Raw genomic sequence first — 57,671 nt, forward strand, 5'->3', positions numbered from 1 at the left:
TTTACGATTTCTGGCTGGATAATCCGGAGGATGGTTCGTTGAGGCATTTAGAGTTCAAGGATCCGCGATTACAGCATAAAAATTAGCCTGCTATTTATGCAGGAATGGATAACTTTGGGCAATAACATCCTAGCGTTAACCCAATGTTATCATTTCGACATCAGGTTTTTTTTGAAGTTGCAAATCTGCTCAGTTTTACGAAAGCGAGCCAGGTGCTTAATCTAAGTCAGCCTGCCATAAGCAAGCATATCAAAGCGCTGGAAGAACTGTATAAAACCAGTTTATTTGAAAGAATTGGCGGAGGAATCAAACTTACAACACAGGGACAAATTCTTCTGTCACATTTGCAGCAAGCCAGAGAAATTCAGATCCGGCTGGAGTACGAGCTAAGTACGCAGCAGGACGAATATAATGCAAAAGGAGCATTGCGACTTGGCGCCAGCACAACTGTAACGCTTTATATTATTCCAGAAATTCTTTCCGCTTTTCGTCGAAAATATCCAAATGTTCATATCACTTTGTTGAACCGGAATTCTGAAAATGTTTTGGCCGCACTCAGTAAAAATGAAATTGATCTTGGAATAATTGAAGGTGAAACCAAAACAACCTCAATTAGTTATAAATATTTTTTGTCTGATGAAGTGATCGTTGTTTGTTCGCCTAAAAGCGAACTTTGGCACCGGGAATCAATCGGTTTACATGAGCTCAGGAACTTTCCGGTGGCTTTGCGGGAACGCGGATCAGGTACTTTGGCTTCTGTCAAATCAGCACTGGAAGAGCGGGATTTCAAGCTTTCTGATTTAAAGAATAATATCTCGCTTAGTGGTACTGAAGCGTTAAAGAACTTTCTAATTGTTGATGATTGTATTGGTTTTTTGCCACTTCGTTCAGTACAAAAGGAGCTTGCTGCCGGAACGCTGAAACAGGTTTTTGTTGATGGACTACATATCAGCAGACAGTTCTTTTTTATACAAAGGCACGGTTCCGAAAATGATCCATTTAGCCAGGCTTTTGTTCGGTTTGCTTCTAATGTCATAACTTAAAGTTATAGCGTATGCTCAAATAGCATTTGCATTGGTATTTTCATGACTCTAATTTTGTTTATGCAAATACCAGACGTTATGATAAAAACTGATCTGCTAACCTCGCACATCACACACCTTGAATGTGCTGTCAGTAAGAAGAAATTTAGCCATCTTGAAATCCAGACTTTTTCCGCGAGCGATGAAGAAGGTTGGAAATCGCCACTTTATGCAAAATATGGTTCGTTGAAAAACATTGATATAACTGTTTTGAAAGACCGCGTATCTTCGCTTTGGCGATATTTTGAATTTCTTCCGGTTCTAAATCCTGAAAACGTAGTCAGTTTGGGAGAAGGGATGACTCCTGTTATCAAACTTGAAAATTTGGGGAAACAACTTGAAATTCCAAACCTGTTTTTAAAAGATGAATCACTCAATCCGACTGGTTCCTTCAAAGCGCGCGGACAAGCCGTAGCTGTTTCAAAAATGAAAGAACTTGGGATAAATCGCTGTATCGTGCCAACTGCGGGAAACGCTGGTGGCGCATTAGCCGCTTATTGTGCAAAAGCGAATATCGACGTAACGGTGGTGATGCCAAGGCATACTCCGGAAATCTTCAAACTGGAATGCCAATATTTTGGTGCAGAATTGATTCTGGTGGATGGACTGATCAGTGATTGCGGGAAAGTGGTAGCGGAAATGAGGTCAAAAGGTGATTATTTTGATGTTTCCACAATGAAGGAGCCATATAGATTAGAAGGCAAAAAAACGATGGGTTTTGAGATAGCCGAGCAAATGAATTGGGAATTGCCAGACGTTATTTTTTATCCAACGGGAGGAGGAACGGGTTTGATCGGCATCTGGAAGGCATTTCATGAAATGAAGGAAGCGGGCTGGATTACCGGAAAATTTCCAAAAATGATCGCAGTTCAGACCGCGAATTGTCAGCCAATTGTTTGGTCGTTTGAAGGAAAACACGAAAGTTCGGCAGGATATCGGGCAAAAGCTTCTGTGGCAAATGGTCTGGCTGTTCCATTTCCTTTTGCCGAAAAACAGATTTTTCAGGTCTTGAAGGAATCAGAAGGCTACGCAATTTCTGTGTCGGAAGAAGAGTTGATGGTTGGTACGAAATCTCTGGCAAAAAATGAAGGCTTGTTTGTTGCTCCGGAAGGAGGGGCCTTACTTCCGGCCATGATCAAAGCCATTGAAAATAAATGGATTAGTGCTGATGATAAGATTCTGTTACTCAATACCGGAAGTGCTTACAAGTACGCCGAAAATTTTAAATAATTGATAAAAATACGACTTCCTTTCAATTAACCTTTTCAATTAAAATAGCCGTTCGATACCGTACACATTTGTACGATTCCGAACGGTTTTATTTTTAACAATAACTGTAACTATTTGATTGTTAGTTGATTGTATTCCTGGCAAGGCTTTTTAAAATATTGGTGGCATAGAGTAGCGAAGCGCAGGTTTTTTGATTTTAATGCATTGACTACGTTCTTGTGCTTTTCAATCTCATTTATACCAAAATTTTATGATCAAGCTCGAAAAGATTTCAAAGTATTACCCGGCTGGTTTTGGGAAAACATACGTTTTACGCCACATTGATCTGAATATCAAAGAAGGGGAATTTGTTTCGATTATGGGGCCGTCGGGTTCCGGGAAATCGACGCTTCTACATATCCTCGGTTTGCTTGAAGAGCCTTCGGAAGGAGAGTATCTTTTTTTGGATGAACCCGTTCAAAAGCTGACCGAAAAGAAACGTACAGAGTTACACCGTCACCACATTGGATTCGTATTTCAGGCTTATCATTTGATCGATGAACTGACGGTTTATGAAAACATAGAAACGCCATTGCTTTACAAAGGAACGGGTTCGTCAGAACGTAAAAGTCGCGTAGCCGAGCTCCTGGATCGTTTTAATATGGTCGCCAAAAAAGACCTTTTCCCACACCAGTTATCCGGCGGACAGCAGCAGCTGGTGGGCGTTGCCAGGGCCATTGTACACAATCCCAAAGTGATTTTTGCTGATGAACCAACAGGGAATCTGCACTCCGAACAGGCTGTGGAAATTATGGAATTGTTTCAGAAACTGAATAAAGAAGACAAAGTGACCATCGTTCAGGTTACGCATTCAGAATCAAACGCGACTTACGGCAATCGTGTGGTGCGCTTGAAAGACGGATGGTTAGCATAAGAAGCCTGAGAATAAATATCTATTAGCCATGAAAAAAATATTCCTTTTAATCTGCTGTGTGCCAACATTATTGCAGGCACAAAGCAGACTAAGTATGCGCGATTGCGTAGAAATGCTTACCAAAAATAACCTTGTTTATAAAGAGGGCAACCTGCAGGCCGAGTCTGCCGAGGCGCAGCTCAGACAAACCAGGTCGCAGATACTGCCTCAGATTTCAATCGGATTCAACAACAGTATTAACATTGGACGAAGTATTGACCAGTATACCAACGAGTATATTGATCAGGTTTACAATTACAGTTCGGTTGGTGCAGGATTTCAGATGCCGGTTTTTCAAGGCGGAAAGTTGCAGAATCAGATCAGACAGAACACGTTATTGAAAGAATCGGCGGTCGAAAACAGAACCGCTGTTTTTAACAGACAGGTTGTGTTGCTGATGCAGGGTTATGTGAATGTATTGGCAACCAAAGCGATATATGAAGCCGCAGGGCAACAGGTTGAATCGTCACAGATTCAGGTAGATCGTGTTGAAAAGCAGGTTAGCGCCGGCGTGGTTGGAAACAATATTTTGTTTGAGATAAAGGCGCAGCTTGCCAATGATAAATATGCACAGGTAACGGCTTTAAATAATTATCGCACGGCACGTTTGGCACTGTTTCAACGGATCAATATACCAGCCAACGATACCCTGGATCTCGAACCACTTACACCTGTTGAGAATGTTCGCGGACAGGTTACGGCAGCAGGGCTTTATGAGTTTGCAAAAACAACTTTTCCGGAAGCAAAAAGTGCTGATCTGTATCGTAAAAGTTTTGGCTACCAGGTAAAAGCGATCAAAGCTGACAATTTTCCATCATTAACACTTGGAGGCGATTTTGGTGCATTTTTCGCTTCTACCAATAAAAAACTCGATTATTTTGGACAGATGAACGCGACCCGGAACGGTTCCATGTATGTCCGGCTCAACATCCCGATCATGGGGCGATGGGTAACCCGTCCGCGTGTCGAATTTGCCAAAGTGCAGGAACGTCTTGCTCAAAATCTGGAAGAAACCACGGGACAAATCCTGCGTCAGGCAATAGAACAGGCTGTGCTGGATATGAACACTACAACGGACAAGTTTTCTGCCGCTCAGGGGCAGACAGAATCACTGGCTGCAAATTTCTCCGTTGTCGAAAGCAAGCTGAATGCAGGCACCGCCAATGTATTTGAATATTCCCTTGCGAAAGCAAATCTTGCCAAAGCCGAGGCAAATGCAATCCAGGCGCGCTACGAATATCTGATGCAACAGCGCCTGCTTCAATATTATCAGCAGGGAAATTGGGACGGCGTATTTTGAGTGGCTGTTGGTTGTTAGTAACTAGCTGTAAGTCAGAGTCTTGTTGTTGAAATAGAAATGAAGTAAAAGCAGTTGCTAATAGCCATAAGCTCATAGCTGACAGCTTAAAAGATAGTTAGGTTAAATTTTGGTATCGGTAATACTTAGAGACATTCGCTTGGGATGTCTCTTTTTTTATATTTTATGTTAAAAAAAGCAAATGTTTTATCTGGTTACAAAAATGATGTTATCTTGCCTCAACTATCAAAATAATTTTACATATGCTAAAAAATCTTCTTTTGAGTGCACTTGGCTGTACACTTTTACATTTTCCTGTGAAAGCTCAGCTCGAAAAAGGTACAAAGTACTTTGGTGGCACAATTAGCTTCGATGGAACCAGGCAGAAATCTCCGGGTACGCTTGGGAGCAAGATTCATACTATTAATATAAATCCATCTCTGCAATTCGGTACGTTTATCAAGGACAATCGCCTTATAGGGATTGGAATTGGGACAAGCAACTCTATTACCAAAGGTTCAGTTGAGAATCCGAGTGGTACGGACAAGTTTACCAGAAGCGATAATTCTTATTATTTGGCTCCTTATATAAGGCATTATATGCCACTTGGAGCAAAATGGGCTATGTTTCTGACTTCCTCTGCACAGGTGGCCTGGTTGAATAACAAAACCAAGATAGGTACTGTTAATGATTCCGAAAATGGCTTTTCGGTTGGTTTGAATATCAAGCCAGGGATTGCTTACTGGATTACGTCTCGTTTCTCTCTGGAATCGGACATTAACTTGCTTTCGCTTAATGCTGGATACAAAGATCTAGCCGATAGACAAGATTTTAGTTTTAGCTCAGGTGTTACGAGCAATTTCAACAGCTATTTGTCGGTGAGAGCTTCATGGTATTTCAAAAAGCAATAATATTAGATCATATGAAAAAGATATTTATTCTAACCTGCATTTCGATTTTCGGCGTGAGTGGAATTTTAAAAGCACAGTTTACCGGTAAGCAATATATTGGTGGTGAAGCAGCAGTTAATTTTAATAATTCGGATCTTAATAATGACAGATCAGTGAATAACTACGGTTACAACTTTGATATTTCGCTTGGCAAATTCCAATCGGAAACCAGGGCTACGGGGTGGAACCTGAGCACTTCACTTTCAGGAGCTAAAAATTTCTATCAACTTGACGACACAGGAATACCTATTGAGCGTAAAGGAATTAACCGAGTTGGTGTTGGAGTAGGGCGCTTTTGGCAATTCTACAAGCATTTTAACAATAATGTAGGAATTTTTGCTGGACCGGGTGTAAATCTGGGTTTTAGTGCATCCAAAGAACTTGACAATCAGGGAGGAACCTTTTTTTATGATGTTAAAAGAAATCAGATTAATCTTTCTTTAGGCCTGGCTGCCGGCGTGTATTACAAATTTTCGGATAAATGGTGGGCTACTGCAAGTTTAGCTTTTGCCAACCCAATTTCCGTAGAATACGTTTTTGCTAAATATAAAGCGCTTAGTAATATTGACGCAGGTTTTAAGCGAAATGAACTGAAATATCAATTTAATCCCGGTATCAATCTTCCCAGCGTAGGCTTAGGTGTGCGCTACTTTTACAACCGGTAGATGTCACGCAATAGAAATATATTAGAAAAGTAAGTTATAAAGACTGTGAATGCGCCTTCTTGGTGTATTCACAGTCTTTTTTTGAAATGAAAAAATACCTTTTTGTAATACTTTTTGCCGGGTTAGGTGCTTGTCATAAACCCAACTTTGCTTCACTGGATGCTCCCTGGGAGCCGGATTATAAGGTAGATCGCTCCGAAAATTCTATTATTGCTTTTGAAAAAATGGATGCGGAGAAAATGCCTGCTGAGGGAGGTATTGTTTTTACAGGAAGTTCGTCATTTACGAACTGGAAACAGGCAGCGAATGATCTGGCTCCGTTGCCTATTATAAACCGTGGTTTTGGCGGCTCCACATTTCCGGAAGTGATCTTTTACGCCGATCGGGCGATCACCAAATACAAGCCTAAAACCATCGTGATTTATTGCGAGAACGATATGTTCGGAGAAAAGAAAAAATCGCCGGAGCAGGTGCGTGATGCTTATGTTGCACTGACGAAACTTGTGCGTGAAAAATTACCTGACGTAAGGCTTTATGGCGTTTCATTAAAACCTTCGCCTTCCAGATGGGCAAAACGTGAGGATGTTATCAAAGCCAATAAATTGATTCAGGAATTTATCAAAAGCGACAAAAAACACGATTACATCGATGTCTGGCCTGTGATGCTGAAAGATGGTCGCCCGGATCCAAGCATATTTCTGAAAGATAGTTTGCATATGAACGAAGAAGGATATCGCCGGTGGACAAAAATTTTCAAGCCCGTTCTTGAAAAAACGGTGTAGAGAAAAGAAACAATTGCGTTCCGGCGCCGGTAGATTTGAAAAAGTGGGATTAAGGGTATAGGTTTCAAAGTAAAGTCACTATATTGACCAAAAAATACATTTGGGAATTAATAAGTGATATAGCATTCAAATAATGAAAGTAACGGCGGTTTTTGACATTGGCAGGACCAATAAGAAATATGTACTTTTTGATGAGAATCATCAGATTATAGAGGAATTCTCAGAGTCTCTTCCGGAAACAACGGATGAAGATGGATTCCCGACGGAGGACATCGAGCTATTGACCAGGTGGGTGCAGGATCGGTGGAAAGATCTGCTAAACGATCCCAAGTACGACATCAAGGCTGTAAACGTGGCTGCATATGGCGCGAGCCTGGTGCATCTGGATGCTGCCAACAAACCACTTACGCCGCTTTATTCTTATTTGAAGCCTTTTCCGGATGATTTGCTCAAACAGTTTTACAGTACCTACGGTGATCCGACCCGCTTGTCCTTACAGACAGGCTCGCCATCCATGGGAATGCTGAATTCTGGTATGCAAATGTACTGGCTCAAATACACCAAGCCTGAGGTTTACAAGCAGATAGTTACAACATTACACCTTCCGCAATACATTCTGTATCTGCTTACCAACCGTAAAGTAAGTGATTACACCTCTCTGGGATGCCACACCGCGCTTTGGAGTTTCGAAATGTGGGATTATCACGAATGGGTAAAAGCAGAAGGTATTCACAAGAAATTCGCACCGGTACTGGCATCTTCGTCCTTTATTTATCGTCATGGTGAAAAAGGAATCCAGTCAGGATTCGGTTTGCACGATAGTTCTTCGGCACTGGTTCCTTACCGTATGGCGGTTAAAAAACCTTTTGTGCTTTTGTCAACAGGAACCTGGTGTATCAATTTTAATTCATTCTCGGCCAAGCCACTGACTTATTACCAGCTCGAACGTGATTGCATGAACTACCTGACACCGGAAGGTAGCGGAGTGACAGCATCGCGTTTGTTCCTTGGACGTGAGCATGATTTCCAGACTGCAAGAATTGCAGAATATTTCAGAGTTGAATCTGATTTTTACAAAAAAGTGAAATTCAATTCCGAGCTTTTGAAAGCAGATGCTCCACCGTTTTATTCGGCTTGCATGACAGGTAACGGCCCCTTTCCGGAAGCCAATACAAAAGAGTGGCAGGTGAGTGCTTTTGCTACCGCAGAATCAGCCTATCACCATCTTTTGAAAGGACTCACTGACATGCTGGCTGTATCACTTCAATTGGTTGGTATCAATGATGTGAAGTCCATTTACATAGATGGAGGTTTTGCTAAAAATGAAATTTTTGCAAAACTCATCGCCCGTAATTTCCCAAATCACTCTGTGTACGCCACAGATCTGCCATATGCAACTTCGCTGGGTGCCGCACTGCATGTAACACGCCCGCAGACTTTTGAATTCTCAGGAGATATACGAGAGATTAGTGTTGAGTAGGGGGAGGTATTTGAGGGTCGGCTCAATCGAAACCCTACGGGGGCATTGATTGGGCCGATTTTGTTAAAAGTTTAGCCAATACGGCTCCAATTTGTCTGCTCTTTTTTGATCTTGCTTAAGTGCACTTTTATAGGAAGATTTTCGGTTTGATCCAGATCCGGATCCGAATTTAATATTGCCTCCACCGACTGCCGGGCAACCTTCAAAATCTCTCCATCCTGTGCAAGGTTTGCGATAAGTAAATCCATTAGTCCGCTTTGCTGGGTTCCGGTGATGTCACCCGGTCCGCGCAGTTGCAGATCCACTTCTGCAATTTCAAATCCATCATTGGTACGGCACATCGTTTCGATACGAAGACGGGTGTCCTTACTGATCTTATAGTCCGTCATCAGGATGCAATACGATTGTTCTGCTCCACGACCAACCCGTCCCCGAAGCTGGTGCAGCTGCGACAATCCGAATCGTTCTGCATTTTCGATCACCATTACAGAAGCATTAGGCACATTTACCCCAACCTCGATCACAGTAGTAGCTACCATAATTTTGGTTTCCGCACGAACGAACCGCTGCATCTCAAAATCCTTGTCTTTGGATTTCATCTTGCCGTGCAGTATGCTGAGTGGTACGTCCGGGAAAGCGCGGGACACACTTTCAAATCCATCCATAAGGTCTTTGAGATCCATTTTTTCGGATTCTTCAATAAGCGGATACACCATGTATATCTGCCTTCCTTTCGCAATTTCTTCTTTCAAAAAGCCAAACACCGAAAGTCGGTGTGCATCATAGCGGTGAACCGTTTTAATCGGTTTTCTTCCGGCCGGGAGTTCGGTGATTGCCGAAATGTCAAGATCACCATAGAGTGTCATTGCCAACGTTCTGGGAATAGGTGTGGCTGTCATCACCAGAATGTGCGGGTTGATCCTCGCATTTTTTGCCCATAATTTTGAGCGCTGTGCAACGCCAAACCTGTGCTGTTCGTCAATGATACACAATCCCAGATTTTGAAATTGAACAATATCCTCAATGAGTGCGTGTGTACCTACAATGATCTGCATGGAACCGTCGAGCAGTTCTTTGTGAATGATGTCACGTTCTTTCTTTTTTGTGGAGCCGGTTAGTTTGCCAATGTTTATTCCCAACGAATCGGCAAACTTTTTAAGCCCCTGATAATGCTGATCGGCAAGGATTTCCGTCGGAGCCATGAGACACGCCTGCGCATTATTGTCCAAAGCAAACAGCATTGTGATGAAAGCTACAATGGTTTTCCCCGATCCCACATCTCCATGGAGCAGGCGGTTCATCTGTTTGCCTTTTTTAAGATCGTCATGAATTTCCTGTAACACTTTTACCTGCGAACCGGTGAGGTTGAATGGTAAATGATTGGCATAAAACTCCTTAACAAGTGCAGTATTATTGAAAACCAGACCAGGGAACTCTGTTTTATGTAAAAGCTTATTTTTTAACAATCGGAATTGGTTATAAAAAAGCTCCTCGAATTTTAACCGGCGCTGAGCCTGATGCAACCAGGCCTGGCTTTGCGGCAAATGAAAATTCCATACAGCATCGGCTTTGGATACCATCCGGTATTTCTGAACAAGGTTGGCAGGCAAGGTCTCATGAATGTGTGCTCTGGAAATTTCCAGCAGATTTTTAACCATTTTACTAATGGCTTTGCTGTCAACAAATTTCCTGCGGAGTTTTTCTGTAAGCGAATATACAGGTTGAAAATACCCACCCTGAGCGTTTTCAGCTGTGATCAGATCTATTTCCGGGTGAGTAATGCTCCACCGCGAGCCAAAGGCAACTGGTTTTCCGTAAACAATATATTCTGTATTGGGACGAAGATTTTTTTCAAACCACGCGATGCTCTGAAACCATACGAGTTCCAATATTCCCGTGCCGTCGGTGAAATAAGCGATTAATCTTTTTTTATGTCCTTCGCCGGTTATGCTCCATTCCCGTAATCTGCCTCTGATCTGTGCAGCGGGCATTTGTTCCGTAATATCACTGATCCGATGAAAAATCGTCCGGTCTTCGTGCCTGTAAGGATAGTGCTGGATGAGGTCACCAAATGTAAAAATTCCGAGTTCCTGATTTAGCAGTGCTGCTTTTTGCGCACCTACACCTTTGAGGAATTCGATGCGTGTATCGAAGAATTGGTTACGTACGGGTGGACTGTCATTACTCATTCTTCAAAAATACGTGGATTTTATTAAATGCATATTTTAAAGTTAACAGAGAATGTTAACAACTTTTGAATTGTGTATTTCGTTTACTCCTAAAATAATTAACTAAATTCTATCCATCTTTATGAAGACCACATTATTATCGCTGTTGTTCGCCGTTATCGCTGTTGCAGGAACATTTGCACAAAGTCCAAGAATTACTGCAGAGGGAACAAATGTAAGTGTTGCTTATGGGCAGCCATCTAAAAAAGGAAGATTGATTTTCGGTAAAGAAGATAGTCAAAGCCTTGAAAAGTATGACAAAATATGGAGAACAGGTGCTAACAAGTCGACTGAAATCACTTTTAAGAAAGATGCTACTTTCGGAGGAAAAAGCGTGAAAGCAGGTACATACAGTCTCTTCACCATTCCTGGTGAAAAACAGTGGACTGTCGTTTTGAACAGTGTTTTGGGTCAATCGGGTGCTTTTGAATATGATAAAAACAAAGGCAGCGATGTACTTAAAGTAACTGTTCCTGCTAAAAAGTATTCAACTTCTGAAGAAAAACTGACATTCAAAGTGAGTGATAAATCTGTTGATTTTCAGTGGGATAAAGAAGGGTTTTCTGTTCCTGTGAAATTCTAGCGTTTGGCTTTTAGCTAAAAGATTACAGGTCGGCCGATTTTAAAGATCGTTTCGATCAGAGTCCAGAAAAGGAAGACGGATACCGGTAAGTCCAATTGGGACGCCAGTATCCGTCTTCTTATTTTCTTAACCCCAATAGATTCCAGTAACTTCCTTAACTCCTAATAACTTCTCTTTCCCACCATTCAGTCCGGCTAGCATGGCCCGCTAAAAAGCGTACAGATTGGGACTAACTTCATAACTTCTTTAACTCCCCTAACTTCTCATTTCTACAAATTCTGCCTGATCATATTTTCCAAAACCTGAAGGTGGCTTGCGAATGCCTTTTGACCGGTGTTTGTGGATTTATAAGTCGTAAGTGGTTTTCTTCCTGAGAATTGTTTTTGTACTTCCACATAACCCGCCTCCTCCAATGCGCGGAGGTGCGAGGCCAGGTTTCCGTCCGTGAGTTGCAATAATTCCTTGAGTTCGTTGAAGCTCAATGATTCATTCACAACCAAAACTGACATCAGTCCGAGCCTTATTTTACTTTCCAGTACTTTATTAAAATTTTCTAACCAATCCATTCATAACCAGGGTTTAAGTCCCTGAATCCTGTTACCTGTCTGCATCTATTAAAAACATGGCATCGCGGTTACGAAGCCATACAGCCTGGTCGCGTTGATTATTAGCCTGCATTGTTACTACTGATGAAACCAAGCCTGTGCCAAGTGAAACCCAAAAGAATTTTTTCAAATTATCCCTGTTCCCCGAAATAAGGGAAGCAATAGTGCCGGCAGATCCTGCAAGAGATATCACCAGTGCAATATTACGTGTTCTTTTGGACTTAAGGTATAATTGTAAACCACCTTCCGAAATTGCAAATTCATTTTTTAATGCTTTTTGTCCTCTGTAAAGCATGTTATTTTTGACAAAACCATTTCCTCCCTGAAGATAAATGGTTTCCTTATCGTACCATTTTTTGAGAGATGTACCCAATGTGTCCGATACCGTCTGGCCGTGTCCTGCAAGCGAGAGTACTAATAAAGCAATCAGTATTGAAAGTCCTTTCATTGTATTGTTTTAGTAATTACTTCCCGATCATATTTATTGTACATCGTTGCGCCATAAATAATATGCAGCAATCCAAAACCTATTGCCCAGAAAACAAGTGAATAGCCGGTAAGGAAAAGTGCGATACAGCCCAGGACGATTTCGGAAATGCCCAGATAGAAAACCTCAGGATAAGTAAACCGGCTTGCATTTACCAGAGCTAATCCGTAAAAAAGAAGCGTTACCGGGAAAACCAACCAGATATACCCGTAATGCAGCATCGCAAGACAAAATATACCTCCGGCAGCCAGCGGTATAAACATACTCACCAGTAACCGCCTGGAACTGCTGTTCCATATTTGAAGTCTACGCTTTCGTGCCTTTCTTACGGTAAAGAGAATTCCTGACGCAAGTGAAAAAGTGAGTACAAGCAGTCCGTCGATCAGCAAAAATGAAATTACGTCCTCATTGGAGAAACTCCCGGAAGAAGATATTGTTGGGGTATAGAAATCGGTTTTGAAACGAACGAAAGCCGCTATTGAACCAATAAGTGCAAAAATACCTGCAAAAACACCACTTAGACCGCTGAGAGATAAAAACTTGGATGAACGTTCCATCAGGTCGCGGATCTCGTTCAATGTGTTTAAGGATTCCTGATTTGATGACATACTGAGCAGATGCTGAACGGGTTATAGAAATAAGTGTTACGGATTAAATGCTTATTCCGCACATTGTTAAGAGTTTCGGTATAAATATAATGCTGCCAACGATCACAGCTGAGCCTGCAAGAATGAGAACGCCGGCAGCTGCAATATCTTTCACATCTTTAATGGCTGGATGATAACCTGGTGATACCACATCCGCAAGTTTTTCAATAGCTGTATTTACTGCTTCTGCCGACCATACCAATCCGATCTGGATTACAATGATGCACCATTCGGTAACAGAGATGCGAAAGAATATTCCGGCAACAATTACGAGCAAACAGGCTATCAGGTGTATCCTTGCGTTGTTCTCGTATCGGAACAGACTGTAAACTCCCATTCCTGCGAACCGGAAGCTGCGTATGGCCTTACGAATATTTACGGGACGGTTCATGTTCTTTGGATTCTGCAAAAAAATGGAACGCAAAGTACAACAACATCAGCACGAACGAAAACGCAAAAGTATGTTTTATAGCCAGCGGATCCTGCAAACTACTGATGATGCCCCGCATCAGAGCGCCGGGCTGTGTGATAATATCCCAGCTGTTCCATCGTCCATAACGACCCAGGTAAACGCCGAAACCGCTGAGTATCATAGATACAGTAATTACCATCCACGCAGTTTTAGCGTTCCAGCGGTGATTCAGAATGCGAAATACAATGCGGATGGAATATAAACCAGTGGTGAATCCTGAGAATGCAAAAAGAAACAACATGAGGCTGTCGAACCAGATCATTTGCTCGGAAACTCCTCTGAGATGCTTGATGTCGGTAATGAGGTACGGGGCATTCGGGAAGAATAAAAGCCACACAGTGAGATAAATTCCCAGCATGAAAAGCGGGGAGGGGTGTACCTTTTCTTGTTCCCACACCCACTTTATAAATAACAATGGAACCCAGGCCAGGAATAAATTCCATATCATGAATATAAAACCGAGGTTTTCGGTGCCAAGAAACCGGATAAATAAAAGTGCAACCGATGCGGCGGATACAACGGCAAGTAATGCGATACGCTCGTTGTTTCTCAGATAGTCAAGTGCCTTCGTAACGATCATAATAATTTATTTAAAGTACTTTGAAGTGCAAAGTAAATGGAAATATTTTATCTAACAAATAGGTTGATGCAAATTAGAAAGGGATAGAATTGAGAAGGTGTGAGAGACCGTATGTTACTTTAACTGTGGAAAGGCTTTCATCATGGCCCATTCCCGACCCGCCGTTTCGGCTTTAAAGATTTCAAGGCAACCGCGATCCTGCATGGTGATATAGCATGTTTTGCCATTTTTTCCACCAAAACAGATGTTGCTGACTTTTTTGCCAATGGTCTGTATGGTTTGGATAACCTTGCCTTCGGGAGATAATACAGCAACTTCTCCTTTTCCATGACGGGCAATGTAAAGATTTCCCTGTATGTCCGAGCGCATACCATCCAGTCCTCCATCGGCAAACTGGTGTAAGAGTCTTTTGTTAGATAATTTTCCGTCCGGGGAAAGATCAAAGGCCCAAACGTTGCGTTGTACACTTTCGTTGACATACAGAGTTTTTTCGTCGGGGCTTATGTCAATTCCATTTGTAGTGCCCATGTTTTCAGCAGCGAGACTGGCTTTTCCATCAGGTGAAACCAGCCATATTTGCCCGGTACCTTCTTTCCAGTTGGGGTCGGAACAGAAAATGAGTCCCTTGGCTGTGATAGCCAGATCATTGGGTTGATTCATTTTTGGTTCATTGGCAAACACGGAAATGTCTTTGGTAATCAGATTCACTTTAAGAATATTGTGTCCTGTGAAATCCGCTACAAAAAATGTGGTTCTATCTGCAAAACGGATGCCGTTTCCGGTACTTCCTTTCGGGAGTGTTACGAAAAATCCGGTCTTCCCCTTTTTGTTTATAATTGCAATGGTGCCGTCTCTTGCAAAGTTGACTGCATAAACGTTTCCATCGTCATCCACTGCCGGTCCTTCACAATTGCTGGTGAATTCACCTTCTGCCGAGAATTTTTTACTTGACGTTTGTGCATGGGCATATGAAAATATGCCAGTAATAATGCAGAGAAACGATACAAATCTTAACATAGACGTTGGCTGGGTTGTTGCTGCTTACTGGTTTTTCCACTTAATGGCGCAGCCAATAGGCTTGGTGATGGTAGTAACCACGGGCTTGCCTCCTAAAATATTATTTACTGCTTCGTCCACGTAAAATTTACTTGCACCAGACGGATCCTGAGGATTATCGTCGATCATTCCGATATATTTAACAGTAAACGAAGAGCCCGTTTTTTGAAGAACGTAAGCTTGCGGCATTCGTAGTGCTCCGAATGCTTTCGCAGTTTGCTGCGTGTCGTCGGCGAGGTAAGGGTGTGAGTAACCTTTTGAACCAGCACGCTCCTTCATTTTTTCAAATGTGTCGTCGAGTTGTGTAGTCGGGTCGCTTGGGTTAATGGCAATAACAGGAAAACCCTGTGACGCATATTTATTGTTTAAAGCAATGATCCGGTCTTCATACGCTTTTGCGAAAGGGCAATGATTACTTGTAAATATCACAATAACGCCTTTGCTACTACCATAATCGGTTAAAGAAAGCGTGCTGCCGTTCACATTCTTCAAACTGAAATTGGCTACTGCATCGCCTATTTGATAGCCGTTGGGCTTTTGTGCTGTTTCAAGCGTTTCTTCGTCTGCACCAATCTTGATTGTTGCCGCCACCGCTGCAACTCCTGTAAGAAGCACGATCGAAAGCCACAGATATATTTTCATTTTTTTATTAGTATCGTTCATTTATCGTCAAGACGTTAATTGATATAAAGGTAACCATTTCTATAGTTAAGGTTTGTTAATGGGCGGAATAGATCCGTTAATCTGTTTTTGTTGTCGTCATATAAAGGTAGCAGGTTACATCACTTTACCTAAATTTCCTCCTTGAAAAAATCGACCTCATGGCCAACCAGTTTTTCGGACGTTACTATATCTCGCTCACGGATCAAAAATGAGACATGAAATATTATATGCAGAGTCTATTAAAATATTCAGGATAAACCGTTGTGATTCTGTGGATATCTATCTATCTTTGCACCTCAAATTTTGAAAGCAGTATACCAATAATTAATTAACATGTACGCAATCGTAGAAATCGCAGGTCAGCAATTTAAAGTTGAAAAGGGTCTCGAAATCTTCACGCATAGGCTTGAAGGTGACGTGAACGCTGCACTTGTATTTGACAAAGTCCTTCTCGTTGATAACGAAGGCACAGTACAGGTAGGTCTTCCTACAGTAGCAGGCGCTTCTGTAAAAGTAACTGTACTTGAACACCTTAAAGGTGAAAAGGTAATCGTCTTCAAAAAGAAAAGACGTAAAGGTTACAAAGTTAAGAACGGTCACCGTCAGTATTTGACTAAGATCAGCATTGACGAAATAGTAGCATAATTTTAAAGTTAGTGGTCTTGGTATGTAGCCAGATCATCCTGTTAAATCATTAGATTATCAATTAAGTTAAGATATCATGGCACATAAGAAAGGTGTAGGTAGCTCGCGAAACGGACGTGAATCGGAAAGCAAGCGTCTTGGAGTAAAATTATTCGGTGGTGAATTGGCTAAAGCTGGTAACATTCTTGTTCGTCAGCGTGGAACAAAACACAACCCGGGCAAAAATGTAGGTATCGGTCGTGACCATACTTTGTTTGCTTTGACTGCCGGACACGTTGTGTTCCGTAAGACTCGTGACGATAAGTCATTTGTTCATATTGAGCCTATCGCTGCGGAAGTTGCAGAAGCGTAGTCAGAAGAATTATTTAGTTACAAAAAGCCCGTCGGATTTCCGACGGGCTTTTTGCTGTTTTAGTATTTATCTTATCCTCCACCTGAAACTCACCTGTCCGCTCAAAGGACGAAGCCTTGCATAACTGGTGTTGGTCATACTTTTGAAGGGTATAACAACGCCCATACCAAGTTGAAAACGATGCCAATTATAGATAATTTCTGCATTGCCGGCAATGTGATAGTTACTCATATACTGCCACTGATCCGACGAGTGTTTTATTCCGGAGAGAGAATCTGTTATTGATAACAACTTGGGAATTGAGAGGCTGTCGATCGCGTAATGTTCGCTCCGGGTGCTGAGCAGGGCTTTTTGTTGCAGGGACGATTGAACACCTACACCCAAAGACCAGTGATCCGATATTTTAAAATTGTACTGAATTGCAGCACTCATCCCGATAATTTTGATCAGAGCAGTTGATCTGGAAATGTATGTAGAGTCGGCGAGGTACACCAAAGAGGAATTCACTTCTTTATTGTTAGCGAAATATTGCTGGTAGGCTGAAAGTTTCAACAAGAGCTCATTGCCATCTTTAAATTCTTTACTGATCCACAATCCTGGTATTAATGGCGTGTAATAACGATTTTCACCATCAGTATTTTTGAAATAGTTTTCGAAACCATTCATGGGAATCACGGCATTCCATTGAAGCCCAAAGTGGATATTTTTCAGGATCTGACTGCTATTTCTCGTTGCAGAAGACTGACTCCCGGTTGGAGCAAGTGCAGGTATCGCAATCTCAATACCTGCAAAGGTATTTTTTAAAACATTTGTTGAGAAATTGAGATTTCTGCCGGTTATAAAATTGACATTGTACAGGTTGTCAGACTTAAAATTTTTACGATCACTTACAGCCGTACGATCTGGTTGCAATTGAAAATCTCTGGTGCTTTTAAATCGGGTTGTATTGGTAACTTGATCGTAATCAGTACTTTGTTTAAAATATTGTTTGTTTAAATAGCCTTTGTTGCGTTTAGATAAAATAGCCGTTCGGTTGTTTTTATTCAGTTTTACTTCCTCCGCAGTCGCACTTCCGGATTTCGCTCTGTTATTTTCTCTTAAGAAATTGCTACTCCTGGTAATATCTGTTGGTTGCGATTTATCCAAAATTGTATTGGGAGAGCTTTCCTTTACGTCAGATTGTTGGCTAAGTTTTGAGGCTTCTCTTTCATCCTTCGCTATTATTGCCGAATTGGAATCAGGTGTTACATGTGCATGACCTTGGTCGCTACTCGTTTTTTGAGGTGATTTGAGTTCATCTGCATGCACTGTTGCAGACTGTGATGTAATTTCTGGTAAGCTATTTTTTGACGTTTTATAAAACACAGACAATAGCAAACAAAGCAGTATCACCAATACAGAAAGGAATTTCCAGGATTTTGTTAAAAAGTTGGTTTTCTCTGGTGTGGGGCTGCCGTCAGGAAGTTCCGTATCAAGCATATCCTTCATTTGAGCCCATGCGTCTTTTACCGGAACGTCTGGCGCCGGATATTTGTCGTCTGGTTTCTGATTGATATGTTTCTCTTTATCTTCCACTTGTCAGGATTCTTTACTTTTTGTAAAAACCTCTTTTAATCTGTTTCTGCTTTCGTTCAAATGCCATTTCACTGTTCCTTCTTTCAGATTCATTTCTGTACAGATTTCCTTAATAGAAAAATTTTCCAGATAGAATAAACTACAAACTGCTCTGGTTGAAGGTGGTAGTTTGTCGAGGTGTATATAAATTTCCTCCCAATCACTTGTTTTAAAAGGGTCGTAATGGAGCAGGTCCATCATGTTATCTTTCAGTTCCACGGTGGTGTCGGGCTTTCGGCTTCTGAGAATGGTGAGGCAGGTGTTTCTGACGATGGTGTAAACCCAATTGAAGAATTCCCCTTTCGATTTATCGTACTGATTTATGTTCTTAAAAACCTTCATCATCCCATTGTTCAGAGAGGTTTGTATTTCATGCTCATCCGCAAAAAACTTCTTGCATAAAGCAAACAGGGCAGGGTAGTATTGATAATACAATTCTTCCTGACATTTCCTGTCATTGCTTTTGCAACCACCTATTATTTGCGAGAGTCTATCCATTTAAGCTATAAAAGCCATCCAAATTTTATTCAAATGGCTTTTATAAAAGTCATTTACTTGGTGATTAACACTTGTGAGAACTTAATTCCTTCGGTATAAGGCCAGCTTATTTTAAATGTACTTCCTTCTCTTGTAATAAAGCCGGAGTATATTTTTCCGTTGAGGGAAATTTCAATATTAGTTTTCCCTAATGGAATCGGGTAGATTTGGGTTCTTGCAAAAACTTTTCCTTCAGATCCGTCACAAAACTTCGCTCCTGGCTGAATTACTTCGTGAAGGGTCATCTTGTAGGTGCTGCTTCCCCAGTCCTTATAAAATCCTGAATAGCTGAGAAACGTATTTTGACACGGATAGCTTTTCGTGCCTTCTATCCGTATTACAAGGCCAATGGTTGTTGAAGAATCCACAATAATTGGTGTTAAAACAAATTCTTCATCTACCAGGCTATGTCTGATCTCACGCGTTCCCACCGTATCCACCGGAGGTGTTACCGTCGTGGTATCAGTCGTGACAGGAGGATTTACTACTGGCTCGTCGGGAGGCCTTACGGTGGATGTGTCACCAGGAACATAGGTAGTGGTATCGACAGTAACCGCCGTTCTGGACGTAATGGTTTGATCGGTGGCGGTAACGAAATAGCGGCCTGCTTCACTAAAATGAATTTTTGCTGTATAGCCGGTTATAGATATCTGTACATTTCGATTAGGGCTCACACTCCATTTTACCTGATCGGCAGGAGCATCGGTTTTGAAGGAAAATTCGGCGGGTTCCGCCTTTTTGAAGGTGGTTTTCAATGTTTCTAATTGAGAAACGGCTTTGAGGCTTTCCTGCTGTTCACAGGCTGCGAATACCATCCACAAGGAGAGCATAGCAGTTACGATTGCTGACTTTTTCATGTGCAGTAATTTTTAGGATGAAAAAAAATGCCAAAATCAGCTGATCAGCCTGTTGCTTTGGTTTCAATCGTATAAACTACCCAGGCACATTCAAAGGTTGGGTGAGATGTAAAAATGTTTGATTTTTATTTTTTAGCCTCCTTTCGTAGTAAGTGCCAAACCAAAAAGAAAATATTGGTGTTGTGAAGCAGGATAAGCACATCCTTATTACTGACGAATAATCACAATCATGTTATCACGCCCCATTTTTGTATATACCGAACTGAGCCCGAATCCAAATTCGATGAAATTTGTATTGAATTTCGAATTGGTTCCCGACGGCCTTTCATTCGATTATCCTTCTGTTGAATCTACTTTCGAAGAAGGAACTGCTTCGCCATTGGCATCAGATCTTTTTCAGTTTCCTCACGTGAAGCGGGTTTTTATTGCAAGTAATTTCATTACAATTACAAAAGATGAAGCAATAGCCTGGGAGGAGGTTTTAAGGGATACGAAGCAGTTTATAAAAATTTATTTCGAAGAAAATCATCCTGTTTTCGCTGAGAAAACGATTGAGAAAAATACTGTAATTGTTGATTCCCGCGATTCAGATACCATTCAGAAAATTAAAGCCGCATTGGATACTTACGTTCGTCCGGCTGTTGAGTCTGACGGTGGTGCGATCAATTTCCATTCTTTCGATGAAGAAACAGGAAGAGTAAAAGTATTACTTCAAGGCTCATGCAGCGGATGTCCGTCTTCCACACTAACCTTGAAAGCAGGTATTGAAAATTTACTGACACGAATGGTTCCTGACGTGAAAGAGGTGGTTGCCGAAGGTGTTTAAATAACCCGAAAGTAGCAGCATATATGAAACCCTGTCTTTCCGACAGGGTTTCTTTTTTTGTGTTAATTGGTTAGTTTCGGACAAATGAACAAATACTTAACAACCTTCATAAGCCGAATTGAGGAGCTGCAATCTCAGGGAGACCGGTATTTCCCGTCCGGAATTTTCCCTGCTTTTCGGGTAAATAAATTGATTGGCTACAAGCGGCCGGATACGACCATTTTTTTTTCGGCCATCAGTGCTTTTACGCTGCAATCACTTCGCGGAAAACAGGAAAAGTATATTCAGGACAAAATAGATGAGGTTTGTGAGCGGGTTATTTCCAACTACCCGGATTTTCAAAATAAAGACGGCCTGAAAACCTACAATTTCTGGAAAACCAAACCTTCCAGGCATTTCCCGAACGGATATATTTTTCGCAGGTATGAGCATTTTCGCATTCCGGACGACATTGATGATACTGCGTTTGTATATCTGACAACCAATCCCACTCAGGAAGAACTGCAATGGCTGAAAGATAAACTGGCATTACACGCAAACGGCTCTAAACAATGGATTCGGAATACTTATCCTGAATACCGCTCACTGCCTGCTTATTCGACTTGGTTCGGGAAAAATATGTATATCGAGTTCGATGTCAGTGTGCTTTGTAATATGCTGTATTGTATTTGTAAGTACGAGCTTCCGATTAATCGCCATGATGAGGCGAGTTTGCAGTACATCCGTTCTGTCATAGAAACCGATCGATATCTCACTGTACCTTTCCGTTGTGCGCATCAGTATCCGCGAACTGCACTCATTATCTATCATGTAAGCCGCTTTTTGGCGGAATTTGATCCTGAGTTGCTTTCAGGCGTAAAAAAGAAATTGATTACAGACACGATTGGTCTTTTAGAAAAAACAGAAAGTAAAATGGACCGGGTTATTTTGTCCATTTCGCTCATGCGGTTTGGGATAAAACCAGAACGGATTCCGGTAGAATCTTTTACGAAAGATGATTTTAAAGGGTTTTATTTTTTTATAGCGGGCCTGCTAACTGCCTACGAAAATCCTTTACTTTATCGTCTTTCCAATAGTCCGCTGGTTCACATGCATTGGATTTGTGAAGCGCATTGCTGGGTCTTACTTTTTGAATACGAAACATTATGGAATGGATTGAGCAATAATTAATGTGTTCTATCTAAGCTCAATAACGAAGTCACTATGTCAGAACAGGCGATATCTTTAAGGGTAAAACAAATTATTGTTGAGAAATATGATGTTAAAACTTTCGTATTTGAACGAACAGATGGACTGCCTTTGAATTACCAGGCAGGTCAGTTTTTAACATTTCTGATTGATAGATATGGTCACATCATCCGCAGATCCTATTCAATGAGTTCTGCACCGGGCGTTGATGCCTTTCCTGCCATTACAGTTAAACGTGTTTCAAATGGGGAAATTTCCAGATTCTGGCTGGATCACGTAAGGGTTGGCGATGTATTTCAGTCTTTGGAACCATCCGGCAGATTTGTTCTGGATGATATTGACGCAATACCCAGGGACATTGTTTTGATAGGAGCGGGCAGCGGCATTACACCCCTATTTTCAATATTGAAACAGGTATTGAAAGATGAACAGGAAAGCATCGTGACGTTAATTTATGCTAACCGGAACGAAAATCATGCACTGTTTAACGATCAGATTTCAGATTTAAATAAACGATATCCAACCCGTTTGAAAGTAATTCACATTCACAGCCAGCCTGGCGATGACTGGAACGGAATACGTGGCAGGATTAACAATACGCGTCTGGAGCAATTGGTTTCCAAATCTCTAAACTTTCCAGGAGCAGACGCCCGTTTTTTCATCTGCGGTCCTTTTGAACTGATGCGATCTGTGGAAATCACGCTGCACTATATGGGTTTTGGTTCGGAGCAAATCAGGAAAGAAAACTTTGTTATTGACAAATTGCCGCCACCTCCACCCATTTCAAACCCGCATACGATCAATCTCAGTTTTCGTGGAACAGAACACCGATTGCTGGTTCCTGCACACACCACGATTTTGGATGCCGCATTACAAACCGGTATTCAGCTTCCATATAGCTGCAAGGGCGGAAGGTGTGCTACTTGCGCCGCAATATGTACCAGTGGCTCATTGCACATGAGTTTCAATGAAGTGCTGACAGATAGAGATCTTGCCGAAGGTTGGATACTTACCTGTGCGTCTTATGTAGACGGGGACGATGTATCTATTGAAATAAAATAAAACAGTAGGTGTTGGCGTAAAGCCAACACCTACGGACATTACGCCAACAGTTTTTTGCAACACAAAAAAGGCGCACGAAGATAAACTTCGTACGCCACATTAAGGGTTTTAGGAATAGCTGTTATAAGCGGAATGGGTTTTATTCTTAATCAGGGTTTTGTACCAAAGCTGAATTGAGAACAAGCTGCGCCTCAGGGAAATAATGCACAACCCGTGGGTGGGTGTACGGAATTTCCTGTTTGATGGCGCCTCCTATCAAATGCGTTCCCGGATAGTTACGAACCATGGTTCTTTTGTTTCGGAACACATCATATTTTCTCAAACATTCCCAGGCAAATTCCAGGTGTGATTCTTCCAGTACTACATCAAGAGCCGTTGCGTAGCCCATCATGTTAGTAGCTGAGTAAAGCTGGTTGCCGGTAAGTCCTGCCCGTTTACGTATAAGATTTACATCTTCCAGTGCTTCAGCAGTTTTTCCGGTTTTAGCATTGGCTTCCGCACGTATCAGATACATTTCTGCCAGTCGGAAAAATACAGGCGAACTTAGCATCGAATAGCCTTCCTGATAAGAAAATTTGCTCACGTAGTATTTCGGATATCCGTTACGTGTGGCTAGCACCGGATTGCCGGCAGCGTCCGTTTTGTTGGAACCATCTGCATTCTTTTCGTAAACCGGAATAACGTAACTTCTGCGGACATCATTTGTAAACTTATTGACCAGGTTCCGGTAGCTTTCCGAAGCATACATTTCTCCCCAGCCTTCGCCGTCGGACAAATACATTGCACCAATGGCAGAGTATCCGCGATTGTCTTTAATGGTGTGGCGAACTGCGAAAATGGTTTCCGAATTCGACTCAGGAACGGTGGTGTAATACTTAGGCAAATTGGCGGTGCTCAAAAGTGTATACCTATTGGAGTCAATCACCTTATTGGCATATTCAATTGCCTTTGCGTTGTTTTCCATATAGAGATATATGCGGCTCAACATAGCGTAAGCCACCTCTTTGGAAGCAAAGTTGTTGTTTTTGGCAACCGTCATTAGGCTGATCGATTTTTCCAGATCCTGGATAATCGAGGTATACACGTCTTTTACTGAACTGCGAGGCGTATTTGGAGCCGTTACCGTTCCTGTTGCCAGAATAATTCCCGGTGAAGCGCCACCATCAATTGCGTAAGGACGCGCAAAAATATTGGCGACGTTGAAATGAAGGAAAGCACGCAGGAAGTAGTTTTCCCCCAGCACCTGATTAAGATCCGCCGACTGTCCTTCTTTCAGCAATTCTATAATTACATTACAACCATAAATCGCCTGGTACGACTTAGCGTAGAAATTGGTTGTTAGTGCACTGGTTTTGATATGATTGTAATTGTATGAAAAGTACAGCGGATCGGACGTCGTACCGCTCAGCGACACATTGTCGGACGGATACTCAGCCATCATGTGATAGGACCGGATGTAGTTTCCGTCTTTCAGCATGGCATAGTTACCAAGTGTTGCCGCTTTCAATCCCTCGGGTGTGTTTACAACCTGAGTGGATGTTAACCCGTCGAATGGTGTAATGGTGAGTTGTTCAGAGCAACCTGTTAACAGAGACGCTCCCACTAAAACGGAGCAGATAAGTGATTTATAATTGCGTTTCATAATTTGATTTCGATTTTAGAAGTTGAGATTGATACCAAACATGAGTTTTTTACTGCTTGGATAGCGCGAACTTGAAGTACCGTCGTTCAAGTCAACCTCTGGGTCAACACCTGAAAATTTGGTCCATGTGATCAGGTTATCTGCACTTGCGAATACTTCCAGACCGCCAATGTTGTACCGCTGTAAAATGCTTGTCGGGATACTGTAAGTCAGGCGTATGTTGCGCAATCTCAGGTAGCTTCCGTCTTCCAGATATCTCGAAGAAGTTTTGTTTGAGTTTCTGTTTCCGTTAACAACAGCTTTCGGGTGCGTTGCAATATCACCAGGTTTTTCCCAGCGTGACCAGCCATCCTGCAACATCATTTTGTTGTAAGTAGGATAGGCACCATCATCATCAAACAGCTCTCTGTTGTAGATGTAAACTTTATTACCCGATACGAAAGTCAGGAAACCGGAAAGGCTGAATCCCGCATATTTAAATGTATTGGTAATACCGCCTGAGAATTTAGGATTACGTGTTCCAACATAAACACGTGTAGCGTTGTTATAAACGTTGGTTGTAGTTTCTGTAACCGAACCATCAGTTCCTTTCGTCTGCAAAAGCCAAAGCGGATCGCCTGTTGCAGGGTCAACACCTTTCCATTCACGCATGAACCAGGATCCAAGTTCATGACCCACTTCAATACGCTGGTTGCCGCTTTCAATCGGTTCGTTTTTGTTAAGGGCAATAACCTTGTTTCTGTTTACAGAGAAGTTTAAGCTCGTTTCCCAGTTGAAGTCCCCGCGTAGGTTTTTAGTAGTAAGTTCAAGGTCAATTCCTTTGTTACGTACAGATCCGATGTTTTGTATTTGGGTTGTAAAACCTGTAACAGCTTCCAGAGGTACATTTTGCAGTACATCTTTGTTTAAACGGTTGTACAAATCCACAACAAGGTCGATGCGGTTGAAGAAACCAATGTTAATACCGGCATCAAACGTGTGTGCTTTTTCCCATGTAAGGTTTGGATTGGCTTTTCTTGCAGGAAAACCAGCCGGTAGTCCGGAATACTGAGCGTTGAAGTCATACAAATCCTGCGCTACGAAATCGCCGATGTTTGCATTTCCTGTAACGCCATAACTTGTACGGACTTTAAACAAATGTATCTTGTCTTTAAAGCTTGTAAAAAAGTCTTCACTCGAAATGTTCCAGGCAGCTCCCAAAGAATAGAAATTTCCGTAACGGTTGTCTTTTCCAAAACGTGAAGAACCATCACGTCTGAATGAACCTGTTACGAAATATTTGTTTTGCAAGTCGTAGTCAACATTGACGAACGCAGATGCAAAAGCATTTTTGTTTTTGTAACCTGTTAGTGAAGTTGGTGTTGCAGTTACACTCAGAATATCAAGTGATGGGAAAATACCTTGTCCGATTCCGCCCATTCCATCTGTTTTGTTTTGCTGAAATTCAACTCCCAGAATACCTGTAATGTTATGAACACCAAATGATTTTGAAGCATTCAAAAGGTTGGATGTGATAAAGCTGTTGGTGAATTCGTAGGTATTGGTAAGTGAACCGTTGTACGATTTTCCGTTTGGCGTTCTTGCATCTACATTGGATTCTGCACGGGTGTTACCAATAGTATATCTGTTGGAGGTAGAAAGCGTCAACCAGTCAAGAATGGAGTATTCCAGTCTCAGATCTCCCATAATATTTGATCCCCGCTGCTGATTGAAGTTGTATTGGTTGTTAAACAGAAAGTTACTTCTGTCACGACCATACCAGCCTGTTGTATTGGCATCTACATACTTAATCGTTCCATCCTCATTTCTTGGGCTGTCCCACGGCAGGTTTATATATCCCTGGTAGAGATAGCCCTGGTCGTTCTGGCGGTTATTGAAAAACGTATTGACACGTGCTGTGACTTTAAGTTTAGAGTTGATATCGTGTTCGATATTAGCCCGGAAGTTTACATTTTCATACCCTGTTTTAAGAATAATACCCTGTTCATTGTAATAACTTCCACCCAGATAGAACTTGGTACGGTCGTTTCCGCCGGATAATGAAAGAGCATGATTGTTGGTTATACCGTTCCGGAAAGTCTGATCAAGCCAATTGTTATTTCCTGGGGTAGCCGGCATAAATCTTGATTGATAACCAGCGTATGCTGTCGGGAAATTGTTCGCAGTGAGATACGCATTAATCTGACTTTCAGTTGGGTTAGGGGTAGTGCCGCTCAACTGTGTGATGTAGTTGGTACGTTTGGTGTTGTAATCGTTTTGGTACATTCCATTTGTGAAATCATACAATTGCTGCCCGTTCATCACCTCAAAATTTCCATTCATTACTTTACTTACACCAGTTGATCCGCTGTAAGAAACCTTCGTCTTTCCTGATCTTCCACTTTTCGTAGTAACAACCACAACACCATTGGAAGCGCGCGATCCATAGAGCCCTGTTGCCGCTGCATCTTTCAGAATAGAAATGGACGCAATGTCAGCAGGGTTGGCGGTTCCGCCAATCAGTCCGTCAATCACATACAGTGGTTCGGCTCCCGCTGTGATTGAACCCGTACCGCGAATACGTACCGCTGGTTCCGTTCCTGGTGCTCCGCTGGCGCTGGACACAACAACACCCGCCGCACGCCCTTGTAGCATGGTTGCAGTGTTGTTACTGGTGATGGTTTGTAATTCCGATCCTTTTATAACCGATACAGAACTTACCAATTCCGATTTAGAGCGGCTTGAATATCCGACCACAACAACCTCGTCCAGGCTGGAAACGTCTTCCTGCAAAGTGATCGTGATATTGGTTTGATTATCTACGGCAATAGTCTGGCTTTTAAAGCCAATGAAGCTGGCTACCAATACATCGGAAGGGCTATTAGAGTTGATACTGAAATTTCCTTCCGCATCTGTCTGCGTTCCTACATTTGTTCCTTTGATTAAAATATTAACACCTATCAAAGGTTCTCCTTTTCCATCAATTACTTTTCCTTTCACAGGAACGGCGAGAATGCTGGCAAAACTGCCTGCCGGTGTAGCGCGGGATAGCGACGGATACATACATAATGTGGAGATCCACAAAATGGCAGTAATTCGACAGTTAATTGGGATAAATTTGCTTTTCATAGAGTTTATTGGTGGAATAGATTAGATTGGTGGAATATTATTCTTCGAAAATTGGTATTTGTAAAATTAAATCTAATTTTTATAAAAACAACTAAGTTTGAATAAAAGTGTTCGAGCACGCAATGTGATATCTAATTGGTGTTCGAGCACACTAAAACTTGAAATAGTGGCGAAAGCTATGTATTATTTTTTATAATTATATAAATAGTGCTAAAAAATATTTGGATAATGATTGTAAAATATCAGATACAAAAGGGTATTTTTTGTGTCTGATGTCTTTATAATTGTACTACTTTTGGAGATTTAGGGGATGTTTCCCGAAACATAAAGCGCTTATTGGGTGAAAAAGAAAATAATCCGGATCAAGGATATTGCAGAAAGGGCAGGAACGTCGAAAGGGACTGTCGACCGGGTGTTGCATAACAGGGGCAGAGTTGCTGACGATGTACGCGAGAGGATATTAGAAATTATAAAGGAGCTTAACTACGAGCCAAACCGCATTGCGCAGTCTCTCAAGTCACAACGGACGTACAATATTGCAGCACTTATTCCAGACCCGAATGAAGATTCCTACTGGGAGGCACCACTAAAAGGCATAGAAAAGGCAGAGAAGGAACTGAGGCAATACGGGATCAATATTACACGGTACATTTTTACGCCTCACGACGAACATTCGTTCAACGCGAAGGCAAACGAAGCAACCCGTGAAAACCCGGATGGTGTTCTCATTGCTCCCATTTTTTACAAGGAGGCTTTGCCATTTTTCAAAAACTGGAAGAGTCTCAATATACCATACGTGTTGTTTAACACGCAGATAGAAAGCGTAGAACCGCTTTGCTACATTGGGCAGGATTCATACCGAAGCGGCTCGCTTGCCGCCAAAATTTTAAGCTTCGGCTTGCCAGAACCTTGTACTTTGCTGGTATTACACATCAATGAAGACATTCCAAATTCTGCGCACTTGATCACGAAAGAAGAAGGATTCCGGAACTTCTTCAAGCAAAATGGCAGAGCAGAGCGTTATAAGGTAGTCAGTAAGGATATCAATTTCTACGAGGGCGGTGTCATCGATGGTCATCTGGATGCTATCATCAAAAAAGAATCCGGAATTGCCGCCATATATGTTACCAATTCCAAGGCATTTGAAGTAGCGGCCTATCTTGAAAAACTTGGCAGAAAAGACATTAAACTGATCGGTTACGATTTGCTTGCTCCGAATCTGGACTACCTCAACAAAGAAACCATTCATTTTTTGATCAATCAGAATCCGCTCGGGCAGGGTTACTGGGGTATACACCAGTTGGCCAATCACCTCATATTTAAGCAGGAAGTGGCCCCAATAAAATTCCTTCCACTTGATATTATCACGAAGGAAAATCTGGATTATTATCTTGATCCGGCTTAATAACCTTCAATTGGGTCTGAAATAACCTAACAAAAAAACTGCCATTGACTTTTGAAAAGCTAATGGCAGTTTTTTTGTGTTTCAATTTCGGTTAATCTTAAAACTCACCAAACTGGCTGTACATTTCTTTTAATTTAGGCTCGGTCTCTTTGGCTCTGATGTCTTTTCGCAGGGATGTAACTCCCTGAATGTCGGTTAGCAGGCCGAGTACCTGAAACGCTCCAAACCTGACAAAATACGCTGGATTGTTACGGGCAATACCTTCCAGAACCGGAATACTTTGTCGTTGGACATCCTGTTTGGATTTGATGAGATACTTTCCAAAAACCTGTAAAAAGTTGTATTTGTCGGTCGGTTTCATCCGCTTCATTTTGTCGAGAAACCAGTTGTAACGTTCCGGTTCAGCCAAACCTGCGTAATAGTTGCCGACAGAAGTAACGATGGCATCATTGGGTGAATCCTCAAATCGGGCCGATATTTCCTTGGCGTCAGAAGGTTGTCCCATCAGATACTTCTCAATTGCTACAGATACCACCTGATAGGAGCTGTCTTCCAGCGCCTGACGGTAAATACTGTCGCTGTTATTGTCGCCGTAAGAGGCAAGGGTAATGATGGCTTCCGAACGCACCTGTGGATGAGGATCGAGGCGGGCTCTGTCTTGAATAATTTTTTCCACATTTACGAATCCTTCTCCTTCATATTCTGAGAAGTTAGAAATGGCCATTTGTCGGAGTTTCCAGAACGGGTCGTTCATTGCCCGGATCAGTACACCGCGGGCCGTAGTGTCCGCCAACTTCCCTTCCAGTTGCGCGAGTGCCTCATATTTTGGCAGAAAATCGTCGCTATTTGTATATTGAAAAGCCATTTCATTACGTTGCTTTTCATGTTCTATAAGCCCCAAAAGCTGAGATTCAGCATCAAACAGAACCAGATCAGGCTTTTTGGCAGCGGGAAACTCAAATGTTTGGTTTGTTTTGTCAAGAACGATGTCATATCTGTTCTTCTTGCCTGCTACCCAAACGTCCACTTTCAGCGGTAAACGGTAGATGGTGGACGCAAGCGTATCCTGAGTCTGTTTCACTTTCAGAATTACCTTGTTGGAAGCGAATTGCTGATCAACTTTTATTTGTGGATGCCCCGGTCTGTGAAACCATTGATCAAAAAACCAGTTCAGATCTTCGCCGGTTACTTTTTCAAATGACATACGCAGGTGGTCAATCTCTGCGGTACCAAAGGCGTGATGTGTGAGATAATGCTTTAATGAGGCAAAAAATGCGTCGTCGCCGGTGTATTTACGCAGCATATGCAGTATCCTGCCACCTTTTGCGTAGGAATGGCTGTCGAACATGTTTTCGGCATCTTTATAAAAATACCGGATCATAGGTTCCTTTTTGGTTTCCGCTTCACCGAGATATTGCTTCATCTCCTGAAGATTTCCCCAATCAGCTTCATTTTTTCCGTTATTGTATTCGCTCCATAAATATTCGGCATAGTTCGCAAACGACTCATTGAGCGGCAGCTGTCCCCATTCTTCACAGGTTACATAGTTACCAAACCATTGATGCGCCAGTTCATGGGCAATAACAGCATCTGAATTTCCGTCTATTAAAGAGCGGGTGTCATTCTGAACTGATTCTTCATGCGTGGTAGCCGTCGTATTTTCCATTGCACCAGCTACAAAGTCTCTCACGACAACCTGTGCGTATTTTTCCCACGGAAATTCAATTCCGAACATGTTAGAGAAGAAACCGATCATTTCAGGCGTGCGGCCAAATATGGCATGGGCGTCGCCGCCATATTGAGGTTCCACATAATAGCTGAGTTCCATGCCGTTTGGCATCATATCCTTCGCCACGGCGAATTCACCTACGGCCATCATGACCAGATAGGGGGCATGCGGCAGGCTCTGTTTCCAGTGATCTGTACGTAATCCTTTTTTATTTTCCTGATCTACAAGCAGCCCGTTGGACAGTGTTTTGTAAGTACTATCTACGGTAATGAAAATATCCTGCGTGAATTTTTGGTTGGGTGCGTCAATGGTTGGGAACCAGCAAGAGCTGCCCTCCGTCTCACCATGTGTCCAAACTTGTTTTGGTTTGCCTTCGTCCATGCCATCAGCATTGATAAAGTAAAGACCTTTGTCGGATGGGTGGTCGCCGGGTTGGTCGCGCAAAATATCATTCGGGCGCGCGACGTAGGTTATTCTTACAAAACCTTCGTCGTGTTTTGTATAGTTTTTACCCAGTTTGATGTTAAGCTTCCGCTTGTCGTACGTGTACTCCAGCTTTTTAAGAACCCGCTTATTAACGTCGGCAGTGGAGGCCGAGCCGTAATCTGCAAGGCTATCCAACAGTACCACTTCCTTAATATCAAATCCCTTTGCATCCAGTTCCAGTGTATTTTGTGGATAAAAGTGTGGAGAGAATCTGATGATGGCGGTTGCCGGGACCTGTTGCCGCTGCCAATCAAAACTTACATCGAGTCTTGTGTAAAGAATGTTGTTTTTTATTGTTCTTTCCGGACGGTAGGGGCCTTTTGGGGAAATCATTCCGGGAACTCTTCTGTACAGCGTATCTGGAAGGCTGGTGTGCGCGTATGCCTCAGGCCCAGGAGCCACGCATAACATTATTATTCCAAAAATTGCACGGATGCTGTTCTTTATAAAACTGTAACTCATTTTAAGGGTCATAACCTTTTCGGGTTTGGACGTAAAGTTGAAGCTGTTCAAATTCAATCAGTTTAAGTTTTAGCTACTAAACCCTTGCAGACAAGCCTGTTTCTGCCGCTCTTCTTGCCGGGATGTAAGATACTGCCAGGGTTATGATAACGATTATAGCACCAGTGAAGAATATGTCTCCCCAAATTAATTTAACAGGGTAGGCATCCACCAGTGAACTTGCCATACCCATCGAAACCAGTCCGTATTTCATCTGCAACCAGCAAAGCCCCGTTCCGGATATAAGCCCTGCCAGTGCTCCCGTAAATGCAACAATAGCACCTTCTGCAAGAAAAATATTTCTTATCAGTGAAGGTGTTGCACCCAATGCGTATAACATCGAAACATCTTTTTTCTTTTCAATGGCAAGCATACTGAGCGAGAAAAAAATGTTGATAGCCGCCACCATAATAATAAGTGATAACGTAACCGCTACGAACAGCTTTTCTATACGTATCGCCCTTAACAAATCAGCGTTTAACGAATCCCGGTCTTTCACTACAAAATCCTTGCCGAGCTTTTGCCCAAGTGCTTTGCTTACCTTCTGTTCTGAATATCCTGGTTCAGTCTGGATTTCAAGCGCAGAACGTTGTCCCTGATATTGCATGAGGGATTCCACAATAGCCAGTGGAGCTATAATGTAATCGTCGTAGCGCGTTTCTATGAAAAACACACCTCCCGGTCTGATCGGTATCTGATTAAAGGCATCCGGCGAAGTCAGATTCAGCGTTTTGGTGCCTGAATTGGGATAAAGCAGTTCAATAGGAGTCAGTATCTCGGCAAGAGAAATAGACAAAGCATTGCGAACACCTTCAGCTACGATGGCATATGGCGTTCCATTGGATCCATATAACCTTAAAGAGCCCTCAATCAGTGCAGAATCGAGTTGACCACGTTTGGTAAAACTACTGTCAACGCCTTTGATCCTGATAATGGTTTGCTGATTGCCATAACGAGCCAATGCGTTGTCCTCTATCACCTGGGTAATCACTTTAACGCCGTCGACTGCCTTTATAACATTTAAGAGAGAGTCGGGGACAGCAAAGCGCTTTCCTTCAAAAGGCATAATTTTGACATCCGAATCGAAGGTCTTGAAAATTTGTCTGTTAAGATCCTCCATGCCGTTGAACACAGAAAGCACAACAACCATAGCCATCGTTCCTACACCTACACCTGCCATGGCAATGCGGGCGATGAGACTGATAAAACTGCGTTTGCTGCGTGAAAAGAAGTATCTTTTTGCTATCCGGTAAGAGAGATCCATTGTCAGATTTTAGTCAGCTCAATTAGATTCTTCGTCGTCGTCCGGAGATGCAGGAGGAATTACCAGATCGGAAAACAGAAGATCCATTTTCGCCGCGTACTCCGCCGTATCATCGATGTAAAATTGTAAATGAGGTACAATCCTTAACTGGTGTCGAACTCTGTCGGCAAGCTTCTGGCGAAGGAATTTTGTATTTTCCCGAATCGTTTCCAGAAGAAAATTCTTGTTTTTATCAGGTAAAAAACTCAGATATGCTCTCGCTATTCCAAGATCAGGTGTGACCCTCACCGCAGTAATTGTTACGAACGAGCCGCTTGTTATATGCTGTGCGTCTTTCTGGAAAATTTCACCCAGATCTTTCTGAATCTGTCTCCCTACCTTTTGCTGTCTTTTTGATTCCATTTCTTGCTATACGGATTTGCTGTTTGAGTGAAATTTGCTTTTGCGAATTCTTACTTTCAACCTTTTACCCGCCATTTCATATTTAAATAACCACAAATATCCATACTTATTTTGTTTTTGTAGAACCCGGCGTTGTAATTTCGTGAAAGTTATTCTGACAGGATACATAACCAACACATTTCTTGCTAAGTTTTTTCAGAGTTAATGCAAAGTATCAGATCATCAGTCTGGTGGTTTTTTTTCTTTTGCTACGTCTTCCTTTTTTCCTTGGCGGAGCGCCTTTGCTCATCCCGGAGCATAGCTGGATGCTGGTAGGGGAACAAATGCAGCACGGTTTTATGCTCTATCGTGATGTATGGGATAATGTAAGCCCGTTTTCCGGTTTGGTATACTGGCTGTTGGACTCACTCTTCGGGCGTCAGCAATGGGTGTATCAGCTTGCGGCCGTTGCGGTGTCGCTGGTTCAGATCCTGTACTTTAATTATGTGATTTATGCCAGAGAGGTTTTTCCGGAGAGGACATTTATACCGGGCGCGATTTATGCCTTATTTTTAAATATCTCCTTTGATCTTGGCACGTTGTCGCCCATGCTAATGGCGAATACGTTCTTATTATTTGCCTTTGGTTCTATTGTTAAAATACTGGTGAGGCGTGAAGTTACGAATCAGGTTTTTGAAATGGGGATTTACATTGGTATAGCAACGCTATTCTACTTGCCTGCATCCCTGTTCATGATCTGGGCGTTTCTTGCTTTGTTATTTTATACAGGATCCACCATTCGTCATCATTTGCTCGGGTTGTTTGGTTCTGTATTTCCGCTGTTAATGGTCGTTTTGTTTTTTTATATGAACGACGGTGTTGAGAGTCTGAACCGCAACCTGCTCACTTCGGTCTTTCAGGTAAAGCAATATAACCTCAATGATTTTTCATCCTTGCTGGCTTCACTTTTGCTTCCTCTTGGCTTTGGGATTATGGGTTTCATGCGCATTTTTACAACATTACGGTTTGTCAATTATCAGACCAGAATTCAGCAGGTGATGGCTTTGTGGTTCATTGTGGCTGTATTCAGTATACCGCTTATGCAGTACCTGGCGCCCATGCAGTTTGTTATTTTCATACCACCCTCGGCGTTTTTTGCAACGCATTACTTTCAGAGTTTTAAAAAGAAAAGTATTGCAGATGAGGTGCAGTTTATGCTCATGGGAGCAATTATAGTTCTGATACAGTACCAGGGTTTAAGGGGAGTGTTACCGGGGGTGTCAATGGGGAAACTGGAAAACCTGCGTGTAAAGCCGGCGGCTCTTCCGGGCGAAATCCAGAATAAGCGCATACTGGTTTTGGGACAACATTCGGGCGAATATGTAAATAATTTTACCGCGACACCTTATCTCAATTGGGATCTGGCAAGTTACGATTTAATGAATCTGGACAATTTTGACAGTGTAATACATGTCTACGACAATTTCCAGAAGGACCCGCCCGATTTCGTGATAGACAAGTCCAACATCATGCCCAAGCTACTGAACCGGGTACCTGCCCTTAAAAGGCAATACGTACCCAGTCCATGGAAAGGAATTTACGAGCGAAAGCTCTGATCAGCAGGCAATTTTGTCAACACGAGTTTGATGGCGTCCACCTTCAAATTCTGTGCTCAGGAAAGCTTGAATACTGGCCAGTGCGTTTTCCAGTTCAATAAATCTTACAGGCAGGCATATCACGTTGGCGTCGTTGTGCTGCCTTGCCAATGGTGCAAGTGGTAAATCCCAAACCAGTGCTGCACGAATACCCTGATGCTTGTTAGCAGTAATACAAACGCCTTGTCCGCTACCACACAAAAGCACTCCTTTTTCGTATTCTCCGCTTTCCACACCACTTGCCACAGGATGTGCGAAATCAGCATAGTCTGCTGAATTTTCACTGTATGTTCCAAAGTCTTTTACTTCGAAACCGTTGGCAGTGAGCCAGTTTATTACAGGCTCCTTGTATGGAAACCCTGCGTGATCCGAACCAATAGCAATTTTTCTCATTACTTTTTTGTTAATTGTAACCCTTAGGATAAGGCGGTATAATGGATTTATGAATTTTGCTTTACATGCTTATGCTGCTGTAAAGTTAGTATTATCTGTTCAACAACTAAATTGACTTTTACGATTATGAGTGAAGAAATAAAACCAACAGAAGGTGAATTAATTGACGTATCTCTTCTCAATCCGGCAGTTCCGGAAGATGAAAAAAGAATTAAGGAAGCATTTGAAGACAGAAACTGGAGTGAAATAAAAAGTGCAGACTCCTGGGTCATTTTTAAAGTAATGGCAGAATTTGTCGAAGGATTTGACAAAATGGCTAAAATTGGTCCATGTGTATCCTTGTTTGGTTCCGCGCGCACGTTACCCGATAATCCTTACTACAAAACTGCGGAAGAAATAGCGGCTAAACTGGTGCGCCATGGTTACGGAGTCATCACAGGTGGTGGTCCCGGTATTATGGAGGCTGGTAACAAAGGAGCTTTTGAGCAGGGAGGAAAATCAGTAGGGCTTAACATCAAACTGCCGTTTGAACAACATAGCAACATTTATATAGATCCGGACAAGAACATCAATTTTGATTTTTTCTTTGTTCGGAAGGTGATGTTTGTAAAATACTCTCAGGGTTTTATCGTGATGCCCGGCGGTTTTGGTACGCTCGACGAACTCTTTGAAGCAATGACTCTAATCCAAACTAAAAAAATCGGGCGTTTCCCTATTGTTTTAGTAGGAAGCTCTTATTGGTCCGGACTATTGGACTGGATTAAAACAACGATGCTCACTGAAAAAAATATTAACGCAGAAGATCTGAAACTCATTAGCATCGTAGATACACCCGATGAAGCAGTGAAGGTTATTGATAACTTCTATTCGAAGTATTTGTTGAAACCGAATTTTTAGAGATTATTGATTTTAGGAGAAGGGCGATTTGTTATCTGTTAAGAATTGATAACAAGTCGCCCTTTTTGTGAAATAAAGAGTCTGGTGCGTCACACTTTTACCTTCACTGAGGTGATTTTGATAATTATCAAAGGAATTTAATCTGGCAATTTAGATTTTTGCCCAACACTCTAACTATGTAAGCAAAGTGAAAGGTAAAATATCAGTCCTCATTGTTTTATTGATTTTTTTTAAAACTGCTGGCGCTTTGGTCGCTCAAAGCGCTTCTGACTACGAGAGGAAGTTTAAGGAATTTTCAAAGGCGGGATTTGACTCTCTAGAGGCGAACCATTTACTTAATAATTATTTCAGCTTGTTGACACCCTTTAATCAGGTAAATCAGTTGGCAATGGGCATGAAAGGAGAAAAATGGCAGCAATTTCCACTTGAAAGTTTCAAAAGTAACGTTGTTTATTTGGAGCATATAGATAACCTGATAGACTCTCCTGTACCTGATGTGCGTTTGCTTGGTTACCTGACTATTGCTTCAACCGGAGATAAGACCAAGAATGCCAGGTTAAGTGAAAAGTTGAAGACAGAACTTTCTCCCAATTGTTCATTGTGGCTTGGAATGACATTGATGTCGCTTGGGTTTGATCGGACGTCAAGTCTTTTTCCCTGGATGGTGAAAAATAATGTTGAGGCAGGTGGTTATTTGTTTCCGATGTTCACTAGTCTCTCTGCCGACTCTCTGAGGGAAACCGCATACCAATTTGTAGAGAGTGATGACTGGAATGAACGGGTTTATGCCATTCAGTTATTAATCAATACCAAGTATTCTCAGAATACGGATAAGATATTAAGGAATGCAATCAGTACCTGGCCCCTTCATTTGAAGGGTTATGCGATTGTTCCGGCACAAAAGCTTCAGCTAGGTAACATGCTACCGTTGTTAACGCCTTTGCTGGATAGTTCCCGTACCAGGAGAGCATCATTACAGGCTTTGGCAGATAGTCCAACAGAGGCTGATAGGGAATTTGTTATTAATCTTAGTAATCAAAGTACATCTGACAAGGACGTAATGGCCTCATTGCAAAGTTCGAGGTACCCAGGAATGGTTAAACATTGGGTGTTGAAGCTGGAAAATGACGAAGTGCCTTCTGATTATTACTTTTCCGTATATCAGGATACCCTTTTAAAATCGAACGAGCTTTTGCCAGCTGTACACAAATGCTTACGCAACGCACAGAATCCTAAGATTGTAAGTGGTCTGTTACCAGTTCTTAATGGAAGAACTGATGTCTCTTCCCAAAAAATATTATTAAATCTAATACGGAGCACTAATAGTTCGGTAAGGGCAAGTGCAAGTAATGCTCTGGTAGGCACCTGCACCGATAGTTTAAAAAGGGTTTTACCCCAAGTTGCCAGAGATTCTTCTTTGTGCACGCCATTTACTTTTGATTTACTTATCGGGTGTGGATTGGATACCTTGCAAAACACTGCGGACTATATTTATGGCTCAGAGGTTGAGTATGCCATACAGTTAAATGCTTTAAAATATTTAACAACCTTTCCTGAGAAAAGGCATTTGACTCTTTTTAGAACCCTAATAAATCATGAGGATGATGATGGTTACATGATTAAACGAATGCTTGCGAAAGGACTTGCGCAGCTGAATGATTTGGCATCCGTGGAAAGTATTATCAAGGTGAGTGAAAAGGAGCGCAAAGGTTCGGACTGGAATTCGATTTCTTACATTGAGGCATTGAGTAGGCTTAAGGTAGATGCATCCAAAGTGTATATTTCCTCTTTCCTGTCAAGCAAAGAGGAGGATGTTAAAAAAATGGTAACTAAAATTATAGATTCCTGGTAGATACAGATTCAAAACGTCAAATAGGGCGCCAGCTTCTCAATGGTTCCTGCATCCAGAACTCTCACTTTTTTGAGATCCTCCAGTGAATTATAATTACCGTGTTGCGCACGGTAGTTGATGATAACTGCGGCGAGTTTTTTATTGCGAAGATAGGAGTGACTGCTTAGTTCTTCAATTGTGGCGGTGTTCACATTGATTTTTTTAGTCGGGCTGTTCACCTTTGCATATTTGTTTAACTCCGACAAAGCCAAAGAATCCAGTCCATAGATCTCCGAATACTGGCTTGTTGAATGAAATCCGCCCAATCCGTCCCGGAACTTTAAAATCCGAAGAGATAATTTACTTCCAATCCCTTTCAGTATTACGAGCTGTGTTGTATCCGCAGTATTGATGTCAAACGAAGCGATTACCGGTTTGGTGTAAGGTTTTCGTTCATTTATAAAAGGCCGGTTTGTAGCTTTTTCGGCAATATTGGCGTTGCTTTTTTCAGCAAAGGATTTATCGGGAGTAGCGGGAAGTGTAATGTAAGGTTCCAACGTCTTGTACACATCAGCAGGAAAATCGTAAATGTGAAGCAGATCTTCTTTCTTTCTGAATTTGCCACCTTTGCTTCGGTATTTATCAATCCTTTTAGCCAGGAATGGAGGAATTCCTAGTTCTGTAAGTTCGTCCACCGTTGCCTGGTTCGGATCAAAAGAGAATAGTCTGGCAGGTTTTGTCGGTTTTTTGCTGGAAGAAGATTCTTTAAAATTGTTCTCCGTATAACTCTTTGGGGTAGCTTCTTCAATCTCAGCAACTATGCTATCCAGTTTTTGAATATTAGCAGACTGGTCCGTAGCCGGAAGTGGAAAGTGTGGCAAAATCCATCGTCTGAAAACAAAGGGCGTCCAGATTAGGAAGAACAGGATAATCATCAAAACCAATGTACCTCTTGCCTCTTTTCGTGATATACCAAAGAAGTCTTGTAACTGACTAATAATGCGCTGGATCATCTTGTCTAAGGTTTTTACAATCAAAAACTTAGACGGGGGAAAGCTAAATTGGTTTCCAGATTTTTAGAGAGGAATTTTTAGAGATCAGGTCAAAGTCACTATCGTTGTGACAGAGCTCAATGTCAAAGTGGATGGCGTAATAAGCAATCAAGCAATCGTTGGCTTTGCGAATTGTCAACCCTTTTTTTCTTAGAGAGCGATATAGTTTGGCTGCTTCAATCGATACAAGATAAGGATCTAAAGTTAAAGGGATTAGTGCTTTGAAGCCATCTACGGTATTCGTGAAATCTCTGTCGATTCTGGTTCCTTGCAATAATTCTTGTAAAATGGTGGGGCAATAACATACTTCATTAGACAGGAGAGATTCATCAAGCAGATCTGTCTGAGCAGACTTCACGCCATTCTTATAATCCACCCATACAGATGTATCAAATAGTCGGTAAGTCATAAGTTCTCATTTGCTCTAAATCGCCTTCCCAACCGCCTATACCTCTCATATCTCTTAGTTTTTGACGATGTTTAGAATTGATCAGTTCGGTTAAAGCAAAATCAATAATTTCCTTCTTTGTCCGAAGATTTTTATCAAGATCTCTTATTTGATCGATTTTGGCTTCATCGATTTCAACATTCGTTCTCATGATTTTCAATTTATATACACACAAATATACAAATTTCATACACATTCATATTCATTGCGGTCAAATTGTCTAATTTTGCCAACTCTTTAAATTTGAGAGCCGGAATAACGATTTTAGTCCTTTTTTAGATAAATAAATTTAAGTAAAGTAAATAATGAGCCAGGTACCTGCAACCTCTTTACAAGACATTATCGGGCATGCAAAAGAATACGGATTTGTATTCCCTTCTTCCGAAATATATGATGGATTACAAGCTGTTTATGACTACGGTCAAAATGGTGTTGAGCTAAAAAATAATCTTAAAGCGGCATGGTGGAAGGCCATGACGCAACTGAACGACAACATCGTTGGTATTGATGCGGCCATATTCATGCATCCGCTTACGTGGAAAGCATCTGGTCACGTCGACGGATTCAATGATCCGATGATCGATAACAAAGATTCCAAAAAACGTTACCGTGCCGATCAGTTACTGGAAGGAAAGGCGGAGCAGTACGAAAAAGATGGCGATCCTGAAAAGGCAAAAGCATTGCTGGCAGAAATGGGACGTTTACTGAGTGCCGAAGATTTGGCAGGAGTGCGTGAGCTCATTATTTCTGAGAATATAAAATGTGCTGTATCCGGAACTACAAATTGGACAGAAGTTCGCCAGTTTAACCTGATGTTCAGCACGCAGGTGGGTTCTGTTGCAGAGGATTCAAGTATGATCTATTTACGTCCGGAAACTGCGCAGGGGATTTTTGTTAACTTCCTGAATGTACAAAAAAGCGGACGTATGAAGGTGCCGTTTGGCATCGCTCAAATCGGTAAGGCTTTCAGAAATGAAATCGTTGCGCGTCAGTTCATTTTCCGTATGCGTGAATTTGAACAAATGGAAATGCAGTTTTTCATTCGCCCTGGTACTGAAATGACCTGGTACGAATCATGGAAAGAAACCCGTATGAAGTTCCACAAAGCGATCGGTCTTCCTGCGGAAAAATTGAAGTTTCATGATCATGATAAACTTGCGCACTATGCCAACGCAGCCGTTGACATTGAGTATGAGTTCCCTTTTGGTTTCCGTGAAATGGAAGGTATTCATTCCCGTACTGATTTTGACCTGAAAAATCACCAGGAACTGTCTAAAAAGAAGCAGCAATATTTTGATTCTGAATTAGATGAAAATGGTAAGCCTTACGGAAATTACATACCGTATGTTGTTGAAACATCTGTTGGAGCTGATCGCCTTTTCCTTGCTACGTTCTGTAACGCATATACAGTTGAAACAGTAGGAGAGGGAGAAAATGAAAAGCAGCGTACGTATTTGAAGTTGCATCCGGCACTCGCTCCTTTCAAAGTAGCTGTACTTCCTTTGGTTAAAAAGGACGGTTTAGCTGAAAAAGCACAGGTTATTGCCAATTCCCTTAAATCGGCATTCCGTACTACATATGATGATGGCGCAGCGATTGGAAAGCGTTATACCCGTCAGGATTTGATAGGAACACCTTTCTGCGTTGTGGTTGATTATCAAACGATGGAGGACGATACTGTTACAATTCGTCACCGCGACTCAATGGAGCAGGAGCGTGTTGCTATCAGCGAACTTAAAGAGAAGATTGGATATCAGGTTGCAATTGAGCGTATTCTGGAAGCTATCTGATTTGAAACGAACAGTCGTTAAAAATGAAAGGCCTCGCAATTTGCGAGGCCTTTCATTTTTAATTCTATTAAGTTATTGCTTAGGCAAGCTTAACATTAACCGCGTTAAGTCCTTTTTTACCTTCCTGAAGGTCAAAAGTTACATCGTCATTTTCGCGAACGTCGTCAAGCAGACCTGAGATATGTACGAAATAATCTACTCCTGTTTCTGTGTCTTTAATGAACCCGTATCCTTTTGAGTCATTGAAGAATTTTACTGTTCCTTGATTCATATTAATTATTACATTATAAAATTTTAACAAAGGTACGGATTATGTCGCTAGATACCCAACTTTTTATTTAACCCATCATTTTAGAAGGTATTTATAATTGCCAAACTCGCTGTGTTTTGTCCAAACATATTTTTTTCGTTTCGGTCAATCTGCCTACCTTTGCGTTTTAGATAGCATTTACATGACAGAACAGATTCTGATTTTAGATTTTGGCTCCCAGTACACGCAATTAATCGCGCGTCGGATTCGTGAGCTTAATGTTTATTGTGAAATACATCCTTACAATAATTTCCCCGAACTTACTCCAAATATCAAGGGAGTAATCCTATCAGGAAGTCCCTGCTCGGTACGTGACGAAGATTCTCCAAGAATTGATTTTGATAAATTCCGGAAAGTAGTACCGGTTCTTGGCGTGTGTTACGGAGCTCAATTAATGGCCAGTACACTTGGCGGAGAAGTGAAAGCTTCACAGCACAGAGAATATGGACGGGCTCACCTCAAAATTGACGATGTAGATTCTTCTTTGTTGGTTGGTTTGTCAACATCTTCACAAGTGTGGATGTCACATGGCGACACCATTGTAAGCATTCCGGACAATTTCCGTGTTATCGCTTCAACGGAATCAGTTCATGTTGCGGCATTCAAGTTGGAGGATGAACTTACCTATGGTATTCAGTTTCACCCGGAAGTAACGCACTCAACAGAAGGTAAAAAGCTGATGCACAACTTCGTTGTTGGTATTTGCGGCTGCACCCAAAGCTGGACTTCCGATTCTTTTGTGGAGGAATCTGTTCGTCACTTGCGCCAGAAACTTGGAGATGATAAAGTGGTTATGGCATTGTCAGGCGGTGTTGATTCGACTGTTGCCGCTATATTGGTTCACCAGGCAATTGGCAAAAATCTGTATTGTATTTTTGTTGATAATGGTCTGCTTCGGAAGGATGAATTTGAAGAAGTTCTTCATTCTTATCAGAATATGGGGCTTAATATTAAAGGTGTCGATTCAAAAGATCACTTCTATAAATCACTGGACGGACTTTCTGAACCGGAAGCTAAACGTAAGGCGATTGGAAAATCTTTCATAGATATATTTGATCAGGAAGCACATCTGATTGAAGACGTAAAATGGCTTGGACAGGGAACGATTTATCCGGATGTGATTGAATCAGTTTCAGTTAAAGGCCCGTCTGCTACCATCAAGTCTCACCATAATGTAGGCGGTTTGCCCGACTTTATGAAGCTGAAAGTGGTTGAACCGCTTAACACTTTATTCAAGGATGAAGTGCGAGCTGTTGGACGTTCTCTAGGTATCTCTGAAAAAATCCTTGAACGTCATCCTTTCCCGGGACCTGGATTGGCAATTCGTATTTTGGGAGAAATAACTCCTGAAAAAGTGGATATTCTTCAACAGGTTGATGCCATTTTTATCGGAGGGCTGAAAAAATGGAACTTGTATAAGGAAGTTTGGCAGGCAGGTGTGATGCTTTTACCTGTGAAAAGTGTAGGTGTGATGGGCGATGAGCGTACTTACGAAAGTGTGGTTGCGTTAAGAGCTGTGACATCTGTGGATGGTATGACTGCCGACTGGGCACATTTACCATACGACTTTTTAGCTGAGGTTTCCAATGATATTATCAATAAAGTGAAGGGTGTTAACAGAGTTGTCTACGACATCTCTTCTAAACCGCCGGCAACAATTGAGTGGGAATAGTACTCGTTATATGAGTCTAAACAAGAAAAAGCGGATTCTCGTCCGCTTTTTCTTGTTATATAATGCTGTTACCTGCGTCAGGATCGCCCGACTCCACGGCTTATCAAACTCAATACGAATAGAACAAGGAATACAAAGAACAATATCTTAGCAATTCCTGCTGCACCGGCAGCGATTCCACCAAAACCAAGTACCCCGGCAATGATGGCAACGATTAGAAATATTACTGTCCATCTAAGCATAATTGACAAAAGTTTATATGATGTGTTAATAAATATCTGATCAGGTAATTACCAATTGTGTGCCAATCCGATTTGTTCGCATGTTGGCTCGCAATTATAGAATAGTTTTATGAAAATCGATTAAAGTCATATTTTTTGTGGAGAATGATGCCCAAAATATCCTAATAGTCGTGTTCAATAAAAAGTCACCTAAGGTGATATGTGTTGGGAACAATTAATAGTACTGATTTCTTTAACCCAAAATTTCTGAGGAAACAGTCTGCTGCCATTTTACAGAAATTTTACAATGATTTAAAAAGAAGTATAATGAAAAAACTGCTTTCCTTTTTTGTTGTAGCTGCACTTTATAGTCTTCCGTTATCAGCTCAGTCTGATCGCTGGCAGCAACGCGCGAAGTATGAAATGAATATCGATTTTGATGCTCAGAAGCATCAATATAAGGGAACTCAGAAATTGGTCTACACCAACAACTCTCCCGATACTCTTATAAAAGTGTTCTATCATTTGTATCTGAACGCGTTTCAGCCGGGCAGCCAAATGGATGTGAGGTCCAGAACAATCGCCGATCCGGACGCCCGAGTGAAGGATCGTATTTCCAAGTTGTCTCCTTCTGAAATCGGATATGAAAAAATCCTTTCCTTAAAACAGAATGGAAAACCTTTAAAATATCAGGTGGTAGGCACCATACTGGAAGTGACGCTTGCAGACAAAATACTTCCAAAAACACAGCATACTTTCGATTTGCAGTTTGAGGCGCAGGTACCTCTGCAAATTCGCCGTACCGGAAGAAATAACAGCGAGGGTATCGACTATTCGATGGCGCAGTGGTATCCAAAAATGTGTGAATATGATTACGAAGGCTGGCATTCGAACCCATACATTGCCCGTGAGTTTCATGGGATCTGGGGTGATTTTGATGTGAAAATCACGCTTGACGCTTCCTATGTAGTAGCCGCAACAGGTTACCTTCAAAATCCTGACAAAATAGGGTACGGGTATAGCAAAAAGGATGTCAAACATAAAGCTGGTGAGAAATTAACCTGGCACTTTGTAGCTCCTGAGGTTCACGATTTCGTGTGGGCTGCTGATCCGGACTACAAGCATGACGTCGTGAAGGTAGACGATAAACTGGCTCTCCATTTCTTTTATCAGGGCGATTCTCTTTCACGCGTTTGGAAAGAAATGCAGCCAATGGCGGTTCAGGCTTTCAAGATCATGAACGAGAAATTTGGCCGTTATCCTTACAAGCAGTACTCGATTATTCAGGGAGGAGATGGTGGAATGGAATATCCGATGGCCACGCTAATTACAGGTAGACTAACCTTGCCCGCTCTTGTAAGTGTTACAGTGCATGAGTCCATTCACAGCTGGTTCCAGATGATATTGGGAACCAACGAATCGAAGTATGGCTGGATGGATGAAGGTTTCACCACCTATGCTCAAAATATAGTAATGGCGGAGCTTTTCCCTACGAAGCTGGATCCGCAGCGTGGCAGCACTGCCAGTTACAGGAGTCTTGTAAAATCAGGTTTGGAAGAGCCTTTGACAACCCATGCTGATCATTTTAATACCAACAGGGCATACAGTGTTGCCAGTTATTCCAAAGGAGCTGTGTTTTTGAATCAGTTGGGGTATATCATTGGAAAAGAAAAACTGGAAACGGGCATGAAACGATATTTCAACGAGTGGAAGTTCAAACATCCGAACCCGACTGATTTGAAAAGAATCATGGAAAAAGAATCCGGGCTTGAACTGGATTGGTACTGGGAGAATTTTGTAGGAACCACCAAAACGATTGGCTATGGTATTAAAGAAGTAGTTTCAATTGGAGGAAAAACGGACGTTGTTCTTGCACGAGAAGGTCAAATTCCCATGCCTTTGGATGTTGTGGTGAGTTATAAAGACGGCAGTCAGGAGAATTTCTATATTCCTCTGGAAATCATGCGTGGAGAAAAGTCGGAGAGTTTGTATTCAAAAACAACCCTTCTTGCTGACTGGGGCTGGACCTACCCGGAGTACACTTTCACGATTGACAAGAATCTTGCCGACATAGAAAGAATCGTTATTGATCCAAGCCAGCGAATGGCCGACATCAATCCAGATGATAATGTTTATCCTTCGTTACCGAAAGAACTTCCTAGATTGAAGGGAGAGAAGGTGCAGTAGTCAGGAAAGAATGTAGAGAAGTAATTGAATGTTGAAACGAGGAAATCTCTCGGATCAACTATCAATTACTTCTTTTTTAATATTTATTGTTCTCTTTTTATCGTTGGTGTGGGAATTTCTACACCCTTCAATTTATCAAAAATCAAAGTGATATTTGTGCTGTCAATTCTAAGTACTCCTTTATTCTCCCATCCGGGGCCATTAAGTTCCAGTTTATAATCACCATTTGGAAGCGTGCCTAACCTAACACTACTAAAAGCGGGCCCACTCTGCCCATTGCAATAAGTGCGAGAGCTTATTTGTTGGTATTGAATCGAAAACTGATTTTCACCAGTAATTTTTTCTGTTACAATGCTCCGGTTACCACAAGAATAACTAGTTGTCGTTTGCCCATACAGGTAAACACTTTTTTCTCCGACTACATATTGTTCCGCGACACTGATCACAATGTTTGAAGATATGACGGTATCTTCTGCTCCGACCTGCTTTTCACGGCATTGAGACAGCACAAGAACTACACCGAGCAGATATAAGTATTTGTTCACCTTCATAGAGTAGTGGTTTATGTTATACTGAAAAGATGCAGTAGGTGGAAAAATGGTTGGAATGTTTATTTAAAATAATGGAATATTTAAATTTCGCATTTCTACCTCCCGATCCGAAGCGTAGTCCCTATTCTGAAACCCATACGCTGGAATTCTGTACCATGAAATTGAGCAACTGCTTCCAGTTTCACTACCCTATAAATGTTGGCGATGCCATAAACCAGTTCGCTGTAATTACTGATCGTAGGAACTTTGAGATAATGAATCTGCAAATTCTCTGAAAGACCAGTAACCCGCAAAGGTTCAATGCGTGTCAACAGAAAATGTTGCAGCGACCAAACTGCATGTGCCTGAAAAAACCATTCGGAGGTGCTATATGTGTAATAGGGCAGCATTTTAAACTGGTGGGGTGTATCGCCCCAAAGGAAGAAAAATTCATTTCCCATAAAATGCCTGTAATCCTGAAAGTAGAGCTTGTTCTTACTCAGAAATCCACCTCCGTTAACGCTATAATCCAGACTGCTTCTTGGTCCGATATTGAGGTTCTGGCGTATTGTTCCATGTAAAATCGAATAGTCCACATCACCAACAAAAGGCAAGCCACTTTTGTAATTAATGGCGAACGAAGGTCCTCTGCTTCTTAGATAACGTTTTTCTCCATTCCGGATCAGGTATCTCCGCCAGGGACGGATGTGGGCGGTGACATCCAGTAGCAGAGCGTTGTGCTCTCCAAATCCGGTGTCGGCCAGTTCGTTATTTACCGGTTTGTTGGGAGTGTACCCAAACCGATCCCAGAGAAAAATGGGTCGTGAGCTTTGTTGGTTAATAAGTTCCTTGCGTTTTTCATACTCCAGACCAATGTCAAACCCAAAGATATCTCCGATGTTACGAAGTGAGTAGTCGGCCCGCACATAACGTTGCTGATAGAGTTTCATGAGACTTTGGTCAAAAAAACGTCCTGCAATGCTATTTGGAAAAGGTAAAATCGGATTGTTGCGGTTGAACTGAGAAGCCATTTCTCCTCCCGAAAGCATCATTGTCCAGTTATTGTTTCCAATGCTTGCTTCTACATTACCATACAACCGTTTCCTGCCAAATGAATATCGGGCAAGAGGTCGAAGGCTGAACTGGTGTGACTTACCCCATTTCTTCTGCCATTCCGTGATGATATTGAGTGCATTACCTTCAACTGCATTGTAACTTATGGACAGCAAAGGACTTTTGAAATAGAAGGTATTTCTGTTTCCAAGTGAATAAGTATTGCCGGTCGCAAGATGTCTAAGTTTGAAATGAGTTGAATCCGGCTTGGTTTTCTCCCTTTCAGCATCCTTAATAACCTTTATACTATCCTGCAAAACATAACTGTTGGATTCAGAAATGGTGAGCGGAATGGTGCGCAAATTGGCCCAGTAAGTTGTATCGCGCTTGTTGGCCATGCTGTCAACAACGATTGAATCCTGCCTTACCAGCCGGTCGTTGCCATTCATTTTTTGTTCCTTCTTCTGTTCCTTTTCGTACTGCCGGGTAAGTTTGCGGAAGTTTTTGGTCGAAAACTCCTTTTGCTCAGCGATCAGTTGATCTAATTCTTTTTTGCGGTCGGCCTTCCTGGCAACAGGAGCCTCCTTCTTGTGATCATTGATTACAATATCTTCTTTTAAACCCGGATCTACGTCCAGTTTGTTATAAGTGACCGAAACGAGATATCGGAATTCACCTGCAAATCCCAGATAACCTCCATTAATTTTGAATTGCTGATTTACGGGTAACCATACATTCTGAACAGGAGAAAAAACCTGTTTCGCAGCAATGGTCAACCCGCTGGTGGTGGTTTGTAAATCGTAGCTATGAATTGCCCATCGATCCTCAATAATAAACAGGCTGCCTTTGAAAACACCTTCTCCATAAGCTTTTGGGATAACCCTGATCTTATTTACTGTAACGCCTCTATCTTCAAAATAACCTTCATATTCAAATTTATAATAGCCAAAGGCTTTTGGTGATAATGGAGAAATTGTCCCGGCGATCTCCGGACTGTACAAGCTTGCCAGAATATATTCGTTGGGGGAGGGAATGCTATTGTCAAGACTGTTTCTGGTAGAAATGATTTTCTGGCTATAACTGGAAGGGCGGGTGTATTTTACCTCAGAAACACTCTCGTTAACAATGGATTTACCTTCCTGAACGCCTTCTTTCTTTAACCTCTTCTCAACCAGAAAAGGAATTTTTGTAGGTAAAGCCGTACTTCTTGCATAAACTTTTGCCGTGTAGCCACGCACCTGCAACTGATGAAAACGTGCCTTGGCAATCGCTTTTCTCATCACGCTATAAGCAGGATCTTCTTTGCCGCTGCCCACATTCGCTTCTGTCAGTATCAATGCCTGTTCTTCAAGCTGAACGTTCAGCTCAATAAAGTCATTGGGAACGGTTACGGATTTGGTTAACGTTTTGAAACCCAGATATTGAAAAGTAATCTCATACGAACCTTTTGCAAGCGTGAGTTCGTACCGACCTTCCTCATTGGCCATGGTGCCGTTGTTTGTCCCTTTAACCGACAAACCTGTATATGGTAGAGGCTCGCCTTTCTGCGTTGTTATTGTGCCACGAATCCCGCCACCTTTTACATCTGTGAAGAAGGGAATTAGCAGAATTAATAAAAAAGCAGTCCTCATAAGTTGGCGTGTAACCTTTGTAAACAATTAAAAATGTTTTATTCGTGCAACTGATGGCCGCAATTACTGCAATAATTCGAGTTGACAGGCATCGCTTTCCCGCAGGATAAACATTCGATGCTATTAGCCCTTTTACTTATCGGCTGGCTTCGTGACATTTCAACGGTTACAATGCCGGTGGGGACTGCGATAATTGCGTATCCCATGATCATTACAATCGAAGAAATTACCTGTCCCAACGGAGTTTGCGGTGTAAGATCGCCGTAACCCACAGTGGTAATGGTCACAATGGCCCAGTATATACTTTGAGGAATACTCGTAAAACCATGTTCTTCGCCTTCCACTACATACATAACCGTACCAATGATGAGTACCAATGCGATAATTGTAAGCATGAAAACCGTGATTTTTTGCAGACTCGCGATTATGGCCGTTTTAAGCACATGGGCATGATGTACGAAACTTGTAAGTTTCAGAATCCTGAATACTCTAAGTAGTCTTATAATGCGAATTGTAACCAGGAAATGTCCGGCTGGTAAAATGAAAGTGAGATAAAACGGGATAATCGACAGCAGATCTATAATTCCAAAAAAGCTAAAAAGATATTTCAGTGGCTTTGGGTGACTGTAAACGCGCAGCAAATATTCAATGCTGAATACGGCAGTAAAAAAAACTTCCAGCCCATGGAGAATAGGATGGTATTCATCGCGAATGGATGGTACACTTTCAAGGCAAACTGTGAGTACGCTGAGCAGAATGAGCCAAAGTAATACTAAGTCAAATTGCCGTCCGTTACGTGTGTGCGCTCCAAAAATAATTATAAAAAGCTTCCCTCGTAATGAATTACGATCTATTGCCATGGCTGATTCTGTCTGTAAGCCGGCAATGTAATAAAAGCCTTGTTATTGAACAAAAACGAAGTTTCGACTACTTTCGACCCTTGGTCGAATAATAGTAGAAACTTCGTTTTCTTATGAAACTTGTGCGGCTTTCAGAATTCCTGCAAAAGCTTAATCACATTTTCCATCAGGAGTACAGGATGCACCATCGGCGAAGTTGATCAGCGGGGCCGGATTTGCTTTTTCCCATTCACCAAAAGATTTTTCAAGGGCACCTAAAAAAGTTTCAGGTTGCTGTGCACCGGAAACGGCATACTTTCTATCCAGAACAAAAAACGGAACGCCACGTGCGCCGACCTGCTGTGCCTCATAAATATCTTTTCGAACCTCATCGCTGAATTCGGTTCCTTCCAGTACGGTTTTTAGTTCATTGGTATCTATACCAATTTGTGATCCCAATTCTAATAATGTATCGTGATCAGCCGTATTTTTACCATCGGTGAAATAAGCTTTGAACAATTGCTCTTCTGCATCATCACCCTTGCCTTTTGTTTTGGCATACTGAACAAATCGGTGGGCGTCAAAGGAATTAGCTACCACAGCTTTGTCTAAATGGTAGTCCAGACCAACCTCTGCTGCAATACTGCTCACATGCTCGTTCATTTGCGCGGCGTGTTCCAGCGTCCAGCCTTTTGCATCAGCCAGGTATTCATTCAGACTTCTGCCTGGCTCTGTCTTAATTGCAGGGTTGAGCTGAAAGCTTTTCCATTCAACCTGAATTTTATCTTTTTGAGGAAATTGTTCCAGTGCCGCTTCGAACTTCCGTTTGCCGATATAGCAGAACGGACACATCACATCACTCCATATTTCGACTTTCATAATTGTCAGTTTTTATCAAGTAGTTAAAAGAAGTTAGCGTAGTTACGAAAGTTACTGCCGCTTTGCCCTAACAGCTAAATCGCTGTAAAAAGATCCTCATTAGATCTTCTTACTTTTTTTGCAGAAGCAAGGTGGTCACTCGTACTGTCACGGTAACCTAAGGTCATCATAACTACGCTTTTCAAACCTTTTTTATTCAGTTCTAGAATGTCGTCCAACTTGGCATTATTGAATCCTTCCATGGGTGTTGAGTCTATATGCTCGCTTGCAGCAGCAACAGATGCATGCCCTAATGCAATATAAGCCTGGCGGGCTGCCCAGTCGAAGTTTGTTTGCTCTGTTCTATCCAGAATACTATCCGAAATTTTTTGCTGAAATTGCTCTAAGGAAGCAACCTCGATGCCTCGGGTTTTTGCAATCAGATTCATGTATTGAGTAATGTGCTCAGCTGTAATTTTCTCCCAAACTGCGAAGACAAGAAGGTGAGAAGATTCCTTGATTTGAGGTTGTTGCGCAGCCTCGTTAAAAATCCTTTCTTTTAATGTTTTATCGCTGATAACAAGAATATTGTAAGGTTGTAAGCCAACTGAAGATGGGGAAAGTTTTATGGCTTCAAGAATTGTATTTAATTTTTCCTCTGGAATAGATTCGCCAGTCATTCTCTTTGCAGCGTATCTCCAGTTTAGTTTTTCTATAAGGTCACTCATTTTTGTGTATCTGTTAAATATTGATGTGCAAACTTAAATAAATATACTATATATTTGTAAGTACTATACCAAAGGATAGTTAAATAAGTATAAAAATGGAAGTGGCAGAACAAATAATAACGAAAAAGCATACTCTGGGCGAATGTACCAGAAGCATTCTGCCTGTTCGGGATGCGTTGGAAGTGTTAAGTGGAAAGTGGAAATTGCCAATCATCATCTCACTGATGTTTGGCAATAAGCGTTTTTCTCAGGTGGCCAAGGAAATTCCCAATATTACTGATAAAATGTTGTCAAAGGAGTTGAGAGATTTGGAAGCCAATTGTTTGGTGAAACGGACCGTTTACGACTCCATCCCGGTGGTGGTTGAATACTCTTTAACCGAATACGGACATTCGTTAAAGCCTGTTATAGAGGTGCTTCGTGACTGGGGAACAACCCACCGTGAGAGGATAATGGGGAAGGCGGAGGTGTTGGTTTAAGGTAAATTATTAAACTCAAATTCTGTATATTTGTTAAAAGCGACTGTAAATTTTTTAGCTTATGGATCGGATTGTAATTGAAGTTGGAGATAATTTAGCTCGTAGATGGCGGAATGCTACGCCGGAGGTAAAACAGGCAGTATCTCAGGAGGTCGATCAGTTTCTCAATACAATTTTGGAAAAAAATGCTGAGGATGTGTGGCCATTTCTGGAAGAACTAAGAGCAAAAGCGGAGCAAAAAGGTTTCAGTGATGAAATATTGGAGCAAATCCTGAATGAAAAATAGGTTTGTCTTTGATACCAATACGCTGATCAGTGCAGCACTCTCGCCCAATTCTACAAATGCTTTGGCGATTAAGCGAGCAATGATTCTGGGAGAAATTGTTTATTCAAATTCAACCTGGGATGAGTTTTTAAATGTGCTGTTTCGTGCAAAATTCGATAAATATTTCACTATTGAAGAAAGAGAAGAAGTTGCAGATAGATTTCTTCTTCGGTTTCTGCAAATAGATGTTGATGTGGTTGTAACAGATTGCAGGGATCCAAAAGACAATATGTTTTTGGAGCTTGCAATAAGTGCAAAGGCGGTTTGTATAATTTCGGGAGATCTCGACCTCCTTGTTCTTAATACATTCAGAAACATCCCAATTATAAATGCAGCAGCATTTTTAAGCTCTTTCTAAAAATCTTATAACAACAAAAAGGCCTGCACATTCGAATCGAACTTGCAGGCCTTTTGTTATTTCAGTTAAAATCAACCCAGTTGATTGATGCAGTTCAAATCTTCGAATGCAACTTTCAAACGAGCGATCATGCTGTCTTCACCTTTGCGCAACCAAACGCGTGGATCGTAGTATTTTTTGTTTGGAGAATCTGGTCCGTCCGGGCTACCAAGCTGGGTTTGCAGATATCCTTCTTTTTCTTTGTAGTATTTCAAAATACCTTCCCAAGTTGACCACTGAACGTCAGTATCGATGTTCATTTTGATCGCACCATATTCAATTGCTTCACGGATTTCAGCGCGTGAAGATCCTGATCCACCGTGGAATACGAAGTTTACAGGAAGTTCACCGGTTCCGAATTTCTGCTTGATGAATTCCTGAGAATTGTGAAGAATTTTCGGTTCAAGTTTCACATTACCCGGCTTGTATACACCGTGAACGTTTCCAAATGCAGCAGCAATTGTAAAGTTTGGAGATATTTTCAGAAGCTCTTCGTATGCGTAAGCAACCTCTTCTGGCTGTGTGTAAAGTTTCGAACTGTCGACATCGCTATTATCAACTCCATCTTCTTCGCCACCCGTTACACCAAGTTCAATTTCAATCGTCATGCCTATTTTGGCCATACGTTCGAAATATTTAGCAGAAATCTCAATGTTCTCTTCAATCGGCTCTTCCGAAAGATCCAGCATGTGAGAGCTATATAGAGGCACTCCGTACTGATCAAAATGTTTTTCGCCAGCGTCCAAAAGACCATCGATCCATGGAAGCAATTTTTTAGCGCAGTGGTCGGTGTGCAAAATTACAGGAACGCCGTAAAGTGCAGCCATCTGGTGCACATGCTGAGCTCCGGAAATACCACCTGCTATGGCAGCCTGTTGGTTTGCGTTAGAAAGGCTTTTTCCTGCATAGAAAATAGCGCCGCCATTGGAGAACTGTATAATTACAGGGCTGTTAACAGCCTTTGCCGTTTCAAGAACTGCGTTTACTGAATTGGTACCTACCACATTAACTGCCGGAAGGGCGTAGTTGTTTTGGTTGGCATGACGGAAAATTTCGCTAACTCCATCACCGGTTACAACACCAGGTGCAAAGCGTTTAGTGGTTTCGCTCATAGTAAAATAGGATATTTTTTCAAGAAATAATTTTACAATTCAGATAATTGCACTGAATCGTACAGCAATTGCTGCAAGTTAGGTATTTTACAGAAATTGAAATGAATATTGGAACGTTATTATGCGATTTGCAGAACATTTGCCTGCCTTCGGTCATTTTAAACCAATCTGCGTATCTTTGAACAGGAATGCAGAAAGCAACAGCTTTTTCTCTTGAATTGAATACCGATATATTATGAATCCCAAGCTAATAAAAACCATATTACTTGCACTTGCCGCCGGCTTCTTTTTTGTCTGGATTTTAGAATTCCGCCGTGCCGGAATGGCAGAAAGTTACTGGCTCCTGCTACTGAGCATTGTGTGTTTGCTTAATTTCCAGTTCCGGCGTCTTAAAGCATCTTTACTTCTAAAAAGAGAAGAGGAAGCAAAGGCGGAGGCCGCAAAAAACTTGCCCACCAAATCGGCTAAAAAATGATATTCCTTTTCATTACCGCAGTTGTTTTTTTCGTGTTGGCAGGATATTACGGAGCAGTTCGCTCTGTATTACTTGATATTTCAATCGACCGTTATTCAATGCGGCATGAAAAAGCAGAGGAGGTATATCAGACCCTTTATTGGAGGAGAATTCTGCGAATGCTGCGCCTCCTTGTGGTTGGGCTCGGATGCTTTTCGGCAGCGGGCTTTGTATACACAGCTTTAATAAACAGTGGAGGTTCAGGTGAAAACTTTGTAATGTTTTTGCTGTTTGTTGCGCTTGCAGTATTCTGGATGTTGTCCTACACCAGCTGGGTGAAAATTGGACGAAATTTTCCTGCCTTACTTGACCTTCAAACCTTTGCTGTAAAGTTTGGAGAATGGCTCATAACCCCGCTTTTCTGGGTCATAGAGCCTTTTGTAAAAGAGAATATCCTTTCGCCATCCCTCCGCGACGACGCCATTTCGGCGGATGATCCTGATTTTGACGATCACAGTATTGAAGAACGTATGTTTATCAATGCGCTTGACTTTAAGGATTTACGCATTCGCGATTGTATGATCCCACGTACAGAAATCTCCGCAGTTAACGTAAATGCAAGTATAGAGGATCTGAGAAGAATTTTCCTGAGCAGCGGTCATTCCAAGATTATTGTACACCGCGATTCTGTGGATGACGTTCTTGGATATTGCCATGCCTTATCGCTATTCAAAAAGCCAAAGGAAATCAGTAACATTATTACTCCGATTCTTATTGTACCTGAGGCGATGCCCGCCAGTGACCTTATGCTACGTTTTCTCGAAGAAAGAAGAAGCCTTGCTTTGGTAGTGGATGAGTTTGGCGGGACATCGGGTCTTGTGAGTGTAGAAGATGTGGTGGAGCAGATATTCGGGGAAATTCAGGATGAATATGATTCGACCGAAGACTGGACGGAGAGAGCCATTGATGATCATACTTACATTCTCAGCGCCCGTCATGAAATCGACTATCTGAATGAAAAATATGGTTGGGAATTACCAGAAGGGGATTATGACACACTGGCCGGAATGATCATTCATCATCATGGCGATTTACCTGATGTGAATGATACGCTCAACTTGCCGCCCTATTCGTTTCAGGTGGTTTCCATGCAGGATACAAGAATTGAATTGGTGCGGTTGAAAATTGAGGAAAAAGAGAAGGGTGTGAAGAATTAAGGAGTGAGGAGTTAAGAAGTTAGAGAATTAAGGAGTTAAGAATTAAGAATAAAGAAGTTAAGCATTAGGAATAAAGAATTTAAGGAATTAAGAATTAACCGGGGTCGCGTCCGACAATAACGCATTAACAATTAACATTTAATCATTAATAACTACCCATTGACAACTAACAACTTCTCCAGACTTTTTCTCGCATCACTTACACTTTTCATGCTGATGCAAAATTTGGTTTTTGCTCAAATAGCGAATTTGAAGCATGACATTGAGACAATTTCGGAGGAAGCAAAAGGAATAGTGGGAGTTGGGATCATGGATTTGAAAACCGGGGAGAAAATTTTGCTAAATGAAGATCATCAGTTTCCCATGCAAAGCGTTTTCAAATTTCCTTTGGGAATGGCAGTGATGGGTCAGGTGGATAAAGGAAAGCTGTCTTTAAGCCAAAAAGTACATGTTACAAAAGAAGACTTGAATCCTAAAACGTGGAGCCCTTTACAAAAGAAATATCCTGAGGGCGGGGTAGACGTTACTATTGAAGATTTACTTAAATACACAGTTTCACAAAGCGATAACAATGGATGCGATATTCTGTTCAGGCTTGTCGGTGGTCCGAAGCAGGTTGACAAATATGTGAAAGGTCTTGGCGTGAAGGAAATGAACATCGTTGCTACGGAAGAAGAAATGTCAAAGAGTTGGGATGTGCAGTATACGAATTGGTGCCGTCCGTCAGGGATGTTGAAACTGCTGGATGTGTTTTACAAATCACAGAAGCTTTCTAAAACGAGCACTGAATTTCTGATGAAATTACTCATTGAGACTACAACTGGCCCCAATAGAATGAAGGGATTGCTACCCAAAGATGCCGTTGTTGCTCACAAAACAGGTACATCAGGAACAAATGCAGCGGGTATACTGGCGGCGGCCAACGATGCCGGCATTATGATACTGCCAAATGGTAAACAAATTGCAGTCGTCGTGTACGTATCGGAGACGCGTGTTGATGAAAAGACACGTGACGGAGTTATCGCTAAAATTACCAGGGCCGCATGGGATTACTATTCAGCTAAATAATTACAATTTTATCCCATTTTAAAAAGTAAGCAACCATTGCAAATCACAGTTGAAAATATAGGCAAGAAGTTCGTTCGGGAATGGATTTTCCGCAATGCCAGTTTTGATCTGCTGGCCGGAGAAAAATATACTTTTGTCGGACCTAATGGGAGCGGTAAATCGACATTAATGCAGCTTTTGACCGGAATGTTTCCTGCTTCGGAAGGAGTTATTAAGTACACCGATGCGAATGGTAAAAACATTGAGACAGACCAGTGGTATAAACACATTGTGATTGCAGCGCCTTACATGGAGCTTGTGGAGGAGTTCACGCTTCGCGAACAGGTTAGCTTTCATTCCAGGTTTAAGCCTTTGAAAAATGGCATTTCTTTACCCGAATTCGAAGATTTTATACAACTTGCCCATGCAAGTGATAAGTTGATCAGGCATTTTTCCTCAGGAATGAAACAACGACTGAAACTCGGACTGGCTTTTATGTCCGATGTGCCGGTCATTTTTCTTGACGAACCTACAACGAACCTGGATACGCAGGGATTTCAATGGTATATCGATAATGTTACCAGATATACTGATAATCAGATGCTGCTGTTGGGTTCGAATGTAAAACAAGAATATGAGTTTTGTGAAAATATCATTTCTGTTTCCGCGTTCAAACAGATATAATTAGAATGAGAAAGTATGATAAAAAATGTACTGTTTCTCCTGATTTACCTTCTCTTTGTGTCTTCCGTCGTCAATGCCGGAGGTATGTATTTTATTGAGAACAAAGGACAATGGGATTCTGATATCCTATACCGTACCGAAGTTCCGGGAGGTTTTCTTTTCCTGAAAAAACAATCACTTGTTTACGTGTTTTATGATGCTGCCAAAGTTGCCGCTTTGCATGGAAAACGGTCCGGTCTGAATGATGCAGTCAGTCTGAACGGAGTCGCTCAAAATGCAGCTGCCTCTAAACCAAACAGCCTAAAAGCTCCCGTTCTCAATGGCATTGCAGCGCACGGGGTTGAAGTTAAAATGCTCAACGCTTCTGCTACTGTAAGCCATAAAGCTACGCGACCGGTAAAATCTCAATTCAATTATTTTCTTGGGAACAATTCAGATTCATGGGCTTCCAATGTTCAGGCGTTTGAAGAGGTGCGTTATGAAAATGTCTATCCGGGTATCGATA

The 57,671-nt window shown here is 41.8% G+C and carries 57 protein-coding genes (1 of these 57 running past the window's edge); 29 read left to right on the top strand and 28 right to left on the bottom strand.

What is annotated here, in order from left to right:
• Nucleotides 1-143: 143 nt before the first annotated feature.
• The 8 genes from LZG71_RS09755 (at nt 144) to LZG71_RS09790 (ending at nt 8,438) form a co-directional block, all read left to right on the top strand.
• Complete coding sequence (locus tag LZG71_RS09755) at nt 144-1,043, top strand: LysR family transcriptional regulator (protein ID WP_233819830.1); 900 nt, start codon at nt 144-146, stop codon at nt 1,041-1,043.
• A 78-nt stretch (nt 1,044-1,121) separates the two neighbouring features.
• Nucleotides 1,122-2,312, top strand: coding sequence for a threonine synthase (locus tag LZG71_RS09760; RefSeq protein ID WP_233819832.1), 1,191 nt, complete (start codon nt 1,122-1,124; stop codon nt 2,310-2,312).
• 250 nt (nt 2,313-2,562) lie between these two features.
• Entirely contained in the window at nt 2,563-3,225 is a 663-nt protein-coding gene (locus LZG71_RS09765; protein WP_233819834.1) for an ABC transporter ATP-binding protein, read from the top strand.
• 28 nt (nt 3,226-3,253) lie between these two features.
• Nucleotides 3,254-4,564: a TolC family protein gene (locus LZG71_RS09770; RefSeq protein WP_233819836.1), complete on the top strand. Its 1,311-nt coding sequence runs from the start codon at nt 3,254-3,256 to the stop codon at nt 4,562-4,564.
• A gap of 260 nt (nt 4,565-4,824) precedes the next feature.
• Nucleotides 4,825-5,472 (top strand): cell division cycle 123 family protein, encoded by a 648-nt coding sequence (locus tag LZG71_RS09775; RefSeq protein ID WP_233819838.1) that lies wholly within the window; start codon nt 4,825-4,827, stop codon nt 5,470-5,472.
• A gap of 11 nt (nt 5,473-5,483) precedes the next feature.
• On the top strand, nt 5,484-6,176 hold the full coding sequence (locus LZG71_RS09780) for a hypothetical protein (RefSeq protein WP_233819840.1): 693 nt from the start codon (nt 5,484-5,486) through the stop codon (nt 6,174-6,176).
• An 86-nt stretch (nt 6,177-6,262) separates the two neighbouring features.
• Entirely contained in the window at nt 6,263-6,958 is a 696-nt protein-coding gene (locus LZG71_RS09785) for a GDSL-type esterase/lipase family protein (protein WP_233819851.1), read from the top strand.
• Nucleotides 6,959-7,091: 133 nt separating this feature from the next.
• Nucleotides 7,092-8,438, top strand: a complete 1,347-nt coding sequence (locus LZG71_RS09790) for an FGGY-family carbohydrate kinase (RefSeq protein WP_233819853.1) — start codon at nt 7,092-7,094, stop codon at nt 8,436-8,438.
• Between the two features lie 71 nt (nt 8,439-8,509).
• Here LZG71_RS09790 and recG read toward each other — a convergent pair whose 3' ends face one another.
• Nucleotides 8,510-10,627 carry an ATP-dependent DNA helicase RecG gene (gene recG / locus LZG71_RS09795; protein ID WP_233819855.1) on the bottom strand — a complete coding sequence of 706 codons (2,118 nt, stop codon included), beginning with the start codon at nt 10,625-10,627 and terminating at the stop codon, nt 8,510-8,512.
• Nucleotides 10,628-10,748: 121 nt separating this feature from the next.
• On the opposite strand from recG, the gene LZG71_RS09800 reads away from it, so the two are divergent.
• Nucleotides 10,749-11,249, top strand: coding sequence for a DUF2911 domain-containing protein (locus LZG71_RS09800; protein ID WP_233819857.1), 501 nt, complete (start codon nt 10,749-10,751; stop codon nt 11,247-11,249).
• Between the two features lie 269 nt (nt 11,250-11,518).
• Here the strand turns inward: LZG71_RS09800 and LZG71_RS09805 are convergent, their stop codons facing one another.
• The 7 genes from LZG71_RS09805 to LZG71_RS09835 form a co-directional block, all read right to left on the bottom strand.
• On the bottom strand, nt 11,519-11,815 hold the full coding sequence (locus LZG71_RS09805) for a transcriptional regulator (RefSeq protein WP_233819858.1): 297 nt from the start codon (nt 11,813-11,815) through the stop codon (nt 11,519-11,521).
• Between the two features lie 31 nt (nt 11,816-11,846).
• Nucleotides 11,847-12,302 carry a hypothetical protein gene (locus LZG71_RS09810; protein WP_233819860.1) on the bottom strand — a complete coding sequence of 152 codons (456 nt, stop codon included), beginning with the start codon at nt 12,300-12,302 and terminating at the stop codon, nt 11,847-11,849.
• Nucleotides 12,299-12,949 carry a hypothetical protein gene (locus tag LZG71_RS09815; RefSeq protein WP_233819861.1) on the bottom strand — a complete coding sequence of 217 codons (651 nt, stop codon included), beginning with the start codon at nt 12,947-12,949 and terminating at the stop codon, nt 12,299-12,301. Before LZG71_RS09815 ends, LZG71_RS09810 begins: the two co-directional genes overlap by 4 nt.
• A 43-nt stretch (nt 12,950-12,992) precedes the next feature.
• Complete coding sequence (locus tag LZG71_RS09820; protein ID WP_233819862.1) at nt 12,993-13,379, bottom strand: diacylglycerol kinase family protein; 387 nt, start codon at nt 13,377-13,379, stop codon at nt 12,993-12,995.
• Nucleotides 13,354-14,040: a DUF1361 domain-containing protein gene (locus LZG71_RS09825; RefSeq protein WP_233819863.1), complete on the bottom strand. Its 687-nt coding sequence runs from the start codon at nt 14,038-14,040 to the stop codon at nt 13,354-13,356. The genes LZG71_RS09820 and LZG71_RS09825 overlap by 26 nt, the downstream gene beginning before the upstream one ends.
• Before the next feature lie 114 nt (nt 14,041-14,154).
• Entirely contained in the window at nt 14,155-15,057 is a 903-nt protein-coding gene (locus LZG71_RS09830; protein WP_233819864.1) for an SMP-30/gluconolactonase/LRE family protein, read from the bottom strand.
• A 24-nt stretch (nt 15,058-15,081) separates the two neighbouring features.
• Nucleotides 15,082-15,738, bottom strand: a complete 657-nt coding sequence (locus tag LZG71_RS09835) for a thioredoxin family protein (RefSeq protein ID WP_233819865.1) — start codon at nt 15,736-15,738, stop codon at nt 15,082-15,084.
• Between the two features lie 354 nt (nt 15,739-16,092).
• Between LZG71_RS09835 and rplU the strand changes: the two genes are divergently transcribed.
• Nucleotides 16,093-16,404, top strand: a complete 312-nt coding sequence (gene rplU, locus LZG71_RS09840) for a 50S ribosomal protein L21 (RefSeq protein WP_233819867.1) — start codon at nt 16,093-16,095, stop codon at nt 16,402-16,404.
• A 76-nt stretch (nt 16,405-16,480) separates the two neighbouring features.
• A complete protein-coding gene (rpmA, locus tag LZG71_RS09845; RefSeq protein WP_233819875.1) occupies nt 16,481-16,756 on the top strand; it encodes a 50S ribosomal protein L27 in 276 nt (91 codons plus the stop codon).
• Between the two features lie 66 nt (nt 16,757-16,822).
• On the opposite strand, the gene LZG71_RS09850 is transcribed toward rpmA, so the two are convergent.
• From LZG71_RS09850 to LZG71_RS09860, 3 genes are read right to left on the bottom strand one after another with little or no spacing between them, the layout of a single operon-like run.
• Nucleotides 16,823-18,331, bottom strand: coding sequence for a hypothetical protein (locus tag LZG71_RS09850; protein WP_233819877.1), 1,509 nt, complete (start codon nt 18,329-18,331; stop codon nt 16,823-16,825).
• Nucleotides 18,332-18,334: 3 nt separating this feature from the next.
• On the bottom strand, nt 18,335-18,868 hold the full coding sequence (locus LZG71_RS09855; RefSeq protein ID WP_233819878.1) for an RNA polymerase sigma factor: 534 nt from the start codon (nt 18,866-18,868) through the stop codon (nt 18,335-18,337).
• Between the two features lie 53 nt (nt 18,869-18,921).
• Nucleotides 18,922-19,764, bottom strand: a complete 843-nt coding sequence (locus tag LZG71_RS09860) for a hypothetical protein (RefSeq protein WP_233819880.1) — start codon at nt 19,762-19,764, stop codon at nt 18,922-18,924.
• Nucleotides 19,765-19,993: 229 nt separating this feature from the next.
• Between LZG71_RS09860 and LZG71_RS09865 the strand changes: the two genes are divergently transcribed.
• From LZG71_RS09865 to LZG71_RS09875, 3 genes are all read left to right on the top strand, one after another.
• Nucleotides 19,994-20,590, top strand: a complete 597-nt coding sequence (locus LZG71_RS09865) for a NifU family protein (protein WP_233819882.1) — start codon at nt 19,994-19,996, stop codon at nt 20,588-20,590.
• Nucleotides 20,591-20,674: 84 nt separating this feature from the next.
• Nucleotides 20,675-21,760, top strand: coding sequence for a hypothetical protein (locus tag LZG71_RS09870; RefSeq protein ID WP_233819883.1), 1,086 nt, complete (start codon nt 20,675-20,677; stop codon nt 21,758-21,760).
• Nucleotides 21,761-21,793: 33 nt separating this feature from the next.
• A complete protein-coding gene (locus LZG71_RS09875; protein WP_233819884.1) occupies nt 21,794-22,840 on the top strand; it encodes a ferredoxin--NADP reductase in 1,047 nt (348 codons plus the stop codon).
• 145 nt (nt 22,841-22,985) lie between these two features.
• On the opposite strand, the gene LZG71_RS09880 is transcribed toward LZG71_RS09875, so the two are convergent.
• Nucleotides 22,986-24,482, bottom strand: coding sequence for a RagB/SusD family nutrient uptake outer membrane protein (locus tag LZG71_RS09880; protein ID WP_233819885.1), 1,497 nt, complete (start codon nt 24,480-24,482; stop codon nt 22,986-22,988).
• 15 nt (nt 24,483-24,497) lie between these two features.
• On the bottom strand, nt 24,498-27,590 hold the full coding sequence (locus LZG71_RS09885; RefSeq protein ID WP_233819886.1) for a TonB-dependent receptor: 3,093 nt from the start codon (nt 27,588-27,590) through the stop codon (nt 24,498-24,500).
• 340 nt (nt 27,591-27,930) lie between these two features.
• Between LZG71_RS09885 and LZG71_RS09890 the strand changes: the two genes are divergently transcribed.
• Complete coding sequence (locus LZG71_RS09890; RefSeq protein WP_233819890.1) at nt 27,931-28,995, top strand: substrate-binding domain-containing protein; 1,065 nt, start codon at nt 27,931-27,933, stop codon at nt 28,993-28,995.
• Between the two features lie 97 nt (nt 28,996-29,092).
• Here LZG71_RS09890 and LZG71_RS09895 read toward each other — a convergent pair whose 3' ends face one another.
• The 3 genes from LZG71_RS09895 to rbfA all read right to left on the bottom strand — a co-directional run bounded on the left by LZG71_RS09895 (nt 29,093) and on the right by rbfA (nt 33,377).
• Nucleotides 29,093-31,684, bottom strand: a complete 2,592-nt coding sequence (locus tag LZG71_RS09895; protein ID WP_233819893.1) for a M1 family metallopeptidase — start codon at nt 31,682-31,684, stop codon at nt 29,093-29,095.
• Between the two features lie 64 nt (nt 31,685-31,748).
• Nucleotides 31,749-32,975: an FtsX-like permease family protein gene (locus LZG71_RS09900; RefSeq protein WP_233819897.1), complete on the bottom strand. Its 1,227-nt coding sequence runs from the start codon at nt 32,973-32,975 to the stop codon at nt 31,749-31,751.
• A gap of 18 nt (nt 32,976-32,993) precedes the next feature.
• Nucleotides 32,994-33,377 (bottom strand): 30S ribosome-binding factor RbfA, encoded by a 384-nt coding sequence (gene rbfA / locus LZG71_RS09905; RefSeq protein ID WP_233819899.1) that lies wholly within the window; start codon nt 33,375-33,377, stop codon nt 32,994-32,996.
• Between the two features lie 182 nt (nt 33,378-33,559).
• Here rbfA and LZG71_RS09910 point away from each other — a divergent pair, with 182 nt between their 5' ends.
• On the top strand, nt 33,560-34,972 hold the full coding sequence (locus LZG71_RS09910) for a hypothetical protein (protein ID WP_233819900.1): 1,413 nt from the start codon (nt 33,560-33,562) through the stop codon (nt 34,970-34,972).
• On the opposite strand, the gene rpiB is transcribed toward LZG71_RS09910, so the two are convergent.
• Entirely contained in the window at nt 34,973-35,404 is a 432-nt protein-coding gene (gene rpiB, locus LZG71_RS09915) for a ribose 5-phosphate isomerase B (RefSeq protein WP_233819901.1), read from the bottom strand.
• A 126-nt stretch (nt 35,405-35,530) separates the two neighbouring features.
• Between rpiB and LZG71_RS09920 the strand changes: the two genes are divergently transcribed.
• Together LZG71_RS09920 and LZG71_RS09925 are read left to right on the top strand one after the other, a co-directional pair.
• The gene (locus LZG71_RS09920) at nt 35,531-36,301 is read left to right on the top strand and encodes a TIGR00730 family Rossman fold protein (RefSeq protein ID WP_233819907.1); all 771 of its coding nucleotides are present in this window, start codon (nt 35,531-35,533) and stop codon (nt 36,299-36,301) included.
• Nucleotides 36,302-36,488: 187 nt separating this feature from the next.
• The gene (locus LZG71_RS09925) at nt 36,489-38,153 is read left to right on the top strand and encodes a hypothetical protein (protein WP_233819909.1); all 1,665 of its coding nucleotides are present in this window, start codon (nt 36,489-36,491) and stop codon (nt 38,151-38,153) included.
• An 8-nt stretch (nt 38,154-38,161) separates the two neighbouring features.
• Here LZG71_RS09925 and LZG71_RS09930 read toward each other — a convergent pair whose 3' ends face one another.
• From LZG71_RS09930 to LZG71_RS09940, 3 genes are read right to left on the bottom strand one after another with little or no spacing between them, the layout of a single operon-like run.
• Nucleotides 38,162-39,145 (bottom strand): helix-hairpin-helix domain-containing protein, encoded by a 984-nt coding sequence (locus LZG71_RS09930; protein WP_233819911.1) that lies wholly within the window; start codon nt 39,143-39,145, stop codon nt 38,162-38,164.
• 43 nt (nt 39,146-39,188) lie between these two features.
• Nucleotides 39,189-39,593, bottom strand: coding sequence for a PIN domain nuclease (locus LZG71_RS09935; protein ID WP_233819913.1), 405 nt, complete (start codon nt 39,591-39,593; stop codon nt 39,189-39,191).
• Complete coding sequence (locus LZG71_RS09940) at nt 39,574-39,783, bottom strand: type II toxin-antitoxin system VapB family antitoxin (protein WP_233819916.1); 210 nt, start codon at nt 39,781-39,783, stop codon at nt 39,574-39,576. The genes LZG71_RS09935 and LZG71_RS09940 overlap by 20 nt, the downstream gene beginning before the upstream one ends.
• A gap of 154 nt (nt 39,784-39,937) precedes the next feature.
• Between LZG71_RS09940 and LZG71_RS09945 the strand changes: the two genes are divergently transcribed.
• Nucleotides 39,938-41,422 (top strand): glycine--tRNA ligase, encoded by a 1,485-nt coding sequence (locus LZG71_RS09945; RefSeq protein ID WP_233819918.1) that lies wholly within the window; start codon nt 39,938-39,940, stop codon nt 41,420-41,422.
• 79 nt (nt 41,423-41,501) lie between these two features.
• On the opposite strand, the gene LZG71_RS09950 is transcribed toward LZG71_RS09945, so the two are convergent.
• Nucleotides 41,502-41,693, bottom strand: coding sequence for a cold-shock protein (locus LZG71_RS09950; RefSeq protein ID WP_233819920.1), 192 nt, complete (start codon nt 41,691-41,693; stop codon nt 41,502-41,504).
• Between the two features lie 181 nt (nt 41,694-41,874).
• On the opposite strand from LZG71_RS09950, the gene guaA reads away from it, so the two are divergent.
• Nucleotides 41,875-43,404, top strand: coding sequence for a glutamine-hydrolyzing GMP synthase (gene guaA, locus LZG71_RS09955; protein ID WP_233819925.1), 1,530 nt, complete (start codon nt 41,875-41,877; stop codon nt 43,402-43,404).
• Nucleotides 43,405-43,481: 77 nt separating this feature from the next.
• On the opposite strand, the gene LZG71_RS09960 is transcribed toward guaA, so the two are convergent.
• Entirely contained in the window at nt 43,482-43,646 is a 165-nt protein-coding gene (locus LZG71_RS09960) for a DUF1328 family protein (RefSeq protein WP_026628251.1), read from the bottom strand.
• A gap of 306 nt (nt 43,647-43,952) precedes the next feature.
• Here LZG71_RS09960 and LZG71_RS09965 point away from each other — a divergent pair, with 306 nt between their 5' ends.
• Entirely contained in the window at nt 43,953-45,812 is a 1,860-nt protein-coding gene (locus LZG71_RS09965) for a M1 family metallopeptidase (RefSeq protein WP_233819926.1), read from the top strand.
• An 83-nt stretch (nt 45,813-45,895) separates the two neighbouring features.
• On the opposite strand, the gene LZG71_RS09970 is transcribed toward LZG71_RS09965, so the two are convergent.
• The 5 genes from LZG71_RS09970 to LZG71_RS09990 form a co-directional block, all read right to left on the bottom strand.
• Nucleotides 45,896-46,363, bottom strand: a complete 468-nt coding sequence (locus LZG71_RS09970; RefSeq protein WP_233819928.1) for a hypothetical protein — start codon at nt 46,361-46,363, stop codon at nt 45,896-45,898.
• Between the two features lie 95 nt (nt 46,364-46,458).
• Nucleotides 46,459-49,026, bottom strand: coding sequence for a DUF5686 and carboxypeptidase regulatory-like domain-containing protein (locus LZG71_RS09975; RefSeq protein ID WP_233819929.1), 2,568 nt, complete (start codon nt 49,024-49,026; stop codon nt 46,459-46,461).
• A gap of 38 nt (nt 49,027-49,064) precedes the next feature.
• Nucleotides 49,065-49,886 (bottom strand): ion transporter, encoded by an 822-nt coding sequence (locus LZG71_RS09980; protein ID WP_233819930.1) that lies wholly within the window; start codon nt 49,884-49,886, stop codon nt 49,065-49,067.
• 150 nt (nt 49,887-50,036) lie between these two features.
• The gene (locus LZG71_RS09985) at nt 50,037-50,744 is read right to left on the bottom strand and encodes a DsbA family protein (protein ID WP_233819931.1); all 708 of its coding nucleotides are present in this window, start codon (nt 50,742-50,744) and stop codon (nt 50,037-50,039) included.
• 74 nt (nt 50,745-50,818) lie between these two features.
• Nucleotides 50,819-51,451: an NAD(P)H-dependent oxidoreductase gene (locus LZG71_RS09990; RefSeq protein WP_233819933.1), complete on the bottom strand. Its 633-nt coding sequence runs from the start codon at nt 51,449-51,451 to the stop codon at nt 50,819-50,821.
• A gap of 95 nt (nt 51,452-51,546) precedes the next feature.
• On the opposite strand from LZG71_RS09990, the gene LZG71_RS09995 reads away from it, so the two are divergent.
• The 3 genes from LZG71_RS09995 (at nt 51,547) to LZG71_RS10005 (ending at nt 52,613) form a co-directional block, all read left to right on the top strand.
• Entirely contained in the window at nt 51,547-51,930 is a 384-nt protein-coding gene (locus LZG71_RS09995) for a helix-turn-helix domain-containing protein (protein WP_233819937.1), read from the top strand.
• A 61-nt stretch (nt 51,931-51,991) separates the two neighbouring features.
• Nucleotides 51,992-52,216 carry a hypothetical protein gene (locus LZG71_RS10000; RefSeq protein ID WP_233819939.1) on the top strand — a complete coding sequence of 75 codons (225 nt, stop codon included), beginning with the start codon at nt 51,992-51,994 and terminating at the stop codon, nt 52,214-52,216.
• Nucleotides 52,206-52,613 (top strand): putative toxin-antitoxin system toxin component, PIN family, encoded by a 408-nt coding sequence (locus LZG71_RS10005; protein ID WP_233819943.1) that lies wholly within the window; start codon nt 52,206-52,208, stop codon nt 52,611-52,613. The genes LZG71_RS10000 and LZG71_RS10005 overlap by 11 nt, the downstream gene beginning before the upstream one ends.
• Before the next feature lie 71 nt (nt 52,614-52,684).
• On the opposite strand, the gene fbaA is transcribed toward LZG71_RS10005, so the two are convergent.
• Nucleotides 52,685-53,764: a class II fructose-bisphosphate aldolase gene (gene fbaA, locus LZG71_RS10010; RefSeq protein WP_233819945.1), complete on the bottom strand. Its 1,080-nt coding sequence runs from the start codon at nt 53,762-53,764 to the stop codon at nt 52,685-52,687.
• A 235-nt stretch (nt 53,765-53,999) separates the two neighbouring features.
• Between fbaA and LZG71_RS10015 the strand changes: the two genes are divergently transcribed.
• The 5 genes from LZG71_RS10015 to LZG71_RS10035 form a co-directional block, all read left to right on the top strand.
• Complete coding sequence (locus tag LZG71_RS10015) at nt 54,000-54,239, top strand: hypothetical protein (RefSeq protein WP_233819946.1); 240 nt, start codon at nt 54,000-54,002, stop codon at nt 54,237-54,239.
• Nucleotides 54,236-55,435, top strand: coding sequence for a hemolysin family protein (locus tag LZG71_RS10020; protein WP_233819948.1), 1,200 nt, complete (start codon nt 54,236-54,238; stop codon nt 55,433-55,435). The genes LZG71_RS10015 and LZG71_RS10020 overlap by 4 nt, the downstream gene beginning before the upstream one ends.
• A 216-nt stretch (nt 55,436-55,651) precedes the next feature.
• Nucleotides 55,652-56,503, top strand: coding sequence for a class A beta-lactamase, subclass A2 (gene bla, locus LZG71_RS10025; RefSeq protein ID WP_233819950.1), 852 nt, complete (start codon nt 55,652-55,654; stop codon nt 56,501-56,503).
• A gap of 36 nt (nt 56,504-56,539) precedes the next feature.
• Complete coding sequence (locus LZG71_RS10030) at nt 56,540-57,166, top strand: ABC transporter ATP-binding protein (protein ID WP_233819952.1); 627 nt, start codon at nt 56,540-56,542, stop codon at nt 57,164-57,166.
• Between the two features lie 15 nt (nt 57,167-57,181).
• Nucleotides 57,182-57,671: the start of a gliding motility-associated C-terminal domain-containing protein gene (locus LZG71_RS10035; RefSeq protein ID WP_233819955.1), read on the top strand. 3,008 nt of this gene lie beyond the right edge of the window; only the first 490 of its 3,498 coding nucleotides appear in the window; it begins with the start codon at nt 57,182-57,184; its stop codon lies beyond the right edge, outside the window.

Source organism: Dyadobacter sp. CY312 (genome assembly GCF_021390535.1).
In the GTDB taxonomy this organism is placed as follows: domain Bacteria; phylum Bacteroidota; class Bacteroidia; order Cytophagales; family Spirosomataceae; genus Dyadobacter.

Bases quoted from the DNA above. Each gene is read 5' to 3' on its own strand.
- LZG71_RS09755 (WP_233819830.1), top strand. From the start codon at position 144: ATGTTATCATTTCGACATCAGGTTTTTTTTGAAGTTGCAAATCTGCTC.
- LZG71_RS09760 (WP_233819832.1), top strand. From the start codon at position 1,122: ATGATAAAAACTGATCTGCTAACCTCGCACATCACACACCTTGAATGT.
- LZG71_RS09765 (WP_233819834.1), top strand. From the start codon at position 2,563: ATGATCAAGCTCGAAAAGATTTCAAAGTATTACCCGGCTGGTTTTGGG.
- LZG71_RS09770 (WP_233819836.1), top strand. From the start codon at position 3,254: ATGAAAAAAATATTCCTTTTAATCTGCTGTGTGCCAACATTATTGCAG.
- LZG71_RS09775 (WP_233819838.1), top strand. From the start codon at position 4,825: ATGCTAAAAAATCTTCTTTTGAGTGCACTTGGCTGTACACTTTTACAT.
- LZG71_RS09780 (WP_233819840.1), top strand. From the start codon at position 5,484: ATGAAAAAGATATTTATTCTAACCTGCATTTCGATTTTCGGCGTGAGT.
- LZG71_RS09785 (WP_233819851.1), top strand. From the start codon at position 6,263: ATGAAAAAATACCTTTTTGTAATACTTTTTGCCGGGTTAGGTGCTTGT.
- LZG71_RS09790 (WP_233819853.1), top strand. From the start codon at position 7,092: ATGAAAGTAACGGCGGTTTTTGACATTGGCAGGACCAATAAGAAATAT.
- recG (WP_233819855.1), bottom strand. From the start codon at position 10,627: ATGAGTAATGACAGTCCACCCGTACGTAACCAATTCTTCGATACACGC.
- LZG71_RS09800 (WP_233819857.1), top strand. From the start codon at position 10,749: ATGAAGACCACATTATTATCGCTGTTGTTCGCCGTTATCGCTGTTGCA.
- LZG71_RS09805 (WP_233819858.1), bottom strand. From the start codon at position 11,815: ATGGATTGGTTAGAAAATTTTAATAAAGTACTGGAAAGTAAAATAAGG.
- LZG71_RS09810 (WP_233819860.1), bottom strand. From the start codon at position 12,302: ATGAAAGGACTTTCAATACTGATTGCTTTATTAGTACTCTCGCTTGCA.
- LZG71_RS09815 (WP_233819861.1), bottom strand. From the start codon at position 12,949: ATGTCATCAAATCAGGAATCCTTAAACACATTGAACGAGATCCGCGAC.
- LZG71_RS09820 (WP_233819862.1), bottom strand. From the start codon at position 13,379: ATGAACCGTCCCGTAAATATTCGTAAGGCCATACGCAGCTTCCGGTTC.
- LZG71_RS09825 (WP_233819863.1), bottom strand. From the start codon at position 14,040: ATGATCGTTACGAAGGCACTTGACTATCTGAGAAACAACGAGCGTATC.
- LZG71_RS09830 (WP_233819864.1), bottom strand. From the start codon at position 15,057: ATGTTAAGATTTGTATCGTTTCTCTGCATTATTACTGGCATATTTTCA.
- LZG71_RS09835 (WP_233819865.1), bottom strand. From the start codon at position 15,738: ATGAAAATATATCTGTGGCTTTCGATCGTGCTTCTTACAGGAGTTGCA.
- rplU (WP_233819867.1), top strand. From the start codon at position 16,093: ATGTACGCAATCGTAGAAATCGCAGGTCAGCAATTTAAAGTTGAAAAG.
- rpmA (WP_233819875.1), top strand. From the start codon at position 16,481: ATGGCACATAAGAAAGGTGTAGGTAGCTCGCGAAACGGACGTGAATCG.
- LZG71_RS09855 (WP_233819878.1), bottom strand. From the start codon at position 18,868: ATGGATAGACTCTCGCAAATAATAGGTGGTTGCAAAAGCAATGACAGG.
- LZG71_RS09860 (WP_233819880.1), bottom strand. From the start codon at position 19,764: ATGAAAAAGTCAGCAATCGTAACTGCTATGCTCTCCTTGTGGATGGTA.
- LZG71_RS09865 (WP_233819882.1), top strand. From the start codon at position 19,994: ATGTTATCACGCCCCATTTTTGTATATACCGAACTGAGCCCGAATCCA.
- LZG71_RS09870 (WP_233819883.1), top strand. From the start codon at position 20,675: ATGAACAAATACTTAACAACCTTCATAAGCCGAATTGAGGAGCTGCAA.
- LZG71_RS09875 (WP_233819884.1), top strand. From the start codon at position 21,794: ATGTCAGAACAGGCGATATCTTTAAGGGTAAAACAAATTATTGTTGAG.
- LZG71_RS09880 (WP_233819885.1), bottom strand. From the start codon at position 24,482: ATGAAACGCAATTATAAATCACTTATCTGCTCCGTTTTAGTGGGAGCG.
- LZG71_RS09885 (WP_233819886.1), bottom strand. From the start codon at position 27,590: ATGAAAAGCAAATTTATCCCAATTAACTGTCGAATTACTGCCATTTTG.
- LZG71_RS09895 (WP_233819893.1), bottom strand. From the start codon at position 31,684: ATGACCCTTAAAATGAGTTACAGTTTTATAAAGAACAGCATCCGTGCA.
- LZG71_RS09900 (WP_233819897.1), bottom strand. From the start codon at position 32,975: ATGGATCTCTCTTACCGGATAGCAAAAAGATACTTCTTTTCACGCAGC.
- rbfA (WP_233819899.1), bottom strand. From the start codon at position 33,377: ATGGAATCAAAAAGACAGCAAAAGGTAGGGAGACAGATTCAGAAAGAT.
- rpiB (WP_233819901.1), bottom strand. From the start codon at position 35,404: ATGAGAAAAATTGCTATTGGTTCGGATCACGCAGGGTTTCCATACAAG.
- LZG71_RS09920 (WP_233819907.1), top strand. From the start codon at position 35,531: ATGAGTGAAGAAATAAAACCAACAGAAGGTGAATTAATTGACGTATCT.
- LZG71_RS09930 (WP_233819911.1), bottom strand. From the start codon at position 39,145: ATGATCCAGCGCATTATTAGTCAGTTACAAGACTTCTTTGGTATATCA.
- LZG71_RS09935 (WP_233819913.1), bottom strand. From the start codon at position 39,593: ATGACTTACCGACTATTTGATACATCTGTATGGGTGGATTATAAGAAT.
- LZG71_RS09940 (WP_233819916.1), bottom strand. From the start codon at position 39,783: ATGAGAACGAATGTTGAAATCGATGAAGCCAAAATCGATCAAATAAGA.
- LZG71_RS09945 (WP_233819918.1), top strand. From the start codon at position 39,938: ATGAGCCAGGTACCTGCAACCTCTTTACAAGACATTATCGGGCATGCA.
- LZG71_RS09950 (WP_233819920.1), bottom strand. From the start codon at position 41,693: ATGAATCAAGGAACAGTAAAATTCTTCAATGACTCAAAAGGATACGGG.
- guaA (WP_233819925.1), top strand. From the start codon at position 41,875: ATGACAGAACAGATTCTGATTTTAGATTTTGGCTCCCAGTACACGCAA.
- LZG71_RS09960 (WP_026628251.1), bottom strand. From the start codon at position 43,646: ATGCTTAGATGGACAGTAATATTTCTAATCGTTGCCATCATTGCCGGG.
- LZG71_RS09965 (WP_233819926.1), top strand. From the start codon at position 43,953: ATGAAAAAACTGCTTTCCTTTTTTGTTGTAGCTGCACTTTATAGTCTT.
- LZG71_RS09970 (WP_233819928.1), bottom strand. From the start codon at position 46,363: ATGAAGGTGAACAAATACTTATATCTGCTCGGTGTAGTTCTTGTGCTG.
- LZG71_RS09975 (WP_233819929.1), bottom strand. From the start codon at position 49,026: ATGAGGACTGCTTTTTTATTAATTCTGCTAATTCCCTTCTTCACAGAT.
- LZG71_RS09980 (WP_233819930.1), bottom strand. From the start codon at position 49,886: ATGGCAATAGATCGTAATTCATTACGAGGGAAGCTTTTTATAATTATT.
- LZG71_RS09985 (WP_233819931.1), bottom strand. From the start codon at position 50,744: ATGAAAGTCGAAATATGGAGTGATGTGATGTGTCCGTTCTGCTATATC.
- LZG71_RS09990 (WP_233819933.1), bottom strand. From the start codon at position 51,451: ATGAGTGACCTTATAGAAAAACTAAACTGGAGATACGCTGCAAAGAGA.
- LZG71_RS09995 (WP_233819937.1), top strand. From the start codon at position 51,547: ATGGAAGTGGCAGAACAAATAATAACGAAAAAGCATACTCTGGGCGAA.
- LZG71_RS10000 (WP_233819939.1), top strand. From the start codon at position 51,992: ATGGATCGGATTGTAATTGAAGTTGGAGATAATTTAGCTCGTAGATGG.
- LZG71_RS10005 (WP_233819943.1), top strand. From the start codon at position 52,206: ATGAAAAATAGGTTTGTCTTTGATACCAATACGCTGATCAGTGCAGCA.
- fbaA (WP_233819945.1), bottom strand. From the start codon at position 53,764: ATGAGCGAAACCACTAAACGCTTTGCACCTGGTGTTGTAACCGGTGAT.
- LZG71_RS10015 (WP_233819946.1), top strand. From the start codon at position 54,000: ATGAATCCCAAGCTAATAAAAACCATATTACTTGCACTTGCCGCCGGC.
- LZG71_RS10020 (WP_233819948.1), top strand. From the start codon at position 54,236: ATGATATTCCTTTTCATTACCGCAGTTGTTTTTTTCGTGTTGGCAGGA.
- bla (WP_233819950.1), top strand. From the start codon at position 55,652: ATGCAAAATTTGGTTTTTGCTCAAATAGCGAATTTGAAGCATGACATT.